Here is a 57,671-nt window from a genome sequence, read left to right as displayed (position 1 = left end):
GAACGTACATTAACCTCTCAAGATTTGCTAATCACTGATGGCGAAAAACCTATTGCCTTAGCTGGTGTCATGGGTGGGGCGAATACTGAGGTGAATGAAAATACAACCACCGTTTTACTCGAAGCGGCTTATTTTGATCCTTACACTGTCAGGAAAACAGTTAATAAAACAGGATTAAGAAGTGAAGCAAGCACTCGGTTTGAAAAAGGGGTCGACCCTAATCGTGTGAAAGAAGCTGGTTTAAGAGCCTGTTTAATGCTCAAAGACTATGCTGACGGTGAAGTGCTAGAAGGCGCAGTCGAATTTGATAAACTCGATCGTTCAAGTAAAAAAGTAATGATGAACCAAAAAGAAATTAACAAACGATTAGGAACAGATTTAACTACTAAAGAAATTGAAGATATATTACGAAAGTTAGGCTTTGATTATAAACAAGTAGATATAGAGTTTGAAGTATCAATTCCAACTCGTCGAGGCGATATCTCTATATTTGAAGATATGCTAGAAGAAGTAGCTCGGATATATGGCTACGATCATTTACCATATACTTTACCAAAAGGAGCATCAAAACCAGGGGCTCTTACAGAAAGACAAAATCTTAAAAGAAAAATTAAACAATTCCTTCAAGGTGTAGGATTATCTGAAACTATAACGTACTCATTAACGAATAAAGATTACATCGATAAACTAATTAGCCCAGAGATTAAAATCCTAAATCCGAAACCAGCACGGGTTGCTTTACCAATGACAGAAGACCATTATTATTTGCGACTTAGTTTATTGCCAGAAATGTTAAAATCAATGGCTTATAATATCGCAAGAAAGCAAACCAATTTAGCTTTTTATGAAATGGGAACAATTTTTGTAACAGATGAAGAAAAAATAACAAAACAACCGAATGAAAGGCTACGATTATCTGGTGCAATAACGGGTCATTGGATGAATCATGAATGGCAACAAGAGAAAAAATCTGTTGATTTCTATGTCATTAAAGGAATTATAGAATCGTTGTTCTCCTATTTGGATGTTGAAGTTGATTATAAACGACTAAAACATCCGGATTTACATCCTGGTAGAAGTGCTATGATTTCATTAGATGAATCGACGATTGGTTTTATTGGTCAAGTGCATCCTTCGATGGAAAAGGCATTTGATTTAAAAGAAACATATGTATTTGATTTGGATATGGAACAAGTTCTTGAAGCATATGAACATATTCCGTCATTCTCACACATTCCAAGATATCCCGCAATTGCTCGAGATGTCGCGTTTGTTTTAGATGAAAGCGTGCCGGCTAACGAGGTACAGCGATTGATTGAAGAACTCGGATCTCCGGTTATCAAAGACGTCCATGTATTTGATTTATATATGGGTGATAACCTCCCTGATGGTAAAAAATCGGTTGCTTACAATTTGATTTATCAAGATCCACATAAGACATTAAAAGATGAAGAAGTCGATCAATCATTCCGAGAAATTATAGAAAAAGTGAATGAGCAATTTGATGCTTATGTACGGTCTTAAAATTGAATAGACCATAAAATAACACACCAGGTCAAATTTAACCTGGTGTGTTATTTTATCGCTACTTTATAAAGGGAAATTTTAAATTTGATATAATTTCAACATGTATATGAGGCCGTATAATTCATAAACTGCGACATAGTTTGGATTAAGAGTCTTTACCACTTCTGTAAAAATAAGCGATAATCCGAACGCTACGGAAAAAACGCTACGCTTTCCGGGGTCTCATCTAGGCCTCTGGGACTGCGCTAAATGCTCGTCCCACCGAAAACATTAGCTCCCACAAAGATTTTCGGTGGGGCGAAGCTTGCTGCAGCCCCAGGAGTCTCCGCATTTTTTCCTACGCTGATTTCAGAGTAATATTATTGTACAAAATTGCCTTATAATAGCATTAAATAACTTTAATAGTCTGGGTGAGCGCAGGGGCGAACGACAGTGCAGTCCCACGAGTCTGAAGACCCCGCAGAGAGGGTAAAGCTAATGAAGGCCGACTAAAACCGTCCTTTGCGGACAACGCCGGCATACCCCTTGCCGGGGCAAGGAGGCTGAAGCCGTGCCCGCGGAAGCATCCGCCCGGAGCGATCCCAGACGGTCATGATTACGCTTGCATTGAAAACAGCCCATTAGTTACTGCACATCATATATCTAATATGTAAAATTTAGTTTTCAAGTAATTAATCTGTACATGGAATAAAAAGTACGCTTGGCTTAATATATAACATTTTCCTAATGTGGTGGTTCGTGTTAAAATAAATTTAAAGTGTGGTCTGAAATGACTCTACATAAAGTATGTTGTAATAAAGACTTTGATGAAATAATACGGGAGGAATACGTGTGTCCCATAATGAAAAAACACGAGTTTCAATAAAAATATATAATAGATCTTACACAGTAGTAGGAGAAGAGTCTCCTAGCGATGTTCAACTCGTAGCAAGTTTGGTTGATCAAAAAATGCGAGAAATAAAGGAAAATAATAGTAATCTAGACGTGGCCGATTTAGCTGTTTTAACGGCAGTAAACACGATGAATGATTACATGAAATTAAAAGAGGATTACGCAACCTTACTCGGAACTTTAAAAAAGAAAGAGGACAACTGACATATGGTCAATATGATTATTCTTTTTTTATTAATTTTTGGTTTTTTAATGGGGCTTAAGAGAGGTTTTATTTTACAAGCCTTTCATTTAATTGGCTTTATTATAGCATTCATCGTGGCGGCACTTTACTACGATTTGATTGCAGAAAAACTCTCCCTATGGATTCCGTATCCTGAGCTCTCGGACGGAAGTACATGGTCTGCTTTTCTTCAATCTTCCTCGATGCAAAATGCTTTTTATAATGCCATTGCTTTTGCCATTATCTTTTTCTCAGTTAAAATTTTACTTCAAATCATTGCGTCGATGCTGGATTTTGTTGCCTCCTTACCAATACTCCGATCATTTAATAAATTAGGCGGAGCATTATTAGGCTTTATGGAAATTTATTTAATATTATTCGTAGTTTTATTTATTTTAGCACTCACGCCAATGGAAAATATTCAAAGTTGGATTAATGATTCCTCAATCGCTTTATTTATCATTGAACATACACCATATTTATCGGAAAAGGTAAGAACGTTATGGTTTATGGAACTAGGTAACATACTAACCAATTAAGATAAAAAGACCGATTCTGATCATTAGGAGATAAAGCCTAAGTGTGAAAGAATTGGTTTTTTTAAGTTAATAATATATAAAATTAGTAGGTGAACAATGTGTCGATAAATAAAAAAGATGTTATTAAGTTACTTGAAAAAATTGCTATATATATGGAGTTAAAGGGTGAGAATCCTTTTAAAATATCCGCTTATCGCCGTGCGGCACAATCGCTTGAAAAAGATGAGCGTTCGCTGGCGGAAATTGATGAGCTCACTAAAATTAAGGGGATTGGTCAAGGCACAAATAGCGTTATTGTTGATTACATAGCTAATGGGCATTCAGAAACATTACTCGAACTTGAAAAGGAGGTTCCGAGTGGCCTAATTCCTTTGTTAAATGTTCCTGGTTTAGGGGGGAAGAAATTATCAAAACTTTATCAAGAGTTAGGAATAACAGATGCTGAATCCTTAAAGGAAGCAATCATTGAAGAGAAAGTAGAAAAGCTTCCTGGTTTTGGTAAAAAATCAGCAAAAAATATATTAAATGCACTTAGGGAAGCAGGGGAACGACCAGAACGCCTTCCAATTGCTATTATGCTTCCGGTTGCAGAAGAAATCGAATCATTTTTAAGTACGATACCAGAAGTTGAACGCCATTCTCTTGCAGGAAGCTTGAGAAGAATGAGAGAAACAATAAAAGATATCGATTTTATCATTGCAACTTCTCAACCTGAAAAAGTGCGTGATCATTTGCTTTCGATTGATCAAATTAAAGAAGTTGTGGCAAGTGGAATAACAAAGGTATCAATTATAATCGAAGATGTTTATGACATTAATATTGACTTTCGCCTTGTTAAGGAAGAAGAGTTTGCGACAACGCTTCATCATTTCACAGGTTCTAAAGATCATAATGTGAAAATGAGACAACTGGCCAAGTCGCGTGGTGAAAAAATTAATGAGTATGGAATTGAAGTAGAAGAATCAGGTGAGCTGTTAACTTTTACTACTGAAGAAGAATTTTTTCAGCATTTTAACTTAAATTTCATACCTCCAGAAATAAGGGAAGATACGGGAGAAGTAGAAGCTTTTAATAATCAAAACTCTCTTCTTGAACATCAAGATATTAGGGGCGACCTTCATATGCACTCAACTTGGAGTGATGGAGGCCAATCAATAGAGGAAATGGTTTTGAAAGCAAGAGAAATAGGATATGAATATATCGCTATCACAGACCATTCAAAATTCTTACGCGTTGCAAATGGTCTTGATGAAAAAAGATTACTAAAACAACGAGAAGAAATCGATATATTAAACGAAAAGTATCCAGATATCCATATTTTCGCAGGAGTGGAAATGGATATATTACCGGATGCACGCCTAGATTTTAATGATAATTTTCTTAAAAAAATGGACTTTGTTATTGGTGCAATCCATTCAAGTTTTAATCAATCTGAAGAGCAAATCATGGAAAGGTTATATGCTGCTTTAGATAACCCGTATATTTCTATAATCGCGCATCCAACAGGACGCTTAATAGGTAGGCGTGAAGGATACAAAGTTAATGTAGATAAACTTATTGAACGAGCAAAGGAAACAAATACAGCATTAGAAATAAATGCTAATCCAAATCGGCTTGACTTATCAGCACAATGGGTTCGACAGGCACAAGCGTTAGGTGTGGTTTTAGCTATTAACACAGATGCTCATAGTTATAAAATGCTTAATCACATGAAATATGGTGTTGGTGTAGCAAGAAAAGGATGGATTCAAAAAGAAACGGTAATAAATACTTGGACAAAAGAGAAACTTATGTCATTCTTTAACCGTAATAAGTAATTGGTAGATTATTTTTTTAAAAAGGAGTAGGCATGGATGCAAGATAGAATTCTTCGAGTACTCGAGTATAACAAAATAAAAGATCGGTTAGTGAAACAAGCCGAGACTTCGCTTGGTAAAAGTTTAGCCTTTAGTATCAAGCCACTAACCGATTTAGATGCAGTTATTAACAAACATAATGAGACTGACGAGGCGGCAACGGTAGTTCGTTTGCAAGAAAACATTCCTCTTGGAGGGATTTTTGATATACGAGAAAGTATCAATAGAAGTGTTATTGGCGGTGTTCTCACAATGGAAGAGTGCCTAAACATCGCTAGCACAATATACGGAGGAAGACAAACTAAAAATTTTATAGAGAAGTTAGATGAGGAATTACCAATCTTAAGAAGCCTTGCTAACCAAATAAGTCATTTGAAAGAACTAGAAAGAGAAATTAAAAGTTGTATTGACGATCGAGGGCAAATGTTAGATAGTGCTTCAGAGAAACTACGAGGCCTTCGCTCAGCTATGCGTACATTCGAAGGGCGAGTGCGAGAAAAGTTAGATCAAATTATCAGGTCAAAGAGCAGCATGCTTTCTGATGCAATTGTAACTATACGTAACAATCGCTATGTACTTCCAGTGAAGCAAGAACATCGAGGGTCCATCGGAGGAATTGTACACGATCAATCTGCATCCGGACAGACATTGTTTATAGAGCCTAAATCTGTGGTTGATCTTAATAACCAATTACAAGAGACTGTCGCTAAAGAAGAACTAGAAATTGAACGTATATTACGTGTTTTAAGTGAATCAATAGCTAGTAAAAAGGAATATTTAACAGAAAATGTTTTAACTCTAGGTGAGATTGATTTTATTTTTTCACGTGCAAAATTAGGCGCTCAAATGAACGGGTCTATGCCTAGAATGAACGATGAAGGCTTCATTAAGATGCAGCAAGCTCGTCACCCGTTAATCCCGAGAGATGAAGTGGTGGCAAATGATGTGGAGCTAGGAAAAGATTTTACTACGATTGTTATTACCGGACCAAATACTGGTGGAAAGACAGTTACTTTAAAAATGATAGGTCTATGTACTTTAATGGCACAATCTGGTCTTCAGGTACCAGCCTATGATGGTTGTGAATTAGCGGTTTTTGACCATGTGTTTGCCGATATTGGTGATGAACAATCAATCGAACAAAACTTAAGTACCTTTTCATCTCATATGACGACCATTGTTAATATAATAGAAGAGGTTAACGAAAGATCTCTTGTATTATTTGATGAGCTAGGTGCTGGAACAGACCCACAAGAAGGGGCCGCCTTAGCTATGTCAATATTAGATGAAGTCATTTCTAGAGATGCTCGAATCATTGCAACGACACACTATCCTGAATTAAAAGCTTATGGATATAATAGAGATAAAGTAGTTAACGCATCAGTTGAATTTAACGTCGAAACCCTACAGCCGACATATCGTTTATTGATTGGAGTTCCAGGTCGAAGCAACGCATTTGACATATCGAAGCGTTTAGGACTTGACGGTAGGATTATTGAAGATGCTAAAGAGCTCATTGGTGTGGACTCCAAAAACGTTGAAAGCATGATTGCGTCTCTTGAAGACTCCAAGCTACAGTCAGAGCGAGATTACGAAAAAGCTCATCAATATTTACTCGAAAGTGAAAAGTTGCGTACAGACATTCAAGAAAAGTGGCATCAATTTGAACAACAAAAAGAGCAATTATACAAGAAAACAGAAGAAAAAGCTGAAAGAGCGCTACAAAATGCGCGTGAGGAAGCTGAACTCATTGTTGATGAAATACGCAGCATGAAAACGAAAACAGAATTAAAAGAACATGAATGGATTGAAGCTAAAAAATTGCTAGAAGAAGCTCAGCCTCAATTGACCGAGAAGGATAAACAGGTGGCAGATTCACAGCCATCAACATCACCCAAAACATTTCGTCCAGGTGATGATGTCAAAGTACTTTCTCTTAACCAAGTGGGGAATGTATTAAAGAGAATAAATAATAATGAATACCTTGTACAAGTAGGAATAATGAAGGTGAATGTTAAACAAAACGACCTACAAGGAGTCAAGTCGCCCAAAAAAGCGATAGAAAAACCGCTGGCTACAGTAAAAGGGTCTAATTACCAAGTTAAAACTGAACTAGATCTTAGAGGTGAACGATACGAGGATGCTTTATTAAGACTGGAGAAATATATAGATGACGCGTTACTTGCAGGGTATCAGAAAGTATATATTATACATGGGAAAGGAACAGGAGCCTTACGAAAGGGCGTACAAGATTTTGCGAGAAAACATCGAAGTATTTCAGAATATCGATTTGGCTCTCAAGGTGAAGGGGGGAGTGGGGTCACTGTTCTAGAGCTAAAGTGAAATGTGCTTGAATCTAATTACATTTTATCAAATTGCTTATAAATCACTTCTTAAATAAATGGAAGGAAGTTAGAATTATGACTGGATTTTGGGAAAATATAATAGTAGAAACTGTGGCTAGATACAGTGTCGCTGTTTTAACCACAGTTGTATTCTTAGCTATCTTTGAACTAGTCACTACTTATAAAAATTGGGAACAGATAAAAAATGGTAATTTGGCAGTAGCGATGGCTACAGGTGGTAAGCTGTTCGGTATAATGAACATATTTCGTTTTTCCTTTCAACATAATGATACACTGTTACAAAGTATAGGTTGGAGCACCCTTGGTTTTATTTTATTACTGACTGGTTATCTGATTTTCGAGTTTTTAACACCTACGATGAAAATTGATGATGAAATTGGAGATGGAAATAAAGCGGTTGGTCTCATGTCTATGATTATCTCCGTCGGTTTATCATACGTGGTTGGTGCCAACATTATATAAAGGAGCGATCTAGATTGGTTTTAGAAAAATTAGCTAAAATACTTATCGGTGTTTCCTTGATATTTGCGATTGTCGGGATAGTTTATTTAATTTAATTATTTTATAAAGGAATGATTTAATTACGGTTGCCAATAGATAGTTAGGCAACCTTATTTTTTTTAAAGCATATCATGGACAAGATGAATTTCTTTTAAAATACAACATACTAAAGGCTTAAATTAATCTAAAATAATAAATGCTAAGAAAAATATATAAAAAGGTTCGAAAAATATTAATAAATCGGTATAATGTAGATAATATAGTAATAAAGGGGGAGAAATTCAATGGAGAAAGTAATGAAGTGGGAAGTGAATTATCCAGAAGAGATACCAATCAGTATTGATTATGACCGTGTACCTTTGCACTCATTCTTAGAAAACGCGGTTAAACGATTCAGCGGAAAGAAAGCGCTTCATTTTATGGGGAAAGAAGTAACATTTGATGAACTTTATGATGAAGCATGTAAAGTGGCGAATTATCTTCAATCATTAGGGCTCAAGAAAGGTGATCGAATTGCCATTATGTTACCTAATTGTCCCCAGGCTGTTGTTAGTTATTATGGTGCTTTAATGGCTGGTGGCATTGTCGTTCAAACAAATCCACTTTACACCGAGCGTGAGTTGGAATATCAAATGATTGACTCCGGTGCAAAATATATTGTGTGTCTTGATATTTTAGTGCCTAGAATAATGAATATTCGCAATAACACATCGATAGAACATGTGATTGTGACTGGCATCAAAGATTACTTACCTTTTCCTAAAAATCTTATTTATCCTTTTATCCAGAAGAAAGAATATAATATGGTTATTAACGTGGAACAAAGTGAGAATGTTCATGTCTGGAAGCATATAATGAAGAGTGCTGTCGCAAATTATAAAAGAGTGGATGTTGATCCTGTAGAAGACTTAGCTCTTTTACAGTATACAGGAGGAACCACAGGGAATCCAAAAGGGGTCATGCTCAGCCATTATAATTTAGTTTCAAACTGTCAGATGTGTGATAAATGGATATATAAAACAGAAGAGGGTAAAGAAGTTGTCCTAGGTGTTTTACCTCTTTTTCACGTGTATGGGATGACTACTTTAATGAATTTATCAATTATGCTAGGTTCTAAGCTAATTTTACTGCCTAAGTTTGATGCTAAGGAAACATTAGAAACAATTGAAAAGCAACGACCGACCCTATTTCCAGGTGCTCCGACTATTTATGTGGGTTTATTAAACCATCCAGATATGCATAAGTTTGATTTATCATCCATTGAAGCATGTATTAGTGGATCAGCTCCATTGCCAGTAGAAATACAGCAGAATTTTGAAAAGGTAACAGGTGGAAAACTTGTTGAAGGATACGGGCTGACCGAATCATCCCCTGTTACACATGCGAATTTTGTTTGGGGTAAGCGTGTTAATGGGAGTATTGGAGTGCCTTGGCCAGACACGGATTCAAAAATTTTGAAAATTGGAACAGAAGAAGAGGCAGAGTTAGGTGAAGTAGGAGAAATAGTTGTAAAAGGCCCTCAAGTCATGAAGGGTTATTGGAATAATGAAGAGGAAACAGCTAATACTTTAAGAGACGGCTGGTTATATACAGGTGACCTTGGCTATATGGATGAGAAAGGTTATTTTTATATTGTAGATCGCAGTAAGGATATGATTATTGCTGGAGGATATAATATCTACCCTCGTGAGGTAGAAGAAATTCTGTATGAGTTCGAAGGGGTTCAAGAAGTAGCAGTTGCAGGTGTGCCAGATCCATATCGTGGTGAAACTGTGAAAGCTTTTATCGTGCCAAAAGAGGGTTATACTTTAGAGGAAAAAGAATTAAATAAATTTTGCAGGAAGCATCTTGCCGCTTTTAAGGTACCACGTATTTATGAATTCCGGGATGAACTGCCGAAAACAGCAGTTGGTAAAATTTTAAGAAGACAGCTAGTCGATGAAGAAATAAAAAAATAAAATTTTTCTTAGTTTGAAGTATAGTTATAATAGAAAGGCATAGCATTCACAATGATTGTGAAGCACAATGTTTTTCTATACATAAAATTGATACAAGCTTTATATTGACAGATTGATGGAATCTTTGTAAACTATAAATGAATGACCATTCATTCACCTTTCTCAGACAGGTCAGGTTAAGGGAGATGGATATGAAAAAGAATAAACCAAAATACAAAATGATTGTAGATGCTGCTGTAAAAGTTATCGCTCAAAATGGATATCATTCTTCACAAGTCTCCAAAATTGCAAAAGAGGCTGGGGTGGCAGATGGGACTATTTATTTGTACTTTAAGAATAAGGAAGATATTTTAGTTTCAGTTTTTGAAGATAAAATGGGGCAATTTATTGATCAAATTGCTGTTGCGATCAGTAAGAGAAGTAGCGCCAATGAAAAATTATTAACATTAATAAAAATGCATTTTGGACAATTAGCTGCTAATCGATATTTGGCAATCGTGACTCAACTGGAGCTTAGGCAATCCAACTTAACGCTTCGCCGAGAAATTAATGCAGTATTAAAACCATACTTAACCGTTATTGATTCGATTATTAAGGAAGGTATGGCTGATGGAACTTTTCGTGAAAACTTGAAAGTTCCACTAGTTAGGCAAATGATTTTTGGAACATTAGATGAAACGGTTACTAACTGGGTTATGCAAGAAGAAAAATATGATCTCGTCGCCCAAGCAGATGATGTTCATACTTTAATTACGACTGGCCTGTCTTTCAAATAAAATATATAACAGAATAAATAGAGAAGATGTGTTAATCTATTTATTCTGTTATTATAGTAAACGAGGAGGGATGTTTTTTGAGTACATTGAGTTTAAAATTGGATAATCAAATTGCTACTTTAACGATTCAAAGCCCGCCTGCTAATGCGCTATCTAGTATACTGTTAGATGATCTTTCAGAAAAATTAGATGAAATTGAAAAGAATGGATCAGTTAAAGCGATTATTTTAAAAGGTGAAGGTAAATTCTTTTCAGCTGGTGCTGATATAAAGGAATTCACATCGTTGCAAAATGCATCTGATTATCAATCACTCGCTGAACATGGCCAAAAACTCTTTGATAGGATTGAGCATTTTTCTCAACCGGTTATTGCTGCGATTCATGGAGCAGCACTAGGAGGAGGACTCGAACTTGCTATGTCCTGTCACATGAGAATTGTCTCTGAGGATGCTAAATTAGGTCTTCCAGAAATGACGTTAGGAATTATACCAGGATTCGCGGGCACTCAGCGTTTGCCAAATTATATAGGAACACATAAAGCATACGAAATGATATTAAGTGGTGAACCAATCACTGGTAAAGAGGCTGCCACGTTAGGGTTGGCTAATCATGCAGTACCTGAAGAAGATGTTTTTGATGAAGCTTTGAAATTAGCTAATAAAATTGCTGCAAAAAGTCAACCAGCAATTAGTCAAGTTATGCAGTTGATTCCATTTGCAAAAACAGGCCAATTTAGCCAAGGCATTCAAAAAGAAGCGGAAGCATTTGGCAAGGTATTTGGTACAGAAGACGCTCGAGAAGGAGTGCAAGCTTTTATAGAAAAAAGAAAGCCTGAGTTTAAAGATAAGTAATAGAATAATAGATGTGAGCTTTAAAGGAGGAAAACAAATGGACATTTATGTATTGTTGAAAAAAACATTTGATACTGAAGAAAAAATAGTCATTTCGGATGGGGAAATTGAAGATGATAGTGCTGAATTTATCATCAACCCGTATGATGAATATGCGGTCGAAGAAGCTATTAACCAACGTGATGAACACGGTGGAGAAGTCACTGTTGTTACAATCGGTGACGAAGATTCAGAGAAACAATTACGTACTGCCCTCGCTATGGGCGCGGATAAAGCTGTGTTAATTGATACTGAAGATGATCTTGAAGAAGGAGATCAGTTTACAACAGCAAAAATTTTGGAAGCGTTTTTTGAAGATAAAGAACCAGATCTCATATTGGCAGGAAACGTAGCGATTGATGAGGCAAGCGGCCAAGTTGGACCTAGACTTGCTACAAGGCTTGGTATTCCTTACGTGACAACAATTACTAGTTTAGAAATTGATGGGGAGACTGCTAAGATTGATAAAGATGTTGAAGGAGACGCTGAAAAAATAGAAACATCACTTCCACTTCTTGTCACATGTCAGCAAGGTTTAAACGAGCCAAGATACCCATCATTACCTGGAATTATGAAAGCGAAGAAAAAACCTCTAGAAGAATTAGAAATAGATGATTTAGATTTAGATGAAGATGAACTAGAACCAAAAACAAAAACAGTTGAAATCTTCTTGCCACCTGAAAAAGAAGCTGGTCGCGTGCTAGAAGGAGAAATAGAAGATCAGGTCAAAGAATTGGTGTCACTACTTAAAGACGAAGCAAAAGTACTTTAATTTATTGGACGGAAAGGAGAAACGTCATGAGTGATAAAATATTAGTCATTGGGGAAGCAAAAGATGGAGAGTTACGTAACGTATCATTTGAAGCGATTAATGCTGCAAAGCAGCTAAATTCTGAAGGAGAAATTGTTGCTGTTTTATTAGGTGACGAAGATTTAGAAAACCAAGCGAACGACATGATTCAATACGGTGCAGACCGGGCTGTTGTTGTACAACACGAAAATTTGAAATCGTATACATCAGAGGGATATGGGCAAGCGGTAATGGCAATAATTGATGAAGAGTCTCCCAACGCTATTGTTGCAGGGCACACGTCAATTGGAAAAGATTTAACACCGAAACTTGCCAGTAAATTAGAGTCTGGCTTAGTGTCTGACGTAGTTGATATTGAAAATGAGGGGAATCAAATTGTCTTTACAAGACCGATTTATTCAGGTAAAGCATTTGAGAAAAAGATAGTTTCGGATGGGTTTACTTTTATTACTATTCGACCTAATAATATTCCTGCTTTAGATAAAGATGAATCACGTTCAGGTGATGTACAAACTAAGGAAATGGACATTACTGATATTAGAACGGTAATAAAAGATGTTATCCGAAAAACATCTGAAGGGGTAGATATGTCTGAAGCAAATGTAGTCATCGCTGGAGGACGCGGTGTCAGAAGTGCTGAAGGATTTGAACCTCTTTATGAGTTGGCTGATGTGTTAGGTGGTGCGGTAGGTGCGTCACGTGGTGCTTGTGACGCTGAATATTGTGATTACTCATTACAAATTGGTCAAACTGGAAAAGTTATCACACCAGATTTATATATTGCAGTTGGGATTTCAGGAGCTATTCAGCATCTAGCTGGGATGTCCAACTCAAAGGTCATTGTAGCAATTAACAAAGATCCAGAAGCTAATATTTTTAATATTGCAGACTATGGTATTGTTGGTGACTTATTTGATGTTGTTCCAAAATTAATTGAAGAGATTAAAAAAGTGAAGGAATAAGTATAGTAAAGGCCTAATCATGTTTGATTAGGTCTTTTGTATAAACTTATATCCTATAAGCAAACTGTTAGTAACCCGATTATATAAATGGTATACTCAATTTGAGTAAAAATGTTTGTGTAAGGAGGAAAGCAAATGGCAATATTAAACGTAACAGATCAAAACTTTACAACTGAAACATCAGAAGGTTTAGTTTTAGCAGACTTCTGGGCACCTTGGTGTGGACCTTGTAAAATGATTGCTCCTGTCCTTGAAGAAATTGACGGTGAGTTAAGTGATAAAGTAAAGATTGTAAAATTAGATGTAGACGAAAACCAAGAAACAGCTGGAAAATTTGGTGTTATGAGTATACCAACATTATTACTCTTCAAAGATGGCGAAGTGGTTGATCAAGTTGTAGGATTCCAGCCTAAGGAAGCACTTGTTGATTTAATTAACAAGCATGCCTAATTAAATTTTTCAAATTAGTTATATGTCTAAACACAAATCATAATCCCTTGTTTCTTTATGGAGCAGGGGATTATCTTTGTTATAATATTGCTAGAGTAGATTATTTAAACAGCAAAAGGGATGTAATAATAGTGAATAAAATAATTAAAGAAAAGTTAGCCATTCTCCCTGCGAAACCTGGTTGCTATTTAATGAAAGACAGACAAGGAACAATTATTTATGTAGGAAAATCAAAACTTTTAAAGAATAGAGTACGATCTTACTTTACAGGAGCACACGATCAAAAGACACAGCGTTTGGTACAAGAAATTGAAGATTTTGAGTACATTATTACCTCATCTGAGATTGAAGCGCTGATTTTAGAGATGAATCTAATTAAACAATATGACCCTAAATACAATGTGATGTTAAAGGATGATAAGTCTTACCCATACTTAAAAATAACAAATGAAAGACATCCACGATTACTTATCACAAGAGAGGTTAAAAAAGATAAAGGAAAGTATTTTGGGCCTTATCCAAACGTTATTGCAGCAAGAGAAACTAAAAAGTTGCTTGATAGAATGTATCCACTTAGAAAATGTAAGAACCCATCAGGACGCCCCTGTCTTTATTATCATATGGGGCAATGCCTTGCTTGTAGTGAAACACCTCCATCTAAAGAAGCATATAAGGAAATCGTTCAAAACATGACATCTTTTTTACAAGGTGGCTATCAAGATATTAAGAAAGATTTAACGAATAAAATGTTAGAAGCAAGTGATCAATTAAACTTCGAAAGAGCTCAAGAACTAAGAGATCAAATTCAACATATGGAAATTATTATGGAACAACAAAAGATGACACTGAATGATCGAATTGATCGTGACATATTTGGCTTTAGCTATGATAAAGGCTGGATGTGTATCCAGGTGTTTTTTGTGCGACAAGGAAAACTTATAGAGAGAGATGTCTCCATTTTTCCATTTTATGGTGAAGCAGAGGAAGCGTTTATTACATTTATTGGTCGATTTTACTTACATGAAAACCACCTTAAACCAAAACAAATATTTGTCCCAATCGGAACAGATGTAGAGTTGCTTCAAGAATTGCTTGAAGTGGATGTCCATACACCTTTTAGAGGACGTAAAAAAGAACTTGTCGAATTAGCTATGAAAAATGCGAAAGCATCACTGGAAGATAAGTTTTCTCTTATTGAACGAGATGAAGAACGTACCGTTATCGCAATGGAGAAGTTAGGAGAATCATTGAATATCATGACACCGCACCGAATCGAGGCCTTTGATAACTCTAATATTCAAGGGACTGATCCAGTGTCTGCCATGGTTGTATTTATTGATGGAAGTGCTAATAAAAAGGAATATAGGAAATATAAAATTAGAGATGTTGATGGTCCCGATGACTATGCAACAATGCAAGAAGTTGTTCGCAGGCGATATACAAGAGTGTTAAAAGAAAATCTACCATTACCTGATTTAATTATTGTTGATGGAGGGAAGGGACAGATGAGTGCAGCACTTGATGTACTTGAAAATGAGCTTGGTTTAGACATTCCATTATGTGGCCTGGTTAAGGACGATAAACATAAAACAAGTGAGCTATTATATGGAGAACCACCAGAAGTCATTCCGTTAGGTAGAAATTCTCAAGAGTTTTATCTTGTCCAGAGAATACAAGATGAAGTACATCGTTTTGCGATAACCTTCCATCGCCAATTACGGGGTAAAAGCGTCTTTCAGTCTGAACTTGATAAAATTCCAGGCGTAGGAGAAAAAAGACGTCTATTATTACTACGGCATTTCAAATCTATCGATGAAATTAGGCGATCTTCAATTTCCGATATAACTAGGCTTGGAATACCAAAGAATATTGCTAATGCAATCATCGAGCAATTAAACAAACAAAGTGAGGGTACAATAGAATAGTTAACGTACCCTTTAATGTTCGTTCAACTTCACTAGGGTATACACTTACCCTATACTAAATAAATTGATAAATTATTTAGCTGTATACATAATTTTAAATTGAACTTGATGGATTTTAGGATTAATTTCTTCAATACATTCACATTCAATGTCATGAATCAGTTGGATTGATTCAGATAAAAAGCCGGCTTCCAATCGAAATTCAGTTTCAATGGGAGCCTTAAGTCTATGTACAACAGAATCTGCAAGAAGAGTAAAAGTGAGCAACTTTTTCTTTTCTTTAACAAGCTCCAACTTTCCCCAACCCATTTTTTCAAAAAAATAAGTAACGTCATCGATTGAATTAAGTTCAAAATGTCTAGCTAAGTTCTTTCCCATAAAGTATAAAAGCTCTGATGCTTCTTCGCCTAATAAATCATGGAGCCCGATATAACGAAGAACATCGTAGCCAGCACCAGGGGTATTTAATTTATCAAGAAGTGATATAGATAGTAATTTCTGATTTGCCAACGTTGTCATCCTTTGCAAAAAAATAAAAAGTATTTTAATAAAATATAATAGGTTAGTAGATTAAACCTTATGTTTTCGTCAACCTCTAATTTATCTCATTATAGCATGCAGAGATTTTCTTTTCATATCTTTTTTTAGATTAATGATTAGTTCTATAAGAATAGCATATCTATGGTGGCTTTTCAGTGAAAGTCATTTGACATCCGCTAAAATTTTAAAGGTTCTTAAATATATAGTATACTTAATGGCTTAACTTTCGCTGAATAAATTTAATATATAATCTTGGGCTCATGGAATACAGATAAAAATACAAACACCAGTTGACGTTTTAGTGAAATGATCCTAAAAAACTGGATTATTAAGCCTAGAAAACCTTTATTACTGCGCATAAGATATATGATGCGCAGTAAGGTCTTTTTAGGGGCAGTTTTAAATTCAGAAATATAGTTAATTAACTGCTAAACCATCGTTCCGACAGAATACTTCGCTTTCCACGGCCAGGAAGAATTGGGGTTCATTCTTCCCACTTCAGCCTCCTCAGAAGCATAGAACGCTTCTTTCGGGGTCTTCAGACACGTGGGACTGCACTATTGTTCGCCCCATCGAAAACCATTTGCTGCTCCCGTAGGAGTCTGCGTATTCTGTCTACGCTAAATTGATATTTCATCATTGGCGGATAGTTTTATACTAATTATCACTTTTTTAAAACTCTTCATATAAAAAGAAAATTATCTCTAGCGAAGCGTATTTCCGCAGCGATGGTTTAACTCGTACTTTACTCAGACAATTTTGTCGCATCATATGTATTTTGTGTATAAACAGCTTTTTAGAAAAAGCTCCACTTAAATGTATTGTCAGAAAGTTGATTAGATGAACTATAGGTTTAATCCCGTTAACTGTTAGAGTTTATTCTATAATGAAATATAAATTATTAAATACCCACACTATATTTCATACAAAAATAACGACATTTTATAAAAAGATTCGCCTTTCCTTGACGGTTATTAGAGTTAGAAGTACAATAAATATGTTATAAAATTTTATGCCAAAGAAGTATAAAACATCAGATTAAGGGGGGTAACAGATGGCAGAGCGTCAAGAGTTTTTTAATAGGAGATTGCATTCACTTTTAGGGGTAGTTCCAATTGGAATATTTTTGATTCAACACTTAGTGGTGAATCATTTTGCTGTGTATGGAGAAGGAAGCTTTAATAAAGCTGCTGGATTTATGGAAGATTTACCATTTAGATTAGTATTGGAAACAGTAGTTATCTATTTACCTATTCTTTTCCATGCTATATTAGGAGTATATATCGCAATCTGGATTCCAAAAAATAACGTTGGTCATTATTCATTTTTACGAAACTGGCTCTTTTATATACAACGTTTCACTGGAATCATAACATTAATTTTCATCGCATGGCATGTGTGGCAGACGCGTGTACAAGTAGCACTAGGTAATGTCGATGTTAATTATCAACTTATGCAAGATATTCTATCAAGTACTGGGATGTTCTGGTTCTATATGATTGGTGTTATATCAACAACATTCCACTTTGCTAATGGACTATGGGGTTTCTCAGTAACATGGGGAATTACTCAATCACCAAAATCTCAAAAGATTCTTACATATGTAACGTTAGTTGTCTTTTTAGCGATTAGCTATATTGGTGTAAGAACATTAATTCAATTCGCGTATGGCGTATAAAGCAATAAACAATTTAGGGAGTGAGTAAACAATGAGTAATCGAAAAGTCGCTGTTGTTGGCGGAGGTCTTGCCGGACTTATGGCAACGATTAAAGCTGCAGAAGCGGGAGTTAGCGTAGACTTATTTTCTATCGTTCCAGTAAAACGCTCTCACTCTGTATGTGCCCAAGGTGGAATCAATGGTGCCGTTAACACAAAAGGTGAAGGAGATTCACCGATGATTCACTTTGATGATACTGTTTACGGTGGAGATTTTCTAGCGAATCAACCACCTGTCAAAAAAATGTGTGAAGCAGCGCCAAGTATTATACATATGCTTGATCGTATGGGTGTTATGTTTAACCGTACACCTGAAGGATTACTTGATTTCAGACGATTTGGTGGGACTCAACACCATAGAACGGCATATGCAGGTGCAACAACAGGTCAACAGTTATTATATGCTTTAGATGAGCAAGTTCGTCGCTTTGAAGTTGAAGGACTTGTTACAAAATATGAAAATTGGGAATTTGTAGGAGCGATTATAGACGATGAAGGCGTCGGTAAGGGAATCGTTGCTCAAGATATCAAGACACATGAAATCAAATCATTCCCATCAGATGCTACGATTATTGCCACAGGCGGACCTGGTATTATTTTCGGGAAGTCAACAAACTCCATCATTAATACAGGATCTGCGGCAAGTATTTTATATCAACAGGGAGCTAAATATGCGAATGGGGAATTTATTCAAATTCATCCGACTGCTATCCCAGGAGACGACAAGCTCCGCTTGATGAGTGAATCAGCTCGTGGTGAAGGTGGACGAGTATGGACTTATAAAGACGGCGAGCCATGGTATTTCTTAGAGGAAAAATATCCTGCGTACGGTAACTTAGTCCCAAGGGATATTGCTACTCGTGAAATTTTTGATGTTTGTGTTAATCAAAAGCTCGGTATTAATGGTGAAAATATGGTTTATCTCGACCTCTCTCATAAAGATCCTAAAGAGCTTGATGTTAAGCTTGGTGGTATTATTGAAATTTATGAAAAGTTTGTCGGAGAAGACCCTCGCAAAGTACCAATGAAAATATTCCCTGCTGTTCATTATTCAATGGGTGGACTTTGGGTTGATTATGATCAGATGACATCGATTCCTGGTATTTTCGCTGCCGGAGAATGTGATTATTCACAGCATGGTGGTAACCGCTTAGGGGCTAACTCATTATTATCTGCAATATATGGGGGGAGCCTAGCTGGTCCAAAAGCTATCGAATATACCGAAGGACTTGAAACCCATGTAGAGGATCTTCCTTCATCATTATTTGAAAAAGCGGAAGAAGAAGAGCGGGCAAAGTTTGAAGAGTTGATGAAAATGAACGGCGGTGAAAACGCTTATCAAATTCACCAAGAACTTGGTGAGTGGATGACTGATAATGTCACTGTTGTGCGTGAAAATGAAAAACTTTTGCAAACAGATGAAAAAATCACAGAACTTCTAAAGCGTTGGAATAATATTAGTATCAATGATACATCTCGTTGGAGTAACCAGGGAGTTATGTTTACAAGACAATTGAAAAACATGCTTCACTTGGCTCGAGTTATTACAATCGGTGCTTATAATAGAAATGAGAGCCGTGGAGCTCACTTCAAACCAGAGTTTCCTGATCGAAATGACGATGAATGGTTAAAAACAACCATTGCCACTTTTGATAAAGAAAAAGAAGAACCTGTCTTCACGTATGAGGATGTAGATGTGTCACTTATTAGACCTCGTAAACGTGATTACACTAAAAAAAGCGAAGGGAGTAAGTAATTATGGCTGAAGATAAAACTGTAACTTTTATCATTACACGTCAAGATAGCCCTGATGGTACTCCTTATGAAGAAACATTTAATATACCTTATCGTAAAAATATGAATGTGATTTCCGGTTTAATGGAAATACAGAAAAATCCAGTTAATGCTAACGGAGAACAAACAACACCTGTTCATTGGGAAATGAATTGTCTAGAAGAAGTGTGTGGTGCTTGTTCTATGGTCATTAATGGAACTGCTAGACAGTCATGTGCCACCCTTATTGATGAATTGGAGCAACCGATTCGTTTAGCGCCTATGTCTACTTTTCCGATTGTTCGTGATTTAATTGTTGATCGTGAGCAAATGTTTGATGCTTTAAAACAAGTGAAAGCCTGGATTCCTATTGATGGAACACATGATTTAGGACCTGGCCCACGTATGCCTGAGAAAAAACGTCAGTGGGCATATGAACTATCCAAATGCATGACTTGTGGAGTGTGTTTAGAGGCTTGTCCAAACGTTAATGACAAATCAGATTTCATTGGACCTGCAGCACTTTCACAAGCTAGGCTATTTAATGCACATCCTACTGGAGAAATGAACAAGAGTGAGAGATTAGAAGGATTGATGGAAGATGGCGGGATTACTGGATGTGGTAACGCTCAAAACTGTGTACAAGTTTGTCCAAAAGGTATTCCTTTGACAACATCAATAGCAGCCATGAATCGTGCTACTAATATTCAAGCATTTAAAAACTTTTTTGGTAGCGACAACGCCCATTAATTTTCACTAATCAAATAAAGTACAGAGCCCTTACCTGATTTAGGTAAGGGCCTTTATGTATTAGAGGAGCTGACAAATGAGTAAAATTCCATATATTAATAATATAGAAGAATGGCGATCAGATTTTAAATTTTCAATACCTATTAATATTCGTTTTTCTGAGACAGATATGTTTGGCCATGTTAATAATGTATCCCCTTTCATCTATTTCGAGGAAGGTCGGATTGAATTTATGAAATCAGTGGGGCTTTTCGGTAATCTATCAAACGATCAAAATGATGTTATTCCCATTGTTGCAGATTTACAATGTGATTATCATAAACAAATGTATTTTAATGATGAAATTAATTTATTTATTAAAGTGAATGAAATAGGAAATTCATCCTTCGATATGCATTATATGGCTTTAGACAAAAATAAGGAGATTTGTTTAACAGGTAGAGGTCGAATTGTATCCATTAGCCCGGCAAATGGAAAACCTGTTCCATTAAGTGACAAAATGAAACAGAAGATACTTGAAGCATAGCAATCAACCGGTCATTAATTTAAAAATCGACTTCCAATTAAGGAAGTCGATTTTTTAAACTTCTAATTCACCCATGCGGATAAGCTCAACTACTGCTTGAGAACGCCCTTTGACACCTAATTTTTGCATAGCATTTGAAATATGATTTCGTACAGTTTTTTCTGATATAAATAATTCCTGGGCAATGTCTTTTGTCGTTTTATCTTGTACTAAGAGTTCAAATACTTCTCTCTCGCGCTTTGTTAATAGTTGCTTAGGTTTATGGTCGTAGTTCTTCAAATATTAACCCTCCTTGCTGTCATAGGGCTACAGAACGAGGGAAATTTATTTAGTCAATATAGTTTATGAAATATCATTTAATTGGTGCATCACAAAAGCACATAATAATAAATTGGGTGTATTCCTACAATTCATTGAAGTAATATAATAAAGGAAAACTTTTTAGCTTTGTGATAAACTATCCCTATATTGAACGATTATTTAAGGGGGATACCAATTGGAAAATGAAATAAGGAGAGAATCAATTGCTGAATTAGAGAAAAGACTTCGTCACATATCGGGAGCAATTAAGCAGAATGGACGTAAAATATTAAATAACTATCCAATCACATCCCCACAATTTATAGCATTACAATGGTTGATTGAAGAGGGAAATTTGACTATCGGAGAACTATCCCAAAAAAATGGACTCGCTTTTAGTACAACGACTGATTTAGTCGATCGGATGGAAAAAAATAATCTTGTTAAAAGAATTAAAGATGAAAATGATCGCAGAGTAGTCCGGATTCACGTGCTGAATAAAGGGAGAAATATTATAAAAGAAGTCATACATAAACGACAAGATTTTCTTGGAGACGTATTAGAAAATTTTTCACCAAGTCAAGTTGGTGAATTGAGTGAATTACTAAAAAACTTACAAAAGCAAATGAAAATCATCAACGATAAATAACACCATAAAGAGGCGATTGAATTGAATCAAGCAATAGGAGTAATTGATTCTGGGGTTGGTGGCTTGACTGTTGCCAGTGAATTAATGAGACAATTACCGAAAGAACAACTGATTTATTTAGGAGATACGCTAAGATGTCCCTATGGACCAAGATCCGAAATGGAAATAAGAAAATTCACATGGGAGATGGTGAATTTTTTGCTTGAAAAGCAAATTAAAATACTTGTTGTGGCATGCAATACAGCAACAGCTTATACATTAAGTGAACTTCATGAAGAATTGGATATCCCCGTTATAGGTGTGATTCAACCCGGGGCACGTGCGGCAATTAACGTGACAGAAAACAACCAAGTCGGTATTATCGGAACAGAAGCTACGATTAAAAGTGAAGCTTATTCTAGGGCTCTTAATACGATAAAAGAGGATATTAAATCTATATCTCATGCTTGTCCTTCGCTTGTTCCTTTGGTAGAAAAAGGAATATTAAAAGGAGATGTAGCTTATAATGTCGTTGGAAAAAGTTTAGAATCAATTAATGACAAGAAGTTAGGTCTTGATACTTTAATTTTAGGGTGTACTCATTATCCATTATTAAAGCAAGTTATCCAGGATGTTTTAGGGCATGATATAAAAATTATATCTTCCAGTGAAGAAACAGCACGAGAAACCAGTACCGTTCTTGAAATGAATGATTTGTTGAATAAAGAAGAAGGAATTCCTACTCATTTAATTTATACTACTGGTGAATTAGATAACTTTAAACATTTAATGAATGATGTTTTTAAACATCACTTGGGAGATATTAAAAACATAAAAATTGAAAAAGCAGTATTATAATGGCTGGAATACCTTAAGGTATTCCAGCTTTAATATTGATGAATTTTTTTGGTTCTTTAAGAAAGATTGGTCTAAATTTCAAAATGGGCTCGTATATATAGGTAGTACAAACCATCGTAGGAGGGAGTAACATGAAATTTCGAGGATCATTACTGGTTGCTTTGACCATTTGTCTTTCTGTTATATTATCGGGATGTTTTAAGGGAGAGCAATCTATGGAGGAGATGGATCCGCCCCAAGATACAGAAGCAGTGGAGCAGCTGGAAGAATCGTCTGAGGATAATGGCGATGAAACAGCTGATGAAAATGAAGAAGGTGGAGTAACTGAAGAAACTTTAGCAAGAGAGCTATACTTAATTGATGTCAATGGAATGGTAGCCTCTCAAACATTAGAACTACCTGCACCAGAATCAGGAGAAGTTGCAAAGCAAGCTTTAGAACACTTGGTAGCGGAGGGCCCTGTTACATCGCTGTTACCAAATGGCTTTAGTGCCGTTCTACCTCAAGGAACAGAAGTACTAGGTTTAGATTTACAGGAAGACGGTACGGTAGTTGTAGATTTTTCTGAGGAATTCACGAACTATAATGAGGAAGATGAAGTTAAAGTGCTAGAATCGATTACACATACACTTACAGAATTCGAAAACGTGGATAAAGTGAAACTCATGGTTAATGGGGAGCCACAAAACGAAATGCCTGTAGGTGGGACACCAATCTCAGGAGGCTATTCAAAGGCTAATGGAATAAACTTGATTGATTCGGATACGCCTGATTTAATAAATAGTCAAGCTGTCACTATGTATTATCCGGCAGAACATAATGAAACAAGATACTATGTACCTTTGACGAAACATATATTAGCTGAGGAAGAAAATATTTACCAAGAAATTGTACAAACACTAATTGATGGGCCTGGCTATAATACAAATGTGTTGCAGGTATTTAATCCAGAATCCATGCTTGTGGATGATCCAGAATTAGATAACGGAGTCTTAAAATTAGTGTTTAACGAAGGTGTGCTAAAAGATTCCGACCAAGCTGTACTTTCAGATGAAGTTATGGAGACGCTCGTTCGCACCTTATCAGAACAGGGAGCTGTTGAAGCAGTCGATATACAAGTGGAAAATGTTGATGAGTTAGTCAATGAGAATGGGGAAGTTTATAACGAGCCTGTAACAAAGGAAACATTTTTACCGAAAGAAAAGATGTAGAAAATCATTAGATTTAATAAACTGAATTAATCAGAGGATATTATGTTCAGCATTTGAACAGAATATCCTCTTTTCTTATTTTAGTATTACTTCCATAATTTTAGTCTTACTTGAGAGAATTGAAACTTCCTTGTTCAAAATAAGTGAGTTTTTTCTTAATAAGTATTATAATTTTTCTTTAGTGAAGAATATGATAAGCTTAACCTTATTGAAGGAGGAGTTATACATTGTCAAGTCAAGATGGGAAAGAAAATCATCAATTACGTCCAATGAATATAATAACGCATTATATCAAACATCCAGAAGGGTCTGTATTAATTGAAGTGGGAGACACAAAAGTTATCTGTAATGCTAGTATTGAAGATCGAGTTCCTCCTTTTATGCGTGGCCAAGGGAAAGGCTGGATTACTGCCGAATATTCTATGCTACCTAGAGCGACTAAACAACGAAATATTCGAGAATCATCAAGAGGCAAAGTGGGCGGTCGTACGATGGAAATACAACGTTTGATTGGCAGGGCCCTTAGAACTGTAGTTGATCTGGATCAAATAGGTGAGCGAACAGTCTGGGTTGACTGTGATGTCATTCAAGCAGATGGAGGTACGAGGACTGCCTCTATCACAGGCGCATTCGTAGCTGTTGTTCTAGCTTTTGAACATTTATTAAATGACGGAACGATAGATAAATTACCAATTACAAATTTACTTGCAGCTACATCGGTAGGAGTGCTGGAGGATGAGAGAATTGCTATCGATCTAAATTATGAAGAGGATTCTAAAGCAGCAGTTGATATGAATATAATCATGACGGGTGACGGAAGGTTTGTTGAAATTCAAGGTACCGGTGAAGAAGCAACATTTTCTTATGAGCAATTACAAATGCTCTTACAATTAGCTGAAGAAGGAATCCAACAAATTATGAAAAAACAGCGAGACGTATTAGGAGATATTGTTAACCAAATCAAATAGTGAAATAATAGAATACTTTATTACTAAGGGTGCTTAACAATGAAAGAAATAATTATTGCAACTAAAAATAAAGGCAAAGCGAAAGAGTTCGAAGAGTTTTTTAAACCACATGGTATCCGTACTATTTCTTTATTAGATTTTGTTGAAGAACCTCAAGATATAGAAGAAACAGGAGTAACATTTAAAGAAAATGCTGCACTTAAGGCAGAAACTATGTCGAACGAACTTAACAAGCCCGTCTTAGCGGATGATTCAGGGCTAATTATCGATGCGCTTGACGGTAGACCGGGAATTTTTTCTGCGAGATATGCTGGAGAGCCAAAAAACGACCAAGCTAATATAGAAAAAGTTCTCAATGAATTGAGAGATGTCACAGAAAAAAATCGAACAGCCCGATTTATTTGTGTCATCGCAATTGCACAACCAGATCAACAAACTATTTTCAAAACGGGATATTGTGAAGGTCATATCTCTTTTTCAGAAACAGGAACCCACGGATTTGGCTATGATCCAATTTTTATTCCAGAGGGTTATACAAACAGTATGGCCGAATTAACATCTGATGAAAAAAACCTTATTAGTCATCGAAGCCACGCTATAAAACAGTTGGAACAATGGATTCAAAGAGATGCGGATAAATAAAAATGGGAGGGGAATATATTGAATAAAGTCTTGATCATGAGTGATAGCCACGGATTGGAAAATGAAATCATTATGATTAAAGAACGCCACGAAACTAAGAACTTAATCCATTGTGGAGATTCAGAATTAGATATGGACGCCTCTGTGATGGAAGATTTTCTAAAAGTAGCCGGCAACTGTGACTTTGATGCACGTTATCCAGAAGAGCAAGTCGTTGATATAGGGGAACTAAAATTTTTGATTGTTCATGGTCATCTACATGGAGTTAAAAGTGGACTTACTGCTTTATCTTATAGAGCGGAAGAACTGGGTGCACAAGTTGCATGTTATGGACATACTCACGTTGCTGATGTTAGTAAGATAAACAATCAGTTATTTATAAATCCAGGCAGTATTCGTTTGCCTAGAAATAGAACAGAAAAGACATACTGTATCATGACATGGGAAGAAAAAAGTAGTATTGCTATTCAATATTACACGTTAAGTGGAGAAATTGTAGAAGATTTATCACATATAATAAAACTTGATTAAAAGTTGGTTTCATTACTTCTCTGAAGGTTAATCCACTTATAAAGAGAACATACCTTCAGAGAAAATAATTTTTTCAATTTTTATGTTGACAAAAGTATAAAAAGTTCATATAATAAGTTTTGTGACCAAAAAGGTGAGCAATAAATAGTTTGCACTAGCGAAATAGGCATCGAGTTGCCCCGAAGCATAACTTATCCCTGAATAATCTAGAAGATGTAGGGGCAAATTACTCAGAATAAAATCGAGTTTTATATAACAAATTTAATCTATTAATATGCGGGTGTAGTTTAGTGGTAAAACCTCAGCCTTCCAAGCTGATGTCGAGGGTTCAATTCCCTTCACCCGCTCTTATACATATGTCCCAGTAGCTCAGCTGGATAGAGCAACAGCCTTCTAAGCTGTAGGCCGCAGGTTCGAATCCTGCCTGGGACGTCTATGAGAAACCTAATATAATTTAATAGGTTTCTCATTTTTTATGATTAATTTTAAAATTACGGTTTACCTGCCTTGGAAAAAGGGTATGTATATAGATGACTAAAATTAAACAAACTATAAAAAGGAGGTAAACCATGTCAAATGCACATAGTCGTAATGTAATACTTTTTCCGAAATGGAAATTAACTTTGGAAGAACAAAGCCTACAAGCGCTTAAAGAAAAAAAGTACGATGAAGCACTGGATAAATTAAATAAATTAATGAGTTATCAAATCATGGATCATGAAATTATTATCGGAAAACTCATTTGTTTAATTGAATTGGGAAGATACAAAGAAGCTGAAGGTTTATGTGAAAAATTAATACAGCACCCCGATGAGCATTATTATCATTATGTACATATTTATTTAACGATTCTCTTTCAGACAAATCAATACACATCGCTTATGGACTTTGTAGAACAAGAATTGCCTGTCGAGTGTATACCCGAAACAATAAGAGAGCAGTTCATTCAACTTTATGATTTAAGCTCAAAGATGAAACAAGACATTGATAATGAAAAAGTCTTTGGTTATGAAAAGGATTTAAAAGATGCTTTTGAAGAGGGAGATTATCAAATTCAATGGCAATTGCTTGAGACAATGAGAAAAATGAAGACCCATCCTACGAATAATATAATAACTTATTTAAATGATAAACAAATTCATCCAGTGATTAAAACATCTATATTTCATTGGTTACAAGATTTAAATTACGCTCAAGTTGTAAAAATACATAAATTTAATGAAGAATTAGATGTTATTCCAATCGATATACAAAGTATAAAATATCATCCGATATTCAAGCAAACAATGTTTATATTTAGTGACTTAGAACAACAAAACCCATCTTTATATAAAATGTTGGAACAATTGTTATATCGTTATACATATGTGAGGTACCCTTTTTTTCCACCGAAGGACTCAATATTAGTTATTGCACAAGCATTAAGGCAAGTAGGCGAGAAATATATTAATCTACATAATGAAATAGATAGGCATGATCTGGAAACAGAGGTAGCATATTACATAGAAGAAATAGAGATTAGTCAAACATTATATTTAAGTATTATAGAAGAATAAAGTGTATCACCGTCTATCGCTTGAAAGGCAATTGAAGTATGGTATAATGAAATGGTTGAATTTTAATGATAATAATATATTCATGCTCATAATGAATGGGAAATGATAGAAGTAGATTTTGGAGGGAACAAATATGTCAGCAAAATGGGAAAAAAAAGAAGGAAATCAAGGTGTTTTAACATTTGAAGTAGCGCCTGAGGATTTTGAGAAAGCATTGGATCAAGCATTTAAAAAGGTAGTCAAAACAATTGAAATTCCTGGGTTTAGAAAAGGGAAAGTACCACGCAAAATCTTTGAACAACGTTTTGGAGTTGAGTCTTTATATCAAGATGCGGTAGATATAGTGTTGCCAGATGCTTACATGAATGGTGTAACAGAGGCAGATATTGAACCTATTGATCAGCCTGAAATCGATATTGAACAAATTGAAAGAGGCAAACCACTTATTTTCACTGCAAATGTTGAAGTAAAACCGGAAGTGACATTAGGTGACTATAAAGGACTTGAAGTGGAAGAGCAAGACGTTGAAGTCACTGATGAAGATGTTGATCATGAATTAGAACACTTACGTGAACACCAAGCTGAATTAGTCGTTAAAGAAGAAGGTGAAGTTGAAGAAGGCGATACAGTTGTAATCGACTTTGAAGGTTTCACTGATGGAGAACCATTTGAAGGTGGAAAAGCTGAAAATCATTCATTAGAAATCGGTTCTGGCCAATTCATTCCCGGGTTTGAAGAGCAATTAGTTGGTGAAAAATCTGGCGAAGAGATGGAAGTGGAGTTAACTTTCCCAGAAGACTATCATGAAGAGAGCTTGGCCGGTAAAGAAGCAACATTTAAAGTTACAATTCATGAAATTAAGCAAAAAGAACTTCCAGAACTTGATGATGAATTTGCTAAAGACGTTGATGATGAAGTTGAAACATTAGATGAATTGAAGAATAAGAAAAAAGATGAACTAGAATCACAAAAGAAACAAGAAGCTGAAAACCACAAGCGTGAAACTTTAATCGAAAAAGCCTCGGATAATACGGAAGTAGATATCCCTGAAGCGATGGTTAATACAGAATTAGACCAGATGGTAAACGAATTTGAACAGCGTCTTCAGATGCAAGGTATGACGATGGAGATGTACACACAATTCTCTGGTCAAGATAAAGAGGCATTGAAAGATCAAATGAAAGAAGATGCTGAAAAAAGAGTGAAAACTAACCTTACGTTAGAGGCTATTTCTGAAAAAGAGGAACTTGAACCGACAGAAGAAGATATTAACGAAGAGCTTGACCAGATGTCTTCCATGTATAATGTAGAGGTTGACCAATTGAAACAAATGCTTGGTGGAAATACCGATATGGTTAAACAAGATTTAAAACTTAAAAAGGCTATTGAATTTTTAGTCGATAATAGTAAAGTCGTAAAATAATAAGTTGAAATATAAATAAGGTGCGAGTTTTCTCGCACCTTATTTATATTTATGGAGAATAAAGGTATAATTTAACTATGGTAATGTTAAAGCTAGAATTTAAAGTAATTATAGGTGAGATATTTTTTTGGGTGTACTAACATGTCAGAGAAGTTTTTTTTGTGCAGAAAAGAGTTTTTCACGGGAAAATAGTAATCTTTTCTTATAGGATGGACATATGATAAATTGTATCTAGAAAGATAATGGTAAATAGTAATTCATAATTTACAAGTGCATTCAATTGACTTTTGGATAAAAATATCCATAATAAAACATAATACAAAGCTACATCTGAATGTTTTTAATTGGTTAATTAATATGTTAACTGAATGTCGCTCTTTGTGTTCTCTTTATGAGTAAGAAATTGTAAGTAAGGGATTGGCATTTTGTAATTACCTAGTTCATTTAATTAACATATAGTGGAGAATAGAAAAAAATCCACTAAAATGAAATTACACTTGATTCACTGTGTTGATATGAGTGTTTTATTTTGTTTTCTGTTTTTGTTTTGATATGATTACAATGACAGTTAATTGATGTGGAATTGTTTGGCAAGATTTAATTTTAGGGGTGAAAATGAATGTTTAAATTTAATGAGGAAAAAGGGCAATTAAAGTGTTCTTTTTGTGGTAAAAGTCAAGAACAGGTCCGTAAATTAGTTGCCGGTCCTGGTGTTTATATATGTGATGAATGTATTGATCTATGTACAGAAATTGTAGAAGAAGAGCTAGGCACTGAAGAGGAAACAGAATTTAAAGAAGTACCAAAACCGAAAGAAATTTGCAGTACTCTTGATGATTATGTAATTGGTCAAGAACAAGCTAAAAAGAATCTATCCGTAGCTGTTTATAATCATTATAAGCGAATTAACACGCCACAAAATTCAGATGATGTGGAGTTAGCAAAAAGTAATATTGCCATGCTCGGGCCGACTGGTAGTGGTAAAACATTACTTGCACAAACACTTGCCAGAATTTTGAATGTACCATTTGCAATGGCTGATGCGACATCTCTAACAGAAGCTGGATATGTTGGTGAGGACGTAGAAAATATTTTATTAAAACTTATTCAAGCTGCAGATTACGATGTTGAAAAAGCTGAAAAAGGTATTATTTATATTGATGAAATAGACAAGGTAGCTAGAAAATCAGAAAATCCATCAATTACAAGAGATGTATCAGGTGAAGGGGTACAACAAGCGTTACTAAAAATCATTGAAGGGACAGTTGCCAGTGTTCCTCCTCAAGGTGGAAGAAAGCACCCACATCAGGAGTTTATTCAGATTGATACAACGAATGTCCTGTTTATTTGTGGTGGAGCATTTGATGGAATCGATGAAATTATTAAGCGCCGCTTAGGTGAAAAAGTAATCGGATTTGGTGCCAATGTTGAAGAACAAGAACTAGATAAAGCTGAATTGCTTTCAAGGGTATTGCCTGAAGATCTTTTAAGATATGGCTTAATACCTGAATTTATTGGCAGATTACCTATTATTGGTTCACTTACTCCACTAGATGAAGAAGCTCTGGTTGAAATACTGACAAAACCGAAAAATGCGCTAGTTAAGCAATATGAAAAATTATTCCAGATGGATGATGTTGAGCTAGAATTTGAAGAAGAAGCTTTAATTGAAATAGCTAAAAAGGCAATTGAGCGTAAAACAGGAGCCCGAGGCTTGAGGTCAATTATTGAAAGTATTATGCTAGATGTGATGTTTGAATTGCCTTCACGTGAAGATATCGATAAATGTATTATTACAAAAGAAACGGTTGTTTCTGAAGATTCCAATCCTAAAATTGTTTTCCACGATGGAACAGTGACGGACAATATGAAAAAGTCACCAAGAGAAAGTGCCTAATTCATATTTAAAAGAAAATGAATTTAATTGAGACTGACATAACTCTATCGGCTCAGCTGATAAGTTATAAGTCAGTCTCGTTCTTTTGTTTCCAAAATATTGTATTTGGAAAGTATTTGAATCAGAAAGACGGCTATACTAAGGGTGATGTCCACTTATTGGACATTTCTTTGCTCTAATAGCTTTTTTATGTACATATTGTTTACAAAACGATGCATATTCTATAAACTTTAAAGCAACATGACATAATAAACATAAATGTGGAGGTACATACGATGACTAAAGATATCAACGAACTTCCCCTCCTTCCATTACGTGGACTACTTGTTTTTCCTTCGATGGTACTTCATTTAGATGTCGGTAGAAAGAAATCAATCGCAGCACTTGAAAAAGCCATGATGGAAGACCAACATATATTTTTAGCAGCCCAAAAAAAAGTTAGTGTTGAAGAACCAAAAATGGATGAAATATACCGTGTTGGAACGGTCGCTGAAATAAAGAAAATGTTAAAATTGCCTAACGGAACCATTCGTGTTCTTGTAGAAGGATTAGAACGTGGGGAAATAATTAACTTTACTGAAGAAACAGATGAGTTTCTCGTTAATATACAGCCGTTAAATGAAATACCAGGTGATGATTATGAAGCAGAAGCTTTAATGCGCTCATTATTATACCAATTTGAACAATATTTAAAAATATCGAGAAAAATAACACAAGAAACATTTGCTACAGTCTCAGATATTAAAGAACCTGGTCGCCTATCTGATATCATAGCATCCCATTTATCATTGAAAATTAATGAAAAACAAGAGTTGCTTGAAATGTTAGAAGTGAATAAACGGCTCAAGCATTTAATAGGTCTAATTTCAAATGAACAAAAAATATTAAACTTAGAAAAAAAGATTGGCCAGCGAGTAAAAACCTCAATGGAAAAAACTCAAAAAGAATATTATCTACGTGAACAACTCAAGGCAATTCAACAAGAACTTGGTGATAAAGAAGGGAAGACAGGAGAAATCGCCCAGTTTAAAGAAAAAATAGAACAGGCAAATATGCCTGAACGAGTTTTAAAAGTAGCATTAAAAGAATTAGATCGTTATGAAAAAGTACCTCAAAGTTCAGCAGAAAGCTCTGTTATTAGAAATTACTTAGAATGGCTCGTCTCACTTCCATGGACTGAAAAATCAGAAGATACGCTTGAAATCAAGCATGCTCAAAAAGTTCTTGATGAAGATCATTATGGTTTGGACAAGGTGAAAGAACGAATTCTAGAGTATTTAGCTGTCAAAAAATTAACAGACTCAACCAAAGGCCCCATACTCTGCTTGGTTGGACCACCTGGCGTGGGGAAAACCTCCTTAGCAAAGTCAATCGCCAAATCAATTAATAGAAACTTTGTAAGAATTTCTTTAGGTGGCATTAGAGATGAGGCGGAAATACGTGGCCACAGGCGCACCTATATTGGAGCTATGCCGGGTAGAATTATCCAAGGAATGAAAAAAGCTGAAACAATTAATCCAGTGTTTCTTTTAGATGAAATTGATAAGATGTCCAATGATTTTCGTGGGGATCCATCTTCTGCAATGTTGGAGGTTCTAGATCCAGAGCAAAATAGTAACTTCAGTGATCATTTTATTGAAGAGACATATGATCTGTCTCAAGTGCTATTCATTGCTACTGCAAATTATATAAATAATATACCACGTCCTTTGCTTGATCGAATGGAGTTAATTTCTATCGCAGGTTATACAGAAGTGGAAAAGCTCCATATTGCAAAAGACCATTTACTGCCTAAGCAATTAAAAGAGAATGGACTTGAAAAATCTAATCTACAGATCCGAGACGATGCTCTATTAAAGCTAATTCGCAGGTATACTCGGGAGGCAGGCGTACGAGGGTTAGAAAGACAACTAGCAACCGTCTGCCGAAAAGCGGCCAAAATTATCGTTTCAGATAAACAAAAACGAGTAATTGTAACTGTTAACCGTTTAGAAGAATTGTTAGGAAAGCCATTATTTAGGTATGGACAAATGGAACAAGAAGATCAAGTCGGTACTGCAACAGGACTTGCTTATACAGCTGTAGGTGGTGATACCCTTTCTATAGAAGTATCCCATTATCCCGGAAAAGGAAAGTTAACATTAACAGGAAAATTAGGCGAGGTCATGCGTGAATCTGCGCAGGCAGCGTTTAGCTATATTAGATCACGCACTGAAGAACTTCAGATTGATCCTAACTTTTATGAGAAATATGATATTCATATTCACGTTCCTGAAGGCGCAACACCTAAAGATGGTCCGTCTGCGGGTATTACTATGGCAACAGCACTTGTATCGGCATTAACGGGCCGCCCCGTTAAAAAAGAGGTAGCTATGACCGGAGAAATTACATTACGTGGTCGAGTTCTACCAATAGGTGGATTAAAAGAAAAATCACTAAGTGCTCATCGTGCAGGGATTACCAAAGTTATTATTCCCTCAGAAAATGAAAAGGATATTGATGATATTCCTGAGAGCGTCCGTAAAGATATAACATTTATTAAAGTTAAGCATCTGGATGAAGTATTAGAACATGCACTAGCGGAGAAAAAAGATGAAAGTAAATAAAGCAAACTTAGTAATTAGTGCCGTGAGCCAACGTCAATACCCGGAAGATAATCTTCCTGAAATTGCTTTAGCAGGTCGATCAAATGTCGGGAAATCATCGTTTATCAATAAATTAATCCAGCGTAAAAGTTTAGCGAGAACCTCTTCAAAACCAGGTAAAACTCAGACCTTGAATTTTTACACTATTAATGACTTATTTTATTTTGTTGACGTGCCAGGATATGGTTATGCAAAAATCAGCAAAGCTGAACGAAAAAAATGGGGCACGATGATGGAAGAGTATTTCCAAACAAGAGACTCATTAAAAGCTGTTATACTTGTCACAGATAGTCGACATGCACCTACAAATGATGATATTCAAATGTATGATTATTTGAAGTATTACGATCTGCCCGTTATTATTATCGCTACTAAAATTGATAAAGTAACGAAAAGCAATCGGAACAAGTATTTAAAGCGTACTAAACAAACATTTCAAGTTGAAAAAAATGATGTCGTTATCCCATTTTCTGCTGAAACAGGAGAAGGTAAAGACAAAGCATGGACCACTATTAGAAATTATATAAATTCTTAAGAGTAAAAAAATGAAGCTGGGATAAAACCGAGTATTAGTTATTAAAAGACGAATAATTTTTAGCGGATATTATTCGTTTTGGAAAAATACTTTGCTTACCGCAGGGGGTTAAGAATTGCAGTTCATTCTTCTTTGCTGATGAGCCTCGGCCAACAGGATGTTGGTCGTGAAGGCGCCCCCACAGGACGTCGCGAATTTAGCCTTCCATCATTCATGGCGCTCTGCGGGGTCTCATCTAAGCTTTTCATCCTGCTAGACAAGGAATACTTCGACAGCGATTCATCGCGATTTTTTTCAAGGAGTCTACGTATTTTTCCTACGCTGATTTTAAAAGTGTATATTAAAAGAAATATACTTTAATACGTTCGCTTTTACATTAACTAAAATACTTATGTCTCAGCCTCATTTTTTTCTTACTAAGAAATAAACACCTAAAATAATTAAGGCTATTGGCCAATAAGCTTCAATGTAACTAAGTAGATAGTAGACCCAGTCAAACCAGGCAGGAAGCCTAATTGAAAAAATAATAATTGAGGAAATGATAATAAAGGCTGAACCTAGTAGAAAACCTTTTTTTGTTTTTAAGGATCTTATTATAAAAGCAATACCTATAATTAATGTATACATAGCCCAATGATTTATCCAAAAGTCATAATGTGCCATTCCGTGAAAATGAAGACCTAAACCTAAAATAAGAGTTCCACTGAATAAACTTTGGTATTCTTTTAGGCGGTAGCTGTATATAAGTAATGCCAAGCCAATTATAATTAATAAAGTGGGCCATGAATAAAAATCTGTAAAGATTGGTATTTTTAATTGTTTTAAAAGAAAAAACACTCCAATCCCAATGAACAAATAGCCTACAAAAAAGTTTTGTCTTTTCAAATTATCCCCCCCTTAAAACACTAAAATAAAACATTAAATCAATTCTAACTCATTTACGTTATATACCACTATAAAGTTTCAATTAATAATTAGCAATCTGAGTTTTGTTCCATTGACAAGCATATCCTCATGTTAAACAACATATAGATAATTTAGATAACTAGAATACTATTGTCATATAAAGAAGGGAGGATATGACTTGAATAATGAGCAATCTGTTTTCAGTTTTGAATTAAACGAGTCATTATTTTTTGAAAAAGGACAGGAAGTAGCAGAAATTAAAGGGGTCTCGCTTGATCCTGATATATCTATTCAATCGTTTGAAGATTATATATCCATAAGGGGTGTCGTTGAATTAAAGGGAGAGTATGAAAAACTATCTTTACCAAGCAATCATGACGATTCTCTTTCTTTAGAAGATTATCATCAAGCCAAGAGATATATTGAAGAAGTCGTTGATATGAGTGGCGACGTTTCTGAATTTAATCATCGATTTCCTGTTGAAATTTCTGTACCGACTTATCGTGTGAATAATTTAGAAGATGTGACGGTACGTATCGCTTTCTTTGATTACGAATTACCAGAGCCAGGACAATTTAATTTGATGTCAACAATAGAAATTCACGGCATCAATGATGGAGACTTAGAAGAAGAGCGACAGGAATATGACATGTCACATAGTACCGATGAAGAGTCTAATCAAGAAGAAGTCTTAGATGAAACATTTGAGTTCGAACTAAAAAAGAGAAAAGAATCTGAGGAGGTAGATGAAGAAGAAATAATAATTGAAGAAACATTAGTCGAAAATGCAGTGGAAGAGGTAAAGAGACAAGAAGCTGAACAACAGGTAGAAACCCATCCGGAAGAGGAAGCCCAAGAAAAACCTTTAGAACATAAGAAGGACGAAGCAGGATCTGAAGGTCCTCGCTGGAAAAAAGAACATAGCCAGACTTTGGCTGAGTTCTTTAATCAGGATGCTAGTATAGAATCAAGTAGCTCCGAAGACATCACAGTTTCTTCTGAAGTGGATGAATCGAGTACCCTAATGGAAAGCAGCAGTTCAGGTGATAAAACGGATTTAAGATATCTAACAGGTATGTTTAGAGATGAAGAAGAAAACTATACCCAGATGCGTCTTTGTATTGTGCAAGAAAACGATACGCTTGAGTCTATAGCAGAGAGATATGAAACCACTTCTATGCACATAGCCAAACAAAATAGATTAGCTGACGATGCCATATCGCAAGGTGAATTATTGTATATTCCATATAAGAAAAAATAATGTTAAATAAAAATAAACATAATCAGATTGAGAACCCCTTGGACTTAAAATCAAGGGGTTCCATATGTTGGGGTGTTAATATGATTGAACAAATAATGAGCGCCTATGGTATACATCCCGTTGATATAGATCATGTAACAAGAAAGGTGTCTAGAGTAACTGATGGGGTCATAGATTTTGCATTAAAAGCATCTACTATGACGTCAACGTCATTAACGAATTGGCAACAAGTCTTGCATCAAGCAAACCATAGCAACTTACCTGGTGTTTTACCTGTATATTTAACGATAGACAATGCGTTATATACAGTTAAAGGCAGCCATATACTTTATTTAATGCCTTGGATTGAAGAAAACAATCAGGAAGAATTGAATATTGAATTACTTTTTAAATATATCGGACAAATTCATCAACGCACTCAATTCACCACAACGATACCAGGTGATAAAACAAAGCAACAATTTAAAGAATACCAAAACTCTAATGAAAGTGATTTTCAGTTTTTATTTAATTCGGTTCAACAGTTTGAGCAGAATAAATATATGTCCCCTTTTGAACTGTTAATTTGTAGCCAATTTATCAGCTTAGAGAATGTATTTAATGTCTTAAATTCCTTTGTCGATCGATTTATGAATGCTAGGGATGAGACGTCGTTATGGAATCTTAGTTTATGTCATGGCAATTTGAAAAGAGAGCATCTTATTCAATCGAGTCAGCTCTATATTATTAACTGGGAAAATGCAAAATATGATAACGCAATTATAGATTTAACGTCTATATTTAGTAGTATCGTTAATGAACCACTTATTGAACCAGATCCATTAATTGATCAATTTGAAGTATACTTACAAGAAAATGAACTTGAAATAGATGAGCTTTATTTATTAGTTATTTTTTTACTTGATTGTCGAGAATATCTTTCTATTATCAAAAACTATTTAAACAGAAATCCTTCACATTATTCAATGATTAATCAAATTATTAAATTACAGCACACTTATCGAATTCTTATGCTTGGTTTGAAAATTGCTGAACATGTGGAGACGAAAGAAAATGATTCCCTATTAGATGATTTGGATAATCTCGAAAGTTAAATCCATTCAAGATAAAAAGCGACGAATAACCCAATCAGGAGACCAAGTAACAAGACATCAAATGTTGTGGGAAAAAACAATGTGCGAATTAACTGGAAAATCATAATGGGTAATGTAACTCTTTCGATAACTATTAGACATTGGCGAGCCCACGGGGGTAGACGATAACGATAAAAACGTGCCAAAGAATCTTCCTCCTTTTATTGGTGATTTTATATGGTTACTATAAAACACTTCACTTTTTACATTCTTTCTAATATAATATGTATACGCATAGTTGTTTCGTGAAAAAATGGAACAAAAGAAATAAGTATATAAATAAAATAAAAAATGCACCGATAGGGAAGAGTACAAAGAGAGACCTATAACAGAGAGGAATGAATGCTGAGAAATTCCTAGGTTCGAATTTTGGAAGGTCACCCTGTAGCAGCCTTTTTGAACAAAAGCACTTAATTACCTTAAGTGTTTTCAATAGAAAAGGCCGGTTATATAAACCGTTAACAAAGCAGAGTGTACAGCGTATAGACGCTTGTAAACAAAGGTGGTACCACGGAAAAAAAGTCTTTTCGTCCTTTTATAGGGCAAAAAGACTTTTTTTGTTTTAGTGAAATTTGTGATGATTACTGTAAAATCATTAAAATTAAATTATATTAGGAGGAATTAAAATGGAGGAAAAAGGAAAAATGGCACTGCCCTCAAAGTATCACCCTCAAGATGTGGAGAAAGGGCGTTATAAGTTTTGGCTCGATGGCAAGTATTTTGAAGCGACGGGGGATCACAACAAAGAGCCCTTTTCAATTGTCATTCCCCCACCGAACGTCACTGGAAAACTTCACTTAGGACATGCGTGGGATACGACAATGCAGGATACAGTTGCTCGTATGAAGCGAATGCAAGGTTATGATGTCTTGTGGTTACCTGGAATGGATCACGCTGGGATTGCTACTCAATCAGTAGTGGAGGCTAAATTAAAAGAAAAAGGTCAAAATCGTTATGATTTAGGTCGTGAAAAATTTTTAGAAACAGTTTGGGAATGGAAAGAAGAATATGCTGGATTTATTCGTTCCCAATGGGAGAAAATGGGTTTAGGCTTAGATTATTCGAGGGAGCGTTTTACTCTAGACGAGGGCTTGTCACAAGCGGTTCGTGAAGTGTTTGTGAAATTATATAAAAAAGGACTTATTTACCGTGGAGAATACATTATTAACTGGGACCCACAGACAAAAACTGCACTTTCTGATATAGAAGTAATCTATGAAGAAGTTCAGGGGAAATTTTATCATATGCGTTATCCAATTAAAAACAGTGATAAAACAATCGAAATTGCAACCACGAGACCAGAGACAATGTTAGGTGATACTGCAGTCGCTGTTCACCCTGATGATGATCGTTATAAAGATTTAATCGGTGAAACTGTTATTTTACCGATTGTTGGTCGAGAAATTAAAATTGTAGCTGATGAATATGTAGATATGGAATTAGGGTCTGGTGCAGTAAAAATTACCCCAGCCCATGACCCAAATGACTTTGAAATTGGCAATCGTCATAATCTTGAACGTGTCCTTGTCATGAATGAAGATGGAACCATGAACGAAAATGCTGGAGACTATCAGGGACTCGATCGTTTTGAATGTAGAAAACAAATAGTCGATGACTTAAAAGAGCAAGGCGTTATGTTTCACATCGAAGAAAGACTTCATCAAGTCGGACATTCGGAGAGAAGTGGGGCTGTTGTAGAACCTTATCTCTCGACCCAATGGTTTGTAAAGATGCAGCCACTTGCTGATGCAGCTGTAGATCTACAAAAGACAGAGGATAAAGTCAACTTTGTTCCTGAACGATTTGAACAGACTTATTTACACTGGATGGAAAATATTCGTGATTGGTGTATTTCACGTCAATTATGGTGGGGACATCGTATTCCAGCATGGTATCATAAAGAAACAAATGAGCTCTATGTTGGTACTGAAGCACCTGAAGATATTGAAAACTGGGAACAAGACGAAGATGTTCTGGATACATGGTTTTCTTCCGCATTATGGCCATTTTCTACTATGGGTTGGCCTGATGAAAATAGTGAGGATTTTAAGCGTTATTTTCCTACTGATGTGCTTGTAACAGGTTATGATATTATTTTCTTCTGGGTTGCTCGAATGATTTTCCAAGCGAAAGAATTTACAGAAAAAGCTCCTTTTAAAGATGTGTTAATTCATGGATTAATTCGTGATGCTGAGGGACGTAAAATGAGTAAGTCACTTGGTAATGGTGTTGATCCGATGGAAGTAATTGAGAAATACGGAGCAGATTCGCTCAGGTATTTTTTATTGACGGGTTCTACACCTGGTCAAGATCTTCGCTTCCACTGGGAAAAGGTTGAAGCAACGTGGAACTTTGCGAATAAAGTGTGGAATGCTTCTCGTTTTTCATTAATGAATATGGAAGGTTTCAGTTATGAAGATATTGATTTATCGGGTGATCTGTCACTCGCTGATAAATGGATTTTAACACGTCTTAATGACACGATTGACCATGTAACTAAGAATACAAATAAATATGAGTTTGGTGAAGCGGGCCGTTATTTGTATAACTTCATCTGGAATGATTTATGTGACTGGTATATTGAAATGGCAAAACTTCCGCTATATGGAGACGACGAAGCAAAGAAGAAGACAACTCGCTCTGTGCTTGCACATGTTCTTGATATGACAATGCGGATGCTTCATCCTTATATGCCGTTTATTACAGAAGAGATTTGGCAGCAATTGCCTCATGAAGGTGAGTCGATTACTGTAGCTAAATGGCCTGAAGTCGAGGAAGCTTTTCATGATGAAAAAGCTGCTAAGGAAATGGATCGTCTTGTATCGATTATTAAATCCGTACGAAATATTAGAGCGGAAGTGGATACACCGATGTCAAAAGAAATCCAACTTCTCATCCAAGCTGAAAATGAAGATATTGTTAAGGAACTTGAAAGCGAACATCAATATCTTGAGCGCTTTTGTAATCCAGGCGAATTAAAAATTGCTAGCAACATTGATGTTCCTGAAAAAGCCATGAGTGCTGTGGTAACTGGAGCGGAACTTTTCTTACCACTTGAAGGATTGATTGATTTTGATAAAGAAATTGAGCGGCTGGAGAAGGAATTAGATAAATGGACAAAAGAAGTTGAAAGAGTTCAGAAAAAGTTATCGAATGAAGGCTTTATTAGTAAAGCCCCAGAAGAGGTAGTCAATGAAGAAAGAAGAAAAGAACTAGATTATCTAGACAAACAGACAAAAGTAAAAGCGCGCCTAGCTGAGTTAAAAGGATAATAAAAAAAGCAACAACGAAGATCACTTCCTGACTCTCGTTGTTGCTTTTTTATACCCAAAAACTTCTAATATGAATTTAAACAAAATCATATAATTCATATGATGTGCAGTAATTTAACACTTTTCACTAAAAGAATGAGGTAAACCGTCGCTACGGAAATACGCTTCGCTACAATTATAATTTCTCTTTGATTAATGTAACAACCTAACACCTTTCTAAGCTCCACAAATTTGTGATTAGTCTTAGAAAGATTTTCTGCCCATAATATATCAACTATGCAAGAGATTTTAATGTCTAGTATAGTCTATTTTTAATATAGGTCATATATTCTCGGACAATATTTTTATTAGAGACTTCACTAAGAATTCTTGAACCGACAACGTCTTCTATTTCGTTGAAGAGCAAGTTACCATTATGATCGATTAAAAAGTCAATACCCACCATTCCAAAGTCAAAATGACTAATAATTTTATTGATCATCAGTTCTTCATGTGAGCTTAAATCATACCAAACAGCTGAACCTCCTAATTTAAAGTTAGCTCTAAAATCTGTTTTACTTTTACGTAACACACTACCGATGATTTTTTTGCCTACAACGAATACGCGTAAATCTTTTCCTAGTTGGACATCACACGACTGAACAATTAATTTTTTGGATGAAAGTAGAGTCAAATGCTTCGTCCACTCTACTTGATTTTTGATTAAATAAACGTCTTTACCCCCATGACTTTCAGCATCTTTAACAACAAAAGGGTAACTCATTGGTGGCTGATTAGTTAAGTTCTCTGCTTTAATAAATAAAGTATCAAGCATGGGAACATTGAGTTTTCGAATCATAAAATGAGTCAACGCCTTATTGTTACACACCATTGAAACTTCTGAAGGGTTAAAGATATTAACACCCATCGCCTCAAGTTGCAGACTTAGCAAAAAGTCAATTGTTCTTACAATGGCAAGCTCGGGTAAATCAGTTGATTGACCATTAATTTGGCAAGATAATTGATTTGATACGACACCTATTTCAATATTTTCATGTAATACTAACTTTAAATTGATATCTTGTAGAGAGGCTTCCGCCGTGCACCAGTTAATAAATGATTTATTTTCTTTTGCGTCTGATTTTGAATAGATTAACCATCCTGTTTGCATAACAACTCATCTCACTTTTCTATATTGTTCTTTCGATATAATCAATAATAAAGTCAGCCACATTTATATTTGTACAGTCATATATATTGCGGATATGAGCATTTGAATTAATTTCACAAATAAGTGGACCATCCTCACCAAATAAAAGATCGACACCGGCAAAGTCTGCACCAATTGCCTTGGTGCCTGCAATAGCAAGCTCCTCTTCTGCTTTAGTTGGTTGATATAGTTTCATTTTTCCACCGCTCGTAATATTGGCACGAAAATCATCTCTAGAAGTACGCATCATAGCTGCAACGACCCTATCGCCAACAACTTGAAGTCTTAAATCTTTTCCGTAACTTGTATGGATAAATTCCTGGAAAATGTATGCTTTACCGTGTAAGGTGTCCATCTTTTTAACAAGTTCTTCTTTTGTATGAATTAAATAGACTTGTTCACCAAAAGATCCAAATGACTCCTTTACAATTAATGGTAATTTTAATTCCTCAACAACAGCATCAACATTCAATGAGCTTTCTCTGTGACTAGTAAAAACCTTTGGAGCTATAATTGTTCTTGGTATGGGTAGATGATTCGCGGCGAGTTGCTGATATGTTGAAATTTTATCATCACTAATAGCTATGGATTCTGCTGAGTTAAAAACAGGAATACCTAATAATTCTAGTTGTCTTGCTAAATAAATATCTTTATCTGTAAAAATGATATAATCAGGTAATGCTAAGTTATTATTATAAAGTAGGGTTAAGTGAGACTGATCCAAAACACTTAATAAATCGTTGTTCTTATAAATATTAACCTCATGTTTATTTCGAATTGCAGCTGCTTGTAGCATTTCTGCAAAATCTAAAAATTTATTACCTGGTAAATTGCCATTATAAATAATCCATCCGTGCATTATTACCTTATCTCCTTCATGTAAATTTGATAGAGTCCTCAATCTATTGCTATACTCAGTTTAGTTTAAAAAGTGAAAAGTGGTGTAACTATGCTCGAAAATATGGATCAAGTTGAAGCTTTTTTTTATAACCGAAAAAAATACGGGATTAAGCCTGGGCTTGACAGAATAAAAAAATTGTTAAATAAGCTTGATAATCCACAAAACAAAATAAAGGCCATCCACATAGCCGGTACCAATGGTAAAGGATCCACGTTAAATTATATAAAAAGCGCACTTATTGCTAATCAGTATAAGGTTGGTGTTTTTACTTCACCAAGCATGACTGGTCTTACCGGCCATTTGTTTGTAAACGATCAAATGATTGAAGAAGACTTCTTTATAAATATAATGAATACGATACTTCCCAGTATACAACAAATGGATGAACAAGGGTTCCATGTAACTGAGTTTGAAATTATAACGGTGGTAGCTTTTATTTATTTCTCCAAAATCGCTGATATTTCATTAATTGAAACTGGCATGGGTGGATTAGAAGATGCAACCAACTGTGTAAATCCGATGATTTCTATTATTACGAGTGTAAGTTTAGATCATACGACATATTTGGGTAATAAAATAGAACAAATAGCGACACATAAAGCTGGTATTATTAAAAGTAATATACCAGTAGTTATTGGTAAAATGCAATCAAGTGTAGAAACAATCATTTTACAAGAGACTAGATCAAAGAATGCACCATTATTTAAATTGGGTGATGAATTTACATATTCCAATATAGAGGTGAAGCAAGAAGGAGAAAACTTTATCTGGCATGATGAGGAAACTAATCTTCCTGTTATATTAAAAATGAGTGGGAGACATCAAGTGGAGAATTGTTCCGTTGCTCTTAAGGCTGTGAATATGCTTCGAGAACAGGGTTATTCCATTAAATGGGATGCTGTACAGACAGCATTACGACTCGCATCCATTCCAGGTAGATTTGAGCCAATATACAATGATCCGACGATTATCTTAGATGGTGCTCATAATCCAGCTGGTATTGAAACATTTTTAAATACAATTTCAAGTCATTATCAGTATGCTGAAAAACATCTTCTTTTTGGGGTTTTTAAAGATAAAGATCTTGATCAAATGATTGGGCAATGTATCCCACATTTTAAGTCCATCACTTTAACGTCATTTGAACACGAGCGATCAGCAGGTATGGACGAGTTAAGTAAATATAGCACAAGGGAGAACATCCAAGTAGTGAATGACTGGGAAGAACAACTTTCAAATATTCTTAACCATTCAACTGATCCTAATAGCGTGTATTTTATAACGGGATCATTAAATTTTATCTCTCAAGTTAGAGAAAAGATGCGGAGAGATGATTATTTACGATAATTATATGAACTGCATTTTTTGTAGAAATAAATATAGATTTCACTGACAATTTTCGCCTTCTTTTTTATACCACTTATGCTAGACTTATTGACAAACTAAACTAGTAAAGTGAGTGGGAAGCGTGACACATAGACGAAAACCAATTGTAAAGATGAATGGTAAGAAAATAGACAAAGAGGTAAATAAAGCTACATGGAATCGATCGATCAAAGATGAGGTAGCTGCGACTGTGGAAAAAACAAATCATTTTACTAATGAACGCGCAAAAAAGAAAAGTGTTGGTTCAAATAGAGGGAAGCAATTGATTTTAAAATTCAAGCCATTGATAACCACAATTTTTCTAGCGTTGATAATTGGATCTATATTTGGATTTGTTATGTTGAAAATCTTTGGAACCATTGATAATGGCATGGCGACCCCGGGTAATAACCCTGTAGTAAATTTAGATAAAGCGACTGAAAAAGATGATGAAATTGAAGGTGAAGATAATATTGAATTACCGACTATACAAGCATATATCTTGCAAGGTGGCGTTTTTTCAAGTGAAGAAAATGCCGAAGAATTCGCTCGAAAATATCAAGAGAATGAGATTCCTACGATAATTTGGCCACGTGAGAACGAATATTTTTTATTATTAGGAGTAGCTCATACATTAGAAAAAGGGGAAAAATTAGCAAGTAGAATCGAAGAAGAAGAATTGGAGGTATTTGTTAAAGAGTGGGCAACACAAGCCTCAGAGATAAGTCTGACTAGTAATGAAGAAGAGTGGATAAATTCATTTCAAAAATGGCTAACATCTTCTATAGAAGAATTAGATGAACAGGAAAATAGCTCCATAAGCAGCTTGGAAAAGTTGCTTTCAGATTTACCAGACGATTCTGGTTCACTAGAAAGTTTTAAGGAATCTATTCAAGCGATTGTTAAAGAAATTAAAGAAGATGGCCGTTCACCTACACAAGAAGATTTATTAAACATGTGGCTTCAATATGAGCTTTTTATAGAGAAGTGAAAAACGGATTACACTTTGTTAGTCAATTTAAGGGATTTATCATAGTAATATGTTTTTTAGTGTGTTAATTTTACCAAAAAGCTATTTATATGATTGGAAATATGCAAATTAAGATAATTTTGTCTACTAAATTACATACTTATCAGGTTGTCTGAAAGCTTTCCTTTCGCTATGATCAAGCCATCATACTATATAAAGGGGAAATGATAAGTGTGCAACCTATTATGATTAAAGATGTGCCAAAAGAAGACAGACCGAGAGAACGTATGTTAAAATTTGGATCAAACCATCTTTCGAATCAAGAATTGCTTGCAATATTACTTGGTACGGGAACAAAACAAGAATCAGTGATGGCCTTATCAAATCGAGTACTCATGCATTTTGAAGGATTGAATTTATTAAGGGACGCAACAATAGAGGAATTAACAGCTATAAAAGGGATTGGAAATGCCAAAGGTGTCTTGGTTTTATCTGCAATCGAACTTGGAAAACGAATGAATGAGTATAAACCAGAAGAGCGATATGTTATTCGCTCGCCCGAAGACGGTGCAGACTATGTGATGGAAGAAATGCGAAGTCTTAATCAAGAACATTTCGTAACGCTCTTCTTAAATACTAAAAATCAAATCATTCATAGACAAACTATTTTTATTGGAAGTTTAAATGCTTCTATCGTGCACCCTCGTGAAGTGTTCCGAGAGGCTGTTAAGCGTTCTGCGGCCTCAATCATTGTCGCACATAACCATCCTTCTGGTGACCCGACTCCTTCTCAAGAAGACATCCACGTAACAAGGCGGTTGGTTGAGTCTGGAAAGATGATTGGTATCGAACTTTTGGACCATTTAATTATTGGTAATCGAAAATTTGTCTCATTAAAAGAAAAAGGGTATTTATAGTACTATCAATTTTAATCATTATTTCGTATAATTATATAGAGATTGTAAAAATAGCGTCATTTTCATTATTTATTGAGAGTGACGCTTATTAAAATTGATAATTTGGTTTTATTTGAAGTTAAAATGAATGTATAATTAGTAATTCACATAATATAAGTACTATCGTTTTAGCTTGTATTGTGAGCAACTGCAGCTTAGAAAGAGGGAGATTTTTTTGGGTTTATTCAACTTTACACAGGATTTAGGGATAGATTTAGGAACTGCTAATACACTTGTTTTCGTAAAAGGTAAAGGAGTCGTTGTTCGAGAACCAACAGTGGTCGCAAAAAATATTGAAAGTGGCGAAGTTGAAGCCGTTGGTAGTTATGCTAGAAATATGATTGGACGAACACCAGGAAATATATCTGTTATTAGACCGATGAAAGATGGTGTGATTGCTGAGTATGATACAACCGCTACAATGATGAAATATTATATAAAAAAAGCGATGAAAAATCGTTCATTGTTTGCCAAAAAGCCAAGTGTCATGGTTTGTGTTCCATCTGGAATTACTATGGTTGAAGAACGTGCAGTTATTGATGCAACGAAGCAAGCTGGGGCTAAAGATGCTTTTCCAATCGCTGAGCCTTTCGCAGCTGCTATTGGCGCGGGGTTACCTGTCTGGGAACCAACAGGAAGTATGATTGTTGATATTGGTGGAGGAACGACAGAAGTAGCTGTTATATCTTTAGGTGGTATTGTAACAAGTCGTTCGATTCGTACCGCGGGTGATAATATAGATGAATCGATAATTAATCATATTCGTAAAAATTATAATTTATTGATCGGTGAACGATCTGCAGAATCTGTTAAGATGGATATTGGGTCTGCTGGTGAGATCTTAGAAGATAGGGAAATGGACATTCGCGGTCGGGATTTATTATCCGGTTTACCTAAAACAATCACGATTACAGCGAAGGAAATTTCAGAGTCCATACACGAAGCTGTAAATTCGATTGTTGAAGCAGTTAAGTCTACATTAGAAAAAACTCCACCAGAACTAGCAGCTGATATTATGGACAGGGGTATTGTATTATCTGGTGGGGGAGCTCTTTTAAATAATATTGATAAAGTAATAAGTGATGAGACGAAGATGCCTGTCTTTGTTACGGAAGATCCTTTAGATAGTGTAGCAATTGGTACAGGTAAATCATTGGAATACATTCAGCATTTTAGAACACATCCAAATGTATCCACACGTCCCACCATTGATTAAGTAGGTGTTGTTTTGATGTCATTATTTCGAAAAAAACGGTTATTTATCCTATTAATAGGGATTATTATTCTTGTTGTTTTGATTGGTTATTCGTTAAGAGATAGAGACCGACTAACAACTGCAGAACAATTTGTTAGTGATACAGTGGGTTGGGCTCAAAGCGTTATCTATACACCTGTAAACTTCTTTACTGACATGTTTACAAATATAGGGGATATTAAGAAGACCTATCAAGAAAATCAACTTTTAAAGGAAAAAGTATCAGAATATAAAACATTGATTTATGAAGTGCAAGAATTGAAAGAAGAAAATGAAGAACTAAGAGAGTCGCTCGAGGTTACTGATTCCATCAGAGACTATAATTCCATCCAAGCAACAGTCATTTCTCGATCACCGGAAAGATGGATTGATCAGGTGACAATTAATAAGGGTGAGCAAGCAGGTGTGAAGAAAAACATGGCCGTCATTACTGCTGAAGGAATGGTTGGAAAGATTCAATCAACATCAAAATTCACCTCAACAGTTCAATTATTAACAGGATTTGATCAAAATAGCCGAATATCGGCTTCTATTTCCCGAAAAAAAGGTGAAGATATTGTTGGTTTAACTGAAGAATATGATGAAGAAAATCATTCTTTAATGTTTAAAATAATTGATGAATCCGATAAAGACCTAAAAGAGGATGAGTTGGTAGTTTCCTCAGGACTAGGTGGTGTTTTCCCAGCAGGTCTGCCAATTGGAAAAGTAAAAGAAGTTATACCCGATCAATACGGCTTAACACAAACGGCGTTAATTGAACCTTCTGCTGATATGTATGATATCGACCATGTGATTGTAGTTGATCGTACTTTAGAGGGAACAGATGATATGATGGATGATGAGGAGGAGGGTGAGTAATGAACAGATTTTACTTACCTCTCGTACTATTCCTAGTTATGGTGTTAGAAGGAGTGGCCTTAGAGTTATTGCCTGTAAATATTACAAGTGGTAAATCATTGATCATCTCTCATTGGGTTTTAATTTGCCTAGTCTTCTCCGCGATATTTTATGATGATGAAGAATCAAACTACTCTTTGATTTATGCAATCATTTTTGGTTTATTAATTGATGTGGTGTACATTCATGTTTTAGGTGTTTATATGTTTACGTACGCAATCACAATCTATATAATAAAGAAACTAACGAGGTTGCTACATAGTAACCTAGCTTCAACTTTATTGTTTGGTATATTGGGAATTATTTTGGCTGATTGGCTTATTTATTTAATTTTTACAATGATTGGATATACAGACTTATCATTGGGCGATTATTTAATATATCGTTTGTTGCCAACTATGTTAGCGAATATTATCTTTTTAATTTTAATTTATCCAATTCTTTCTAAGAAGTTTTCTCAATGGCAAGTTGGATATAGCTCGTAGACCGAAGTCTTAGCAACTCTTTAAACGAATGACTGTGGGTGTAAGTGAGGTGAATAGTGCATGGTGAAAAAACAACAACTAATATTAATTAAAGGTACTAGGGAAGGGCTCACATTATTTATAGATGATACGTGCTCATTTGAAGAGGCATTAGCTGAGCTACGTGAAACACTCACTTCCAGCCAAAGACAAAAAGACGAGCCCAATGTTCCGGTAACGGTTAAATTAGGTAATCGTTACTTACATAAAGAACAATTAAACAAACTTGAAAATATAATTGAAGAAGGAAATAATTTTACTCTCCAATCTTGCGACTCCAATTTGATAACTCGAGAAGAAGCACTGACATGGTTGGCAAACGATGAAATTAAATCCATTAATCGTATTGTCCGTTCTGGTCAAGTCCTTGAAGTCACAGGTGATTTATTGCTGATTGGGGATGTTAATCCAGGTGGTAAGGTCATATCAACTGGTAACGTTTATATTATGGGGAAACTAAATGGCATTGCTCATGCAGGCAGTGACGGAGATTATCAAGCAATAATTGTTGCTTCATATATGAAACCAAGTCAACTAAGAATAGCTGATTATATCAGTCGTGCCCCTGATTATGAGCCACAAGGAATTTATATGGAATGTGGATATATCGATGAAAAACAGGATAAGATTATGATTGATAGATTACAAGTGCTAACTCAGAAACGAAAGAGTTTAAGTGGATTCGAAAGGAGAATGCTGAATGGGTGAAGCCATAGTCATTACATCGGGTAAAGGCGGTGTTGGTAAAACAACAACTACGGCAAATATTGGAACCGCTTTGGCATTAATGGGAAAGAAAGTATGTTTAATAGATACGGATATCGGTCTACGTAATTTGGACGTGATAATGGGGCTTGAGAATAGAATTATTTATGATATTGTTGACGTTATTCAAGGAAGATGTAAAACGAATCAGGCGTTGATTAAAGATAAACGATTTGAATTTCTTTCTTTACTACCAGCAGCACAAACAAGTGATAAATCTGCTATTACCAAAGAAGGTATGGTAGATATTATTAAAGAGTTAAAAGAGGAATATGATTATATTATTATTGATTGTCCGGCTGGTATTGAACAAGGATTTCAAAATGCGATTGCCGGCGCAGATAAAGCCATTGTTGTCACGACACCTGAAAAATCAAGTGTTCGTGATGGAGACCGTATTATTGGACTACTAGAACAAGAAGAAATCGATCCGCCAGTCCTTGTTATAAATCGCATTCGTAATCACATGATGAAAAATGGGGATATGATGAGTATCGATGATATAGTTCAAGTTTTATCTATTGATTTAATTGGCATTGTTTTAGATGACGACGAAGTAATTAAAGCTTCAAATGAAGGTGAACCGATTGCATTTCAACCTAAATCTAAAGCGTCAATTGCTTATCGAAACATTGCCAGACGTATATTAGGTGAAACTGTACCTTTACAATCTCTTGAAGATGACACAGGTGTCTTTAAGAAGATAAAACAATTCCTAGGTATGCGATCATAAATACAGACTGATAGATGAATATGAATGGATGAATGAGACACCGTTTCTTCATTCATTTTTTTATGTTCATTTATAAAAGATATTTATATTATCTATAAATTGCGACATAGTGACACATTAATAATGCGGATCTTTTTATGCTAATAATTTGAGTGAGAACGCCATCGTTTCTGCAGAACACCTCGCCCTGAGAGGAATTGCAGATCATTTTTCCTGCTTCAGCCTCCGATGTAAAGGATGGGATATAGACGAAAGTGCATAAGTCCAGCGGAGACGCATAGACCAGGATGAAGACGCAAAGAGTTTACTCAGTTTATATCTATTGCGTCAAAAATTAATGTGATAAAGCTTTGGTAGTTGGTGTCGAAATATTAACTCATATCTCGCCTCTTACATTCATAGACTTGTACAAATGATTAAAAGAGGATAGTGGGTGAGCTAATGAATAAAGGAGTTCGGCGTGTTAGAAAATCAATAAGTAAACGTAAAAAAATGAGAGGATTTCCGAATGAAAAGAACAGGAAACATATAAACGATATAACACCAGTATTGCCTCAAGAAGAAGAGAAACATGGGGTTTACCCAAGTTTTTTTGAAAACATTTCAACAAAAAACAAAAGTGATCCTTCTAATCGTTCTGTTTCCACGTTTTTATTAAAAGGAACCCTTTCGGTTATTCTTTTTTTAAGCGTGGCTATTTTATGGGAGTCTGATGTAGAATATTTCCCCCGTGTTGAAAAATGGACAACTTATGCTTTGACAGAGGAATTTCCATTTGCAAAGGTAAATCATTGGTATAAAACAACATTTGGACATCCTATGTCTCTGACTAATAGACATAAAGAGGTTGTTCAGGACACAAATCCGGTTGTGTTGCCTGCAAGTGGTTCTGTAGCACAAACGTTTCAAGATAACGGACAAGGTATCATGATAGCACCTGAGAAAGAAATCGATGTGTCTGCCATGGAAGAGGGTATTGTTATTTTTGCTGGAAATGATCAAGATACGCAAAAGACAATCATTATCCAACATCCAGATGGATCACAAACAACATACGGGCACTTAGAGGCTATTGATGTTCATTTATATCAGTTTATCGAGAGTAATCAAGTGGTCGGTCAATTTACACCATCAAAAAAAAATGAATGGGTTTACTTTTCAATAAAAAAGGATAATCAATATATCGATCCAGCTCAGGTGATAAAAGTCGATGATAGGCAGTAAATTACTTCCACCCATTCATATTCATCCAATTCTTATAATATTTATTATTATTTCTTTTGTAACCGGTACTTTTATGCAATTATTTGTTATTTTAATTATCGTGTTAATCCATGAACTCGGGCATTATTCGATGGCTAAGTTTTTTAAATGGCGTATTAAGCGGGTAATGTTATGGATATTTGGAGGCGTCATGGAAACAGATGAACACGGAAGCAGGCCGGTTCATGAAGAATTACTTGTTACGATTGCCGGTCCATTGCAGCATGTATTCATCTACTTTTTACTTTATTTAAATAGTTTTAATTCTGTACAACTAGTAAGTATTCCTATAGTCGATATGGTGCTTTATTATAATACACTGATATTAATTTTTAATTTATTGCCGATTTGGCCATTAGATGGTGGGAAAATTTTATTTTTGATATTATCTAAATTTACCCCTTTTCAAAAAGCGTATAATATGAATATCATTATTTCTATGATTGGTTCCTTGTTTTTTTTGCTTATACAAATTCTTATGTATTCATTTAATTTAAGTGCTTTTTTAATTCTTATGTTTTTATTTATGGAAAATAGATCCGAATGGAAAAAACGTTATTATGTTTTTATTCGTTTTTTACTTAATAGGTATCAGGGACACAGTGGTCTTAATAACGTGAGAAATATTTCTGTGCCATATTATACGCCTTTAATGAAAGTGTTTTCTCAATTTTATAAAGATGAAAAACACTTTATATATGTAACTTATCCTAATAAAAGAAGACAGCTTTTAGATGAAAATGATTGCCTGCATTCATATTTTTATGAAAAGAAAGTGAACGTAGAAATTGGCGATTTGAAAAATGATTATCTTGAAGAAAAGTTTTCAACTCTTGACAAAAAGCTATAGAACGTGGTAATATCGTAATGTTCTTTATGTAGCACCAGTGCTACAACCGCACAGATCAGGTTTTAAATCTATAAATAGATACCTGTATGGCGAGTCTTAGTTAACAGGGAGGTGCAGTTAATGTACGCAATTATTGAAACAGGCGGTAAACAAGTAAAAGTTACTGAAGGTCAAGAAATCTATGTTGAAAAAGTGTCAGCTGACGCAGAAGAAACAATGACATTTGACAAAGTTCTTTTTGTAGGTGGAGATGATGTAAAAGTTGGCTCTCCATATGTCGAAGGAGCAACAGTAACAGCTAAAGTTGCTAAACAAGGACTTCAGAAGAAGATAACAGTTTTCAAATATAAGCCTAAGAAAAACTATAGCCGTAAACAAGGACACCGTCAGCCTTACACAAAATTAGTAGTTGAAAAGATTAATTTATAAGGATTGACAAAAGATGATTGAGGTAACCATCTATAAACAAAAAAGTAAAATTTCTTCATTTGAAATTTCTGGACATGCTGAGAGTGGTCCATATGGATACGATTTAGTTTGTGCAGCGGTTTCCGCCGTGTCCTTTGGTTCAGTTAATGCAGTCATGGAATTATGTGAAGTAAGTCTTGACATAGATCAAGGTCGTGAAGGTGGCTATCTTTTCGTGGAAATACCTCAACCGATTAATGTCCAGTTATGGAATAAAGTTTCTTTATTGTTTGAAGCTATGGTTGTTTCCTTACAGACGATTGAAGAAGAGTATGGTCAGTTCATAAAAATAAAAGAAAATAAGGAGGGATTATGATGCTACGATTAGATTTACAGTTTTTCGCACAGAAAAAAGGTGCTGGTAGTACTAGGAATGGTCGTGATTCACATGCTAAACGTTTAGGTTCTAAGCGTGCAGATGGACAATTCGTAACAGGTGGATCAATTCTATTCCGTCAGCGTGGAACCTCCATTTATCCAGGTGAAAACGTAGGAATCGGTGGAGACGATACACTTTTTGCTAAGATTGATGGTGTTGTTAAATACGAACGCGTTGGTCGTAAACGCAGAAAAGTAAGTGTCTATCCAGAAGTAGAAGAAGTTGCACAGTAATTGTTAAAAGCTCTAACCTAGTTGGTTAGAGCTTTTTTGGGCTTTATAATCAACCAAGCAGTCGCATTATACATAAACTGCGCAGTAATTTAACACTATCTATTAAAAGAATGAGGTAAACTATCGCTACGGAAATACGCTACGCTTTCCGTGGGCGGCTGATGAGCCTCCTCGGGCGAGCCCTGCGGGGTCTCATCTAGGCCTCAGCTCCCACAAAGGTTTTCGGTGGGACGAAGCTTGCTGCAGTCCCAGGAGTCTCCGCGTATTTCCTCCGCTTATAATTGCTTACTTTCACGACAAGAAGAAGTCTGTAATACTTAATCATTTGGCGAATGTCTAATCATAAATCGTAGAGTCTATAATAGCGTAGGCAGAATACGCAGACTCCTCGAAAATACAAACCAATTTTCTTCGTGCGATGTAACGCTTCGAAGCTTTCCTTGTCCTATGGGAAAAGCAAATGGTCTTCGATGGGGCGAACGATAGTGCAGTCCCACGAGTCTGAAGACCCCGGAAGAAGCGTTCTTTGCTTCTGAGGAGGCTGAAGTGGGAAGAATGAAACCCAATTCTTCCTGGCCCATGGAAAGCGAAGTATTCTGCCGGAGCGAGGTCACGCACTCAATTTGCTAGGATTAAAAGGACCACATATTTAATTGTCACTATGTCGCAGTTTATATCTTATGCGACGAAATATTAGGTTGTGTGGAAGAACTATACAAGAATAAAGAGTTAGAAGTTCACTTCAACATATGAATATTATTTTATCAAACATGAACTTGGTCTTAATATTTGATATACTTTCTAACAGGACAAGGGGGAGAGTATGTGAGAAATGAGGAAGTTATTGAATTACTTCAGCATTATCGACATGATCTAATGAATCAAGTACAAATTATTAAAGGGTATTTAAGCATGAAAAAGTATGACCAAGTTAGTCATAAATTGGATGAATTAGTTGAGGGCTTCACAGAAGAAAGAAAGCTAATGAATTTAAACACACCAGAATTCAATTTATGGATTATTAGATTTAATATGTGGCATAAAAACATTCGTTTATCGTATAACATACATACCGACAAACCCTTAAAAGAATTGGACAATGAGTTTGTAAGTCAATGTAAACAAGTAGTGAATTCAATAGAAATGTCCATATTAGATAGTGAATTGTATGAAATGACAATTGATTTAGATGAAAATGTGAATAAGATTGAATTAATTATTACAATAAAAGGGTATTTTAGTGATAAGAGTAATATGATTAAAAACTTAAATAGACTAGGGGAGCAATTAGAAACCAATGACGAAAAGACGCGTTACAGATTGTTATTCCCGAATGATTAAAGAGGTGATTTAGCTTGTTTATTGATCAGGCCAGTGTATATGTCAAGGCAGGTGACGGAGGAAATGGTCTTGTTGCCTATCGACGCGAAAAGTATGTACCTAAGGGTGGACCCGCAGGAGGAGATGGCGGAGATGGTGGAAATGTTGTATTTAAAGTGGATGAAGGTCTTAACACATTAATGGACTTTAGATATAACCGTCATTTCAAAGCAAAACGTGGGGAAAATGGAATGAGTCAAAATCAACATGGTAAAAATGCTGAACCATTAGTTGTTGCAGTCCCACCGGGAACCAAAGTCATTGATGAAGATACAGATCAAGTCATTGCAGATTTAACGCAACATGAACAGGAAGCAGTGATTGTTAAAGGGGGGCGTGGAGGTCGAGGAAACAGCAGGTTTCAAAGCCCGCGTAATCCAGCACCTGCATTTGCTGAAAATGGAGAACCTGGACAGGAAAGAAATATAGTTGTTGAATTAAACTTAATTGCCGATGTCGGGCTCGTTGGCTTTCCAAGTGTAGGAAAGTCAACGTTATTATCGACTGTAACTTCAGCCAAACCTAAAATAGCCGATTATCATTTTACGACCCTCGTACCTAATTTGGGTGTCGTTGATACTCAAGATCAAAGAAGTTTTGTGATGGCTGATTTGCCTGGTTTGATTGAAGGCGCACATCAGGGCATAGGACTGGGCTACCAGTTTTTAAGGCACGTTGAACGCACGCGAGTGATTGTTCATATTATTGATATGGCAGCTATCGAGGGTAGAGACCCTTATGAAGATTATTTGACTATCAATAAAGAACTGAAAGAATATGATCAAAAATTAATGAGTCGCCCTCAATTAATTGTAGCCAATAAAATGGATATGCCAGGAGCTGATGATAATTTAAAGAAATTCAAGAACAAGTTAGATGATAACGTGGATATATATCCTATTTCTACGATTACTAAAGAGGGAGTCAGAGATCTTCTGTTTGCCATAGCTAACCTCTTAGACCAGATTCCGAAAGATGTTGTAGATATTGAAGAAACAGAGCATAAGGTTGTCTATCGCCATGAAAAAGAAGAAGCTCCCTTTACAATCTCACGTGATACGGATGGAGCATTTAAGTTATCTGGTCATGAAATTGAACGGCTGTTTCAAATGACAGACTTCGCAAGAGAGGAAGCAGCACAAAGGTTTTCTAGACAATTGAGAACAATGGGTGTAGATAAAGCGTTAAGAGACAAGGGAGTTAAGGACGGAGATACTATTCGATTAATGGATTACGAGTTTGAATTTATTGAATAAGAAATCTCAAATAAATGAGGAATGAGCATGATTGAGGGGAAAGAAAAGTTTTACCTAGTTAAAAGTAGTGTATTACCCGAAGCAATGTTGAAAACAATCAAGGCTAAAAAATTGCTTGAAGAAGGAAAAACGAAAACGATTCATCAGGCAGTAAGGCAAGTTGGATTATCTAGGAGTGCTTTTTATAAGTATAAAAACGCCGTATTTCCATTTCAATCACTTGTTAAAGATGAAATCGTCACTCTTTTTATCCATTTAGATGATCATCTAGGGACGTTATCACATCTATTAGGAATTGTTTCTAAACACGGTTGTAATGTTCTAACCGTTCATCAGACGATACCTATTCAGGGAACAGCAAATGTCACACTGTCTTTAGAAATGACACATTTAAATACTACAATCGAGATGATGCTAAAAGAATTAGGAGAAATTGAATTTGTAAAGCGTGTTGAACTTCTAAGTTCTGAAGCTTAACCACATGAAGCTGTCTGATCCACTAAGGATTAGGCGGCTTTTTTTGTGTATCCAGCCGAAATAACGCCAATTATCTATTGTAATATAAGGAAACATGAGAATAAAATCAATGCTTATCGTGTTTTTGTATATTCTCTTCAACATTTGGCAAAAGGTTGCATATGTTGGTATAGAGTAATTAGCCTAGTTTTTAGGAAAGGAGATAAGATTATCTTGAAAATACACATTGTACAAAAAGGAGATACATTGTGGGAAATTGCAAAAATGTATGGTGTTGATTTTGAAGAATTAAAGCAGGCAAACACCCAAATATCAAGCCCTGATATGATTATGCCAGGGATGAAGATCAAAGTTCCTAGCACAAGTAAGTCAGTAAAAAAGGAAAAACCAGTAAAAGAGAAAAAAATAAAGGAAAAAGAAACTAAAGAACAGCAAATTAAAAAGCCCACTCCAGTAATTGAAGGAGATGAAAAAGAAAAGAAAAAAGAGGTAAAACCTGAAATGCCTTTACCACAAATGCCTCAGACGCCACAAATACCTGAATATCCAATTATGAAGATGCCCACAATTGAACAAGAAATGAAAAATTATACAATGATTAATATGCCTCAAACTAAGGAAAAAGAAAAAGAGGTACCAAAAGAAACTCAACCACAAAAAGAGCATAAAAAAGAGCATAAAGAATCAAAAGAATTCGAAGATAAGATGCCATCAGTGCCGCAACATGTGCCAACGCCACCACCAATGCAGGAAGAAGTGGGCGGACATGGACATTATACACATATGTGCCCAGTTTGCTGCAATTACTTCGCACCAGTACCGCAAGTTCCCCCTATGATAGAGGGTCAACACTGTGGATGTCATTCTATGGGAGGATACATGCCAGGACAGCATTACGACAATTTTCACATGGGCGGTTATACAGGAGGCCAGCCGCATGGTCATCACTTTACGCAAGGTTACATGCCTTACCCACCAATGATGCCTGGATATCATGCAGGATCAATGGAAATGCCCCCTCAACCTGTGAAACCGAAGGAAGACTGTGGGTGTGAGAAAGACA

General features: G+C 35.5%; 54 protein-coding genes, 2 tRNA genes and 2 other annotated features (2 of these 58 running past the window's edge). Of the genes, 50 read left to right on the top strand and 6 right to left on the bottom strand.

What is annotated here, in order from left to right:
• The 13 genes from pheT to uvrC all read left to right on the top strand — a co-directional run.
• A protein-coding gene (pheT, locus tag KQI49_RS06950; RefSeq protein WP_216487640.1) for a phenylalanine--tRNA ligase subunit beta crosses the window boundary here: on the top strand, positions 1-1,524 show its 3' portion. The gene continues 903 nt to the left of window position 1, outside the view; the window shows 1,524 of its 2,427 coding nt (coding positions 904-2,427); its start codon lies beyond the left edge, outside the window; its stop codon occupies positions 1,522-1,524.
• An 834-nt stretch (positions 1,525-2,358) separates the two neighbouring features.
• Positions 2,359-2,622 (top strand): cell division protein ZapA, encoded by a 264-nt coding sequence (gene zapA, locus KQI49_RS06945; protein ID WP_216487639.1) that lies wholly within the window; start codon positions 2,359-2,361, stop codon positions 2,620-2,622.
• Positions 2,623-2,625: 3 nt separating this feature from the next.
• Complete coding sequence (locus tag KQI49_RS06940) at positions 2,626-3,180, top strand: CvpA family protein (RefSeq protein ID WP_216487638.1); 555 nt, start codon at positions 2,626-2,628, stop codon at positions 3,178-3,180.
• Between the two features lie 98 nt (positions 3,181-3,278).
• A complete protein-coding gene (gene polX / locus KQI49_RS06935) occupies positions 3,279-4,997 on the top strand; it encodes a DNA polymerase/3'-5' exonuclease PolX (RefSeq protein ID WP_216487637.1) in 1,719 nt (572 codons plus the stop codon).
• Positions 4,998-5,033: 36 nt separating this feature from the next.
• Positions 5,034-7,379, top strand: a complete 2,346-nt coding sequence (locus KQI49_RS06930; protein WP_216487636.1) for an endonuclease MutS2 — start codon at positions 5,034-5,036, stop codon at positions 7,377-7,379.
• 77 nt (positions 7,380-7,456) lie between these two features.
• Positions 7,457-7,864 (top strand): DUF350 domain-containing protein, encoded by a 408-nt coding sequence (locus KQI49_RS06925; RefSeq protein ID WP_216487635.1) that lies wholly within the window; start codon positions 7,457-7,459, stop codon positions 7,862-7,864.
• A gap of 323 nt (positions 7,865-8,187) precedes the next feature.
• On the top strand, positions 8,188-9,861 hold the full coding sequence (locus KQI49_RS06920) for a long-chain-fatty-acid--CoA ligase (protein ID WP_216487634.1): 1,674 nt from the start codon (positions 8,188-8,190) through the stop codon (positions 9,859-9,861).
• 191 nt (positions 9,862-10,052) lie between these two features.
• Positions 10,053-10,637 (top strand): fatty acid metabolism transcriptional regulator FadR, encoded by a 585-nt coding sequence (locus KQI49_RS06915; RefSeq protein WP_216487633.1) that lies wholly within the window; start codon positions 10,053-10,055, stop codon positions 10,635-10,637.
• 77 nt (positions 10,638-10,714) lie between these two features.
• Positions 10,715-11,488: an enoyl-CoA hydratase gene (locus KQI49_RS06910; protein ID WP_216487632.1), complete on the top strand. Its 774-nt coding sequence runs from the start codon at positions 10,715-10,717 to the stop codon at positions 11,486-11,488.
• Between the two features lie 37 nt (positions 11,489-11,525).
• Entirely contained in the window at positions 11,526-12,299 is a 774-nt protein-coding gene (locus KQI49_RS06905) for an electron transfer flavoprotein subunit beta/FixA family protein (protein WP_216487631.1), read from the top strand.
• 26 nt (positions 12,300-12,325) lie between these two features.
• A complete protein-coding gene (locus KQI49_RS06900; RefSeq protein ID WP_216487630.1) occupies positions 12,326-13,300 on the top strand; it encodes an electron transfer flavoprotein subunit alpha/FixB family protein in 975 nt (324 codons plus the stop codon).
• 135 nt (positions 13,301-13,435) lie between these two features.
• Positions 13,436-13,750 carry a thioredoxin gene (trxA, locus tag KQI49_RS06895; protein WP_216487629.1) on the top strand — a complete coding sequence of 105 codons (315 nt, stop codon included), beginning with the start codon at positions 13,436-13,438 and terminating at the stop codon, positions 13,748-13,750.
• Positions 13,751-13,881: 131 nt separating this feature from the next.
• Positions 13,882-15,675: an excinuclease ABC subunit UvrC gene (gene uvrC / locus KQI49_RS06890; RefSeq protein ID WP_216487628.1), complete on the top strand. Its 1,794-nt coding sequence runs from the start codon at positions 13,882-13,884 to the stop codon at positions 15,673-15,675.
• Between the two features lie 72 nt (positions 15,676-15,747).
• Here uvrC and KQI49_RS06885 read toward each other — a convergent pair whose 3' ends face one another.
• The gene (locus tag KQI49_RS06885; RefSeq protein ID WP_253286703.1) at positions 15,748-16,185 is read right to left on the bottom strand and encodes a DUF2507 domain-containing protein; all 438 of its coding nucleotides are present in this window, start codon (positions 16,183-16,185) and stop codon (positions 15,748-15,750) included.
• 1,084 nt (positions 16,186-17,269) lie between these two features.
• Between KQI49_RS06885 and KQI49_RS06880 the strand changes: the two genes are divergently transcribed.
• The 4 genes from KQI49_RS06880 (at position 17,270) to KQI49_RS06865 (ending at position 20,981) form a co-directional block, all read left to right on the top strand.
• Positions 17,270-17,893 (top strand): succinate dehydrogenase cytochrome b558 subunit, encoded by a 624-nt coding sequence (locus tag KQI49_RS06880; RefSeq protein WP_216487626.1) that lies wholly within the window; start codon positions 17,270-17,272, stop codon positions 17,891-17,893.
• 31 nt (positions 17,894-17,924) lie between these two features.
• Positions 17,925-19,688: a succinate dehydrogenase flavoprotein subunit gene (gene sdhA / locus KQI49_RS06875; RefSeq protein WP_216487625.1), complete on the top strand. Its 1,764-nt coding sequence runs from the start codon at positions 17,925-17,927 to the stop codon at positions 19,686-19,688.
• 2 nt (positions 19,689-19,690) lie between these two features.
• Positions 19,691-20,455, top strand: coding sequence for a succinate dehydrogenase iron-sulfur subunit (gene sdhB / locus KQI49_RS06870; protein ID WP_216487624.1), 765 nt, complete (start codon positions 19,691-19,693; stop codon positions 20,453-20,455).
• 76 nt (positions 20,456-20,531) lie between these two features.
• Positions 20,532-20,981, top strand: a complete 450-nt coding sequence (locus tag KQI49_RS06865; protein ID WP_216487623.1) for an acyl-CoA thioesterase — start codon at positions 20,532-20,534, stop codon at positions 20,979-20,981.
• Positions 20,982-21,035: 54 nt separating this feature from the next.
• On the opposite strand, the gene KQI49_RS06860 is transcribed toward KQI49_RS06865, so the two are convergent.
• Complete coding sequence (locus tag KQI49_RS06860) at positions 21,036-21,260, bottom strand: helix-turn-helix domain-containing protein (protein ID WP_216487622.1); 225 nt, start codon at positions 21,258-21,260, stop codon at positions 21,036-21,038.
• Between the two features lie 217 nt (positions 21,261-21,477).
• Here KQI49_RS06860 and KQI49_RS06855 point away from each other — a divergent pair, with 217 nt between their 5' ends.
• The 13 genes from KQI49_RS06855 to yihA all read left to right on the top strand — a co-directional run bounded on the left by KQI49_RS06855 (position 21,478) and on the right by yihA (position 34,175).
• Complete coding sequence (locus KQI49_RS06855; protein WP_216487621.1) at positions 21,478-21,930, top strand: MarR family winged helix-turn-helix transcriptional regulator; 453 nt, start codon at positions 21,478-21,480, stop codon at positions 21,928-21,930.
• A 21-nt stretch (positions 21,931-21,951) separates the two neighbouring features.
• Positions 21,952-22,767 carry a glutamate racemase gene (gene racE, locus KQI49_RS06850; protein ID WP_216487620.1) on the top strand — a complete coding sequence of 272 codons (816 nt, stop codon included), beginning with the start codon at positions 21,952-21,954 and terminating at the stop codon, positions 22,765-22,767.
• Between the two features lie 131 nt (positions 22,768-22,898).
• A complete protein-coding gene (locus tag KQI49_RS06845; RefSeq protein WP_216487619.1) occupies positions 22,899-23,978 on the top strand; it encodes a GerMN domain-containing protein in 1,080 nt (359 codons plus the stop codon).
• A gap of 227 nt (positions 23,979-24,205) precedes the next feature.
• Positions 24,206-24,946, top strand: coding sequence for a ribonuclease PH (rph, locus tag KQI49_RS06840; RefSeq protein ID WP_256438989.1), 741 nt, complete (start codon positions 24,206-24,208; stop codon positions 24,944-24,946).
• A gap of 39 nt (positions 24,947-24,985) precedes the next feature.
• A complete protein-coding gene (locus KQI49_RS06835) occupies positions 24,986-25,588 on the top strand; it encodes an XTP/dITP diphosphatase (RefSeq protein WP_216487618.1) in 603 nt (200 codons plus the stop codon).
• 18 nt (positions 25,589-25,606) lie between these two features.
• A complete protein-coding gene (locus KQI49_RS06830) occupies positions 25,607-26,119 on the top strand; it encodes a metallophosphoesterase family protein (RefSeq protein ID WP_253286702.1) in 513 nt (170 codons plus the stop codon).
• Positions 26,120-26,395: 276 nt separating this feature from the next.
• Positions 26,396-26,466, top strand: a tRNA-Gly gene (locus tag KQI49_RS06825).
• 11 nt (positions 26,467-26,477) lie between these two features.
• Positions 26,478-26,551, top strand: a tRNA-Arg gene (locus KQI49_RS06820).
• Between the two features lie 137 nt (positions 26,552-26,688).
• Complete coding sequence (locus KQI49_RS06815) at positions 26,689-27,675, top strand: tetratricopeptide repeat protein (RefSeq protein ID WP_216487617.1); 987 nt, start codon at positions 26,689-26,691, stop codon at positions 27,673-27,675.
• Positions 27,676-27,808: 133 nt separating this feature from the next.
• Positions 27,809-29,098, top strand: coding sequence for a trigger factor (tig, locus tag KQI49_RS06810; RefSeq protein WP_216487616.1), 1,290 nt, complete (start codon positions 27,809-27,811; stop codon positions 29,096-29,098).
• A 619-nt stretch (positions 29,099-29,717) separates the two neighbouring features.
• Positions 29,718-30,995, top strand: coding sequence for an ATP-dependent protease ATP-binding subunit ClpX (gene clpX, locus KQI49_RS06805; RefSeq protein ID WP_216487615.1), 1,278 nt, complete (start codon positions 29,718-29,720; stop codon positions 30,993-30,995).
• 275 nt (positions 30,996-31,270) lie between these two features.
• Positions 31,271-33,601 carry an endopeptidase La gene (gene lon / locus KQI49_RS06800; RefSeq protein WP_216487614.1) on the top strand — a complete coding sequence of 777 codons (2,331 nt, stop codon included), beginning with the start codon at positions 31,271-31,273 and terminating at the stop codon, positions 33,599-33,601.
• Positions 33,588-34,175 carry a ribosome biogenesis GTP-binding protein YihA/YsxC gene (gene yihA, locus KQI49_RS06795; protein ID WP_216487613.1) on the top strand — a complete coding sequence of 196 codons (588 nt, stop codon included), beginning with the start codon at positions 33,588-33,590 and terminating at the stop codon, positions 34,173-34,175. Before lon ends, yihA begins: the two co-directional genes overlap by 14 nt.
• 402 nt (positions 34,176-34,577) lie before the next feature.
• Here yihA and KQI49_RS06790 read toward each other — a convergent pair whose 3' ends face one another.
• The gene (locus KQI49_RS06790) at positions 34,578-35,060 is read right to left on the bottom strand and encodes a LiaI-LiaF-like domain-containing protein (RefSeq protein WP_216487612.1); all 483 of its coding nucleotides are present in this window, start codon (positions 35,058-35,060) and stop codon (positions 34,578-34,580) included.
• Between the two features lie 199 nt (positions 35,061-35,259).
• Between KQI49_RS06790 and spoVID the strand changes: the two genes are divergently transcribed.
• Both spoVID and KQI49_RS06780 read left to right on the top strand, forming a co-directional pair.
• Positions 35,260-36,342: a stage VI sporulation protein D gene (gene spoVID, locus KQI49_RS06785; protein WP_216487611.1), complete on the top strand. Its 1,083-nt coding sequence runs from the start codon at positions 35,260-35,262 to the stop codon at positions 36,340-36,342.
• Between the two features lie 80 nt (positions 36,343-36,422).
• Entirely contained in the window at positions 36,423-37,436 is a 1,014-nt protein-coding gene (locus tag KQI49_RS06780; protein ID WP_216487610.1) for a protein kinase family protein, read from the top strand.
• Here KQI49_RS06780 and KQI49_RS06775 read toward each other — a convergent pair.
• A complete protein-coding gene (locus KQI49_RS06775) occupies positions 37,433-37,621 on the bottom strand; it encodes a hypothetical protein (RefSeq protein WP_216487609.1) in 189 nt (62 codons plus the stop codon). The genes KQI49_RS06780 and KQI49_RS06775 overlap by 4 nt on opposite strands.
• Positions 37,622-37,762: 141 nt before the next feature.
• Positions 37,763-38,013 (top strand) — a binding site (T-box leader).
• 88 nt (positions 38,014-38,101) lie between these two features.
• Between KQI49_RS06775 and KQI49_RS06770 the strand changes: the two genes are divergently transcribed.
• On the top strand, positions 38,102-40,747 hold the full coding sequence (locus KQI49_RS06770) for a valine--tRNA ligase (protein WP_216487608.1): 2,646 nt from the start codon (positions 38,102-38,104) through the stop codon (positions 40,745-40,747).
• A 295-nt stretch (positions 40,748-41,042) separates the two neighbouring features.
• On the opposite strand, the gene KQI49_RS06765 is transcribed toward KQI49_RS06770, so the two are convergent.
• Positions 41,043-41,897, bottom strand: coding sequence for an ATP-grasp domain-containing protein (locus KQI49_RS06765; RefSeq protein WP_216487607.1), 855 nt, complete (start codon positions 41,895-41,897; stop codon positions 41,043-41,045).
• Between the two features lie 19 nt (positions 41,898-41,916).
• Positions 41,917-42,795 carry an ATP-grasp domain-containing protein gene (locus KQI49_RS06760; RefSeq protein WP_216487606.1) on the bottom strand — a complete coding sequence of 293 codons (879 nt, stop codon included), beginning with the start codon at positions 42,793-42,795 and terminating at the stop codon, positions 41,917-41,919.
• Between the two features lie 90 nt (positions 42,796-42,885).
• Between KQI49_RS06760 and KQI49_RS06755 the strand changes: the two genes are divergently transcribed.
• The 17 genes from KQI49_RS06755 to safA all read left to right on the top strand — a co-directional run.
• Positions 42,886-44,184 carry a bifunctional folylpolyglutamate synthase/dihydrofolate synthase gene (locus KQI49_RS06755; RefSeq protein WP_216487605.1) on the top strand — a complete coding sequence of 433 codons (1,299 nt, stop codon included), beginning with the start codon at positions 42,886-42,888 and terminating at the stop codon, positions 44,182-44,184.
• A gap of 121 nt (positions 44,185-44,305) precedes the next feature.
• On the top strand, positions 44,306-45,193 hold the full coding sequence (locus KQI49_RS06750; protein WP_216487604.1) for a hypothetical protein: 888 nt from the start codon (positions 44,306-44,308) through the stop codon (positions 45,191-45,193).
• A 203-nt stretch (positions 45,194-45,396) separates the two neighbouring features.
• The gene (gene radC / locus KQI49_RS06745; protein WP_305852318.1) at positions 45,397-46,089 is read left to right on the top strand and encodes a RadC family protein; all 693 of its coding nucleotides are present in this window, start codon (positions 45,397-45,399) and stop codon (positions 46,087-46,089) included.
• Positions 46,090-46,303: 214 nt separating this feature from the next.
• Complete coding sequence (locus tag KQI49_RS06740; RefSeq protein ID WP_305852317.1) at positions 46,304-47,344, top strand: rod shape-determining protein; 1,041 nt, start codon at positions 46,304-46,306, stop codon at positions 47,342-47,344.
• Positions 47,345-47,359: 15 nt separating this feature from the next.
• Positions 47,360-48,241 carry a rod shape-determining protein MreC gene (gene mreC / locus KQI49_RS06735; protein WP_216487603.1) on the top strand — a complete coding sequence of 294 codons (882 nt, stop codon included), beginning with the start codon at positions 47,360-47,362 and terminating at the stop codon, positions 48,239-48,241.
• Complete coding sequence (gene mreD / locus KQI49_RS06730) at positions 48,241-48,765, top strand: rod shape-determining protein MreD (protein WP_216487602.1); 525 nt, start codon at positions 48,241-48,243, stop codon at positions 48,763-48,765. The genes mreC and mreD overlap by 1 nt, the downstream gene beginning before the upstream one ends.
• 60 nt (positions 48,766-48,825) lie before the next feature.
• Positions 48,826-49,512, top strand: coding sequence for a septum site-determining protein MinC (gene minC / locus KQI49_RS06725; RefSeq protein WP_216487601.1), 687 nt, complete (start codon positions 48,826-48,828; stop codon positions 49,510-49,512).
• Entirely contained in the window at positions 49,505-50,302 is a 798-nt protein-coding gene (minD, locus tag KQI49_RS06720) for a septum site-determining protein MinD (RefSeq protein WP_216487600.1), read from the top strand. The genes minC and minD overlap by 8 nt, the downstream gene beginning before the upstream one ends.
• Positions 50,303-50,743: 441 nt before the next feature.
• Positions 50,744-51,526, top strand: coding sequence for a M23 family metallopeptidase (locus tag KQI49_RS06715; protein WP_216487599.1), 783 nt, complete (start codon positions 50,744-50,746; stop codon positions 51,524-51,526).
• The gene (locus KQI49_RS06710; RefSeq protein WP_216487598.1) at positions 51,513-52,415 is read left to right on the top strand and encodes a M50 family metallopeptidase; all 903 of its coding nucleotides are present in this window, start codon (positions 51,513-51,515) and stop codon (positions 52,413-52,415) included. The genes KQI49_RS06715 and KQI49_RS06710 overlap by 14 nt, the downstream gene beginning before the upstream one ends.
• 34 nt (positions 52,416-52,449) lie before the next feature.
• Positions 52,450-52,522, top strand: a sequence feature (ribosomal protein L21 leader region).
• A 13-nt stretch (positions 52,523-52,535) separates the two neighbouring features.
• Positions 52,536-52,844, top strand: coding sequence for a 50S ribosomal protein L21 (rplU, locus tag KQI49_RS06705; RefSeq protein WP_216487597.1), 309 nt, complete (start codon positions 52,536-52,538; stop codon positions 52,842-52,844).
• Positions 52,845-52,857: 13 nt separating this feature from the next.
• Positions 52,858-53,199 carry a ribosomal-processing cysteine protease Prp gene (locus KQI49_RS06700; protein ID WP_216487596.1) on the top strand — a complete coding sequence of 114 codons (342 nt, stop codon included), beginning with the start codon at positions 52,858-52,860 and terminating at the stop codon, positions 53,197-53,199.
• Positions 53,199-53,495 (top strand): 50S ribosomal protein L27, encoded by a 297-nt coding sequence (rpmA, locus tag KQI49_RS06695; RefSeq protein WP_216487595.1) that lies wholly within the window; start codon positions 53,199-53,201, stop codon positions 53,493-53,495. The genes KQI49_RS06700 and rpmA overlap by 1 nt, the downstream gene beginning before the upstream one ends.
• Before the next feature lie 825 nt (positions 53,496-54,320).
• Positions 54,321-54,836 carry a Spo0B domain-containing protein gene (locus KQI49_RS06690; RefSeq protein ID WP_216487594.1) on the top strand — a complete coding sequence of 172 codons (516 nt, stop codon included), beginning with the start codon at positions 54,321-54,323 and terminating at the stop codon, positions 54,834-54,836.
• Positions 54,837-54,850: 14 nt separating this feature from the next.
• The gene (gene obgE / locus KQI49_RS06685; protein ID WP_216487593.1) at positions 54,851-56,131 is read left to right on the top strand and encodes a GTPase ObgE; all 1,281 of its coding nucleotides are present in this window, start codon (positions 54,851-54,853) and stop codon (positions 56,129-56,131) included.
• A 27-nt stretch (positions 56,132-56,158) separates the two neighbouring features.
• A complete protein-coding gene (locus KQI49_RS06680) occupies positions 56,159-56,608 on the top strand; it encodes an ACT domain-containing protein (RefSeq protein WP_216487592.1) in 450 nt (149 codons plus the stop codon).
• Positions 56,609-56,821: 213 nt separating this feature from the next.
• On the top strand, positions 56,822-57,671 hold the 5' portion of the coding sequence (gene safA, locus KQI49_RS18545; protein ID WP_253286701.1) for a SafA/ExsA family spore coat assembly protein. 149 nt of this gene lie beyond the right edge of the window; only the first 850 of its 999 coding nucleotides appear in the window; its start codon is at positions 56,822-56,824; the stop codon falls past the right edge of the window.

Source organism: Virgibacillus sp. MSJ-26 (genome assembly GCF_018918075.1).
Taxonomy (GTDB): Bacteria; Bacillota; Bacilli; order Bacillales; family Amphibacillaceae; genus MSJ-26.
This window is presented reverse-complemented; position numbering and strand designations above follow the sequence as displayed.

Excerpts from the sequence above, each read along its gene's own strand:
- KQI49_RS06940 (WP_216487638.1), top strand. The coding sequence starts at position 2,626 with ATGGTCAATATGATTATTCTTTTTTTATTAATTTTTGGTTTTTTAATG.
- KQI49_RS06930 (WP_216487636.1), top strand. The coding sequence starts at position 5,034 with ATGCAAGATAGAATTCTTCGAGTACTCGAGTATAACAAAATAAAAGAT.
- KQI49_RS06925 (WP_216487635.1), top strand. The coding sequence starts at position 7,457 with ATGACTGGATTTTGGGAAAATATAATAGTAGAAACTGTGGCTAGATAC.
- KQI49_RS06920 (WP_216487634.1), top strand. The coding sequence starts at position 8,188 with ATGGAGAAAGTAATGAAGTGGGAAGTGAATTATCCAGAAGAGATACCA.
- KQI49_RS06915 (WP_216487633.1), top strand. The coding sequence starts at position 10,053 with ATGAAAAAGAATAAACCAAAATACAAAATGATTGTAGATGCTGCTGTA.
- KQI49_RS06905 (WP_216487631.1), top strand. The coding sequence starts at position 11,526 with ATGGACATTTATGTATTGTTGAAAAAAACATTTGATACTGAAGAAAAA.
- KQI49_RS06900 (WP_216487630.1), top strand. The coding sequence starts at position 12,326 with ATGAGTGATAAAATATTAGTCATTGGGGAAGCAAAAGATGGAGAGTTA.
- trxA (WP_216487629.1), top strand. The coding sequence starts at position 13,436 with ATGGCAATATTAAACGTAACAGATCAAAACTTTACAACTGAAACATCA.
- KQI49_RS06880 (WP_216487626.1), top strand. The coding sequence starts at position 17,270 with ATGGCAGAGCGTCAAGAGTTTTTTAATAGGAGATTGCATTCACTTTTA.
- sdhA (WP_216487625.1), top strand. The coding sequence starts at position 17,925 with ATGAGTAATCGAAAAGTCGCTGTTGTTGGCGGAGGTCTTGCCGGACTT.
- sdhB (WP_216487624.1), top strand. The coding sequence starts at position 19,691 with ATGGCTGAAGATAAAACTGTAACTTTTATCATTACACGTCAAGATAGC.
- KQI49_RS06865 (WP_216487623.1), top strand. The coding sequence starts at position 20,532 with ATGAGTAAAATTCCATATATTAATAATATAGAAGAATGGCGATCAGAT.
- KQI49_RS06845 (WP_216487619.1), top strand. The coding sequence starts at position 22,899 with ATGAAATTTCGAGGATCATTACTGGTTGCTTTGACCATTTGTCTTTCT.
- KQI49_RS06835 (WP_216487618.1), top strand. The coding sequence starts at position 24,986 with ATGAAAGAAATAATTATTGCAACTAAAAATAAAGGCAAAGCGAAAGAG.
- KQI49_RS06815 (WP_216487617.1), top strand. The coding sequence starts at position 26,689 with ATGTCAAATGCACATAGTCGTAATGTAATACTTTTTCCGAAATGGAAA.
- tig (WP_216487616.1), top strand. The coding sequence starts at position 27,809 with ATGTCAGCAAAATGGGAAAAAAAAGAAGGAAATCAAGGTGTTTTAACA.
- clpX (WP_216487615.1), top strand. The coding sequence starts at position 29,718 with ATGTTTAAATTTAATGAGGAAAAAGGGCAATTAAAGTGTTCTTTTTGT.
- lon (WP_216487614.1), top strand. The coding sequence starts at position 31,271 with ATGACTAAAGATATCAACGAACTTCCCCTCCTTCCATTACGTGGACTA.
- yihA (WP_216487613.1), top strand. The coding sequence starts at position 33,588 with ATGAAAGTAAATAAAGCAAACTTAGTAATTAGTGCCGTGAGCCAACGT.
- KQI49_RS06780 (WP_216487610.1), top strand. The coding sequence starts at position 36,423 with ATGATTGAACAAATAATGAGCGCCTATGGTATACATCCCGTTGATATA.
- KQI49_RS06770 (WP_216487608.1), top strand. The coding sequence starts at position 38,102 with ATGGAGGAAAAAGGAAAAATGGCACTGCCCTCAAAGTATCACCCTCAA.
- KQI49_RS06765 (WP_216487607.1), bottom strand. The coding sequence starts at position 41,897 with ATGCAAACAGGATGGTTAATCTATTCAAAATCAGACGCAAAAGAAAAT.
- KQI49_RS06760 (WP_216487606.1), bottom strand. The coding sequence starts at position 42,795 with ATGCACGGATGGATTATTTATAATGGCAATTTACCAGGTAATAAATTT.
- KQI49_RS06755 (WP_216487605.1), top strand. The coding sequence starts at position 42,886 with ATGCTCGAAAATATGGATCAAGTTGAAGCTTTTTTTTATAACCGAAAA.
- radC (WP_305852318.1), top strand. The coding sequence starts at position 45,397 with ATGATAAGTGTGCAACCTATTATGATTAAAGATGTGCCAAAAGAAGAC.
- mreC (WP_216487603.1), top strand. The coding sequence starts at position 47,360 with ATGTCATTATTTCGAAAAAAACGGTTATTTATCCTATTAATAGGGATT.
- mreD (WP_216487602.1), top strand. The coding sequence starts at position 48,241 with ATGAACAGATTTTACTTACCTCTCGTACTATTCCTAGTTATGGTGTTA.
- minC (WP_216487601.1), top strand. The coding sequence starts at position 48,826 with ATGGTGAAAAAACAACAACTAATATTAATTAAAGGTACTAGGGAAGGG.
- minD (WP_216487600.1), top strand. The coding sequence starts at position 49,505 with ATGGGTGAAGCCATAGTCATTACATCGGGTAAAGGCGGTGTTGGTAAA.
- KQI49_RS06715 (WP_216487599.1), top strand. The coding sequence starts at position 50,744 with ATGAATAAAGGAGTTCGGCGTGTTAGAAAATCAATAAGTAAACGTAAA.
- KQI49_RS06710 (WP_216487598.1), top strand. The coding sequence starts at position 51,513 with ATGATAGGCAGTAAATTACTTCCACCCATTCATATTCATCCAATTCTT.
- rplU (WP_216487597.1), top strand. The coding sequence starts at position 52,536 with ATGTACGCAATTATTGAAACAGGCGGTAAACAAGTAAAAGTTACTGAA.
- KQI49_RS06700 (WP_216487596.1), top strand. The coding sequence starts at position 52,858 with ATGATTGAGGTAACCATCTATAAACAAAAAAGTAAAATTTCTTCATTT.
- rpmA (WP_216487595.1), top strand. The coding sequence starts at position 53,199 with ATGCTACGATTAGATTTACAGTTTTTCGCACAGAAAAAAGGTGCTGGT.
- KQI49_RS06680 (WP_216487592.1), top strand. The coding sequence starts at position 56,159 with ATGATTGAGGGGAAAGAAAAGTTTTACCTAGTTAAAAGTAGTGTATTA.